51 protein-coding genes and 1 tRNA gene (2 of these 52 only partly in view) are annotated in these 57080 nt (G+C 62.5%); 12 read left to right on the top strand and 40 right to left on the bottom strand.

The genetic code is table 11. The features are described from left to right. On the top strand, window positions 1–401 hold the end of the coding sequence (locus ABTV87_RS01050) for an arylsulfatase (protein WP_433898866.1). It extends 1210 nt beyond the left edge of the window; 401 of the gene's 1611 nt are visible here — the last part of the coding sequence; its start codon lies off the left edge, out of view; the stop codon is at window positions 399–401. 53 nt (window positions 402–454) lie between these two features. Here the strand turns inward: ABTV87_RS01050 and ABTV87_RS01045 are convergent, their stop codons facing one another. Next, window positions 455–1528: a fatty acid desaturase gene (locus ABTV87_RS01045; RefSeq protein ID WP_433898865.1), complete on the bottom strand. Its 1074-nt coding sequence runs from the start codon at window positions 1526–1528 to the stop codon at window positions 455–457. Window positions 1529–1628: 100 nt separating this feature from the next. Between ABTV87_RS01045 and ABTV87_RS01040 the strand changes: the two genes are divergently transcribed. Beyond that, window positions 1629–2633, top strand: coding sequence for an AraC family transcriptional regulator (locus tag ABTV87_RS01040; protein WP_085608575.1), 1005 nt, complete (start codon window positions 1629–1631; stop codon window positions 2631–2633). 133 nt (window positions 2634–2766) lie between these two features. Here ABTV87_RS01040 and ABTV87_RS01035 read toward each other — a convergent pair whose 3' ends face one another. Together ABTV87_RS01035 and ABTV87_RS01030 are read right to left on the bottom strand one after the other, a co-directional pair. Then, window positions 2767–4152 (bottom strand): heavy metal sensor histidine kinase, encoded by a 1386-nt coding sequence (locus ABTV87_RS01035; RefSeq protein WP_433898864.1) that lies wholly within the window; start codon window positions 4150–4152, stop codon window positions 2767–2769. Further along, complete coding sequence (locus ABTV87_RS01030) at window positions 4142–4822, bottom strand: heavy metal response regulator transcription factor (protein ID WP_085697973.1); 681 nt, start codon at window positions 4820–4822, stop codon at window positions 4142–4144. The genes ABTV87_RS01035 and ABTV87_RS01030 overlap by 11 nt, the downstream gene beginning before the upstream one ends. Window positions 4823–4959: 137 nt before the next feature. On the opposite strand from ABTV87_RS01030, the gene ABTV87_RS01025 reads away from it, so the two are divergent. Beyond that, window positions 4960–5442, top strand: coding sequence for a GlcG/HbpS family heme-binding protein (locus ABTV87_RS01025; RefSeq protein WP_433898863.1), 483 nt, complete (start codon window positions 4960–4962; stop codon window positions 5440–5442). Window positions 5443–5458: 16 nt separating this feature from the next. Further along, on the top strand, window positions 5459–5869 hold the full coding sequence (gene uraH / locus ABTV87_RS01020; protein ID WP_433898862.1) for a hydroxyisourate hydrolase: 411 nt from the start codon (window positions 5459–5461) through the stop codon (window positions 5867–5869). An 18-nt stretch (window positions 5870–5887) separates the two neighbouring features. On the opposite strand, the gene ABTV87_RS01015 is transcribed toward uraH, so the two are convergent. After that, window positions 5888–6571 carry a Crp/Fnr family transcriptional regulator gene (locus ABTV87_RS01015; RefSeq protein ID WP_007952814.1) on the bottom strand — a complete coding sequence of 228 codons (684 nt, stop codon included), beginning with the start codon at window positions 6569–6571 and terminating at the stop codon, window positions 5888–5890. Window positions 6572–6656: 85 nt separating this feature from the next. Here ABTV87_RS01015 and ABTV87_RS01010 point away from each other — a divergent pair, with 85 nt between their 5' ends. Further along, on the top strand, window positions 6657–7181 hold the full coding sequence (locus ABTV87_RS01010; RefSeq protein WP_433898861.1) for a DUF962 domain-containing protein: 525 nt from the start codon (window positions 6657–6659) through the stop codon (window positions 7179–7181). 123 nt (window positions 7182–7304) lie between these two features. Here the strand turns inward: ABTV87_RS01010 and ABTV87_RS01005 are convergent, their stop codons facing one another. From ABTV87_RS01005 to dibA, 6 genes are all read right to left on the bottom strand, one after another. Further along, entirely contained in the window at window positions 7305–8294 is a 990-nt protein-coding gene (locus ABTV87_RS01005) for a sulfate/molybdate ABC transporter ATP-binding protein (RefSeq protein WP_064382696.1), read from the bottom strand. 3 nt (window positions 8295–8297) lie between these two features. Beyond that, complete coding sequence (cysW, locus tag ABTV87_RS01000; protein ID WP_007952817.1) at window positions 8298–9170, bottom strand: sulfate ABC transporter permease subunit CysW; 873 nt, start codon at window positions 9168–9170, stop codon at window positions 8298–8300. Between the two features lie 13 nt (window positions 9171–9183). Next, window positions 9184–10002 (bottom strand): sulfate ABC transporter permease subunit CysT, encoded by an 819-nt coding sequence (gene cysT / locus ABTV87_RS00995; protein ID WP_007952818.1) that lies wholly within the window; start codon window positions 10000–10002, stop codon window positions 9184–9186. Window positions 10003–10072: 70 nt separating this feature from the next. Then, window positions 10073–11086 carry a sulfate ABC transporter substrate-binding protein gene (locus ABTV87_RS00990; RefSeq protein WP_007952819.1) on the bottom strand — a complete coding sequence of 338 codons (1014 nt, stop codon included), beginning with the start codon at window positions 11084–11086 and terminating at the stop codon, window positions 10073–10075. A gap of 132 nt (window positions 11087–11218) precedes the next feature. Next, window positions 11219–11401: a sulfur starvation response protein OscA gene (oscA, locus tag ABTV87_RS00985; protein ID WP_007952821.1), complete on the bottom strand. Its 183-nt coding sequence runs from the start codon at window positions 11399–11401 to the stop codon at window positions 11219–11221. Between the two features lie 190 nt (window positions 11402–11591). After that, the gene (dibA, locus tag ABTV87_RS00980) at window positions 11592–13511 is read right to left on the bottom strand and encodes a phosphodiesterase DibA (protein ID WP_433898860.1); all 1920 of its coding nucleotides are present in this window, start codon (window positions 13509–13511) and stop codon (window positions 11592–11594) included. A 146-nt stretch (window positions 13512–13657) separates the two neighbouring features. Here dibA and desA point away from each other — a divergent pair, with 146 nt between their 5' ends. Together desA and ABTV87_RS00970 are read left to right on the top strand one after the other, a co-directional pair. After that, the gene (gene desA, locus ABTV87_RS00975; protein WP_433898859.1) at window positions 13658–14842 is read left to right on the top strand and encodes a delta-9 fatty acid desaturase DesA; all 1185 of its coding nucleotides are present in this window, start codon (window positions 13658–13660) and stop codon (window positions 14840–14842) included. Between the two features lie 145 nt (window positions 14843–14987). Then, entirely contained in the window at window positions 14988–15977 is a 990-nt protein-coding gene (locus tag ABTV87_RS00970) for a GGDEF domain-containing protein (RefSeq protein WP_085608568.1), read from the top strand. Between the two features lie 27 nt (window positions 15978–16004). On the opposite strand, the gene ABTV87_RS00965 is transcribed toward ABTV87_RS00970, so the two are convergent. The 3 genes from ABTV87_RS00965 to gabD all read right to left on the bottom strand — a co-directional run bounded on the left by ABTV87_RS00965 (window position 16005) and on the right by gabD (window position 20264). After that, window positions 16005–17216: an HDOD domain-containing protein gene (locus ABTV87_RS00965; RefSeq protein WP_433898858.1), complete on the bottom strand. Its 1212-nt coding sequence runs from the start codon at window positions 17214–17216 to the stop codon at window positions 16005–16007. A gap of 141 nt (window positions 17217–17357) precedes the next feature. Next, the gene (gene gabT / locus ABTV87_RS00960) at window positions 17358–18635 is read right to left on the bottom strand and encodes a 4-aminobutyrate--2-oxoglutarate transaminase (protein WP_007957613.1); all 1278 of its coding nucleotides are present in this window, start codon (window positions 18633–18635) and stop codon (window positions 17358–17360) included. Window positions 18636–18821: 186 nt separating this feature from the next. Further along, window positions 18822–20264, bottom strand: a complete 1443-nt coding sequence (gene gabD / locus ABTV87_RS00955; protein ID WP_127796572.1) for an NADP-dependent succinate-semialdehyde dehydrogenase — start codon at window positions 20262–20264, stop codon at window positions 18822–18824. Window positions 20265–20707: 443 nt separating this feature from the next. On the opposite strand from gabD, the gene ABTV87_RS00950 reads away from it, so the two are divergent. Next, window positions 20708–20784 (top strand) — tRNA-Arg (locus tag ABTV87_RS00950). 65 nt (window positions 20785–20849) lie between these two features. On the opposite strand, the gene ABTV87_RS00945 is transcribed toward ABTV87_RS00950, so the two are convergent. From ABTV87_RS00945 to ABTV87_RS00925, 5 genes are all read right to left on the bottom strand, one after another. Then, entirely contained in the window at window positions 20850–21119 is a 270-nt protein-coding gene (locus ABTV87_RS00945) for a hypothetical protein (protein WP_433898857.1), read from the bottom strand. Between the two features lie 20 nt (window positions 21120–21139). Beyond that, window positions 21140–21742, bottom strand: a complete 603-nt coding sequence (locus tag ABTV87_RS00940; protein WP_433898856.1) for a hypothetical protein — start codon at window positions 21740–21742, stop codon at window positions 21140–21142. Continuing rightward, window positions 21739–22350, bottom strand: coding sequence for an RNA polymerase sigma factor (locus ABTV87_RS00935; protein ID WP_433898855.1), 612 nt, complete (start codon window positions 22348–22350; stop codon window positions 21739–21741). The genes ABTV87_RS00940 and ABTV87_RS00935 overlap by 4 nt, the downstream gene beginning before the upstream one ends. Before the next feature lie 15 nt (window positions 22351–22365). Continuing rightward, on the bottom strand, window positions 22366–24042 hold the full coding sequence (locus ABTV87_RS00930) for a vWA domain-containing protein (protein WP_433898854.1): 1677 nt from the start codon (window positions 24040–24042) through the stop codon (window positions 22366–22368). An 88-nt stretch (window positions 24043–24130) separates the two neighbouring features. Continuing rightward, window positions 24131–24691: a YbhB/YbcL family Raf kinase inhibitor-like protein gene (locus ABTV87_RS00925; RefSeq protein ID WP_433898853.1), complete on the bottom strand. Its 561-nt coding sequence runs from the start codon at window positions 24689–24691 to the stop codon at window positions 24131–24133. Window positions 24692–24830: 139 nt separating this feature from the next. Here ABTV87_RS00925 and ABTV87_RS00920 point away from each other — a divergent pair, with 139 nt between their 5' ends. After that, complete coding sequence (locus tag ABTV87_RS00920; protein WP_433898852.1) at window positions 24831–26360, top strand: FAD-dependent oxidoreductase; 1530 nt, start codon at window positions 24831–24833, stop codon at window positions 26358–26360. Here ABTV87_RS00920 and pgaD read toward each other — a convergent pair. From pgaD to ABTV87_RS00845, 15 genes are all read right to left on the bottom strand, one after another. Continuing rightward, the gene (gene pgaD / locus ABTV87_RS00915) at window positions 26353–26886 is read right to left on the bottom strand and encodes a poly-beta-1,6-N-acetyl-D-glucosamine biosynthesis protein PgaD (RefSeq protein ID WP_433898851.1); all 534 of its coding nucleotides are present in this window, start codon (window positions 26884–26886) and stop codon (window positions 26353–26355) included. The two genes, ABTV87_RS00920 and pgaD, sit on opposite strands and share 8 nt — an antisense overlap. Then, window positions 26883–28238 carry a poly-beta-1,6-N-acetyl-D-glucosamine synthase gene (gene pgaC / locus ABTV87_RS00910; protein ID WP_007957644.1) on the bottom strand — a complete coding sequence of 452 codons (1356 nt, stop codon included), beginning with the start codon at window positions 28236–28238 and terminating at the stop codon, window positions 26883–26885. The genes pgaD and pgaC overlap by 4 nt, the downstream gene beginning before the upstream one ends. Before the next feature lies 1 nt (window position 28239). Beyond that, window positions 28240–30237 carry a poly-beta-1,6-N-acetyl-D-glucosamine N-deacetylase PgaB gene (gene pgaB / locus ABTV87_RS00905; protein WP_433898850.1) on the bottom strand — a complete coding sequence of 666 codons (1998 nt, stop codon included), beginning with the start codon at window positions 30235–30237 and terminating at the stop codon, window positions 28240–28242. A 12-nt stretch (window positions 30238–30249) separates the two neighbouring features. Continuing rightward, window positions 30250–32730: a poly-beta-1,6 N-acetyl-D-glucosamine export porin PgaA gene (gene pgaA / locus ABTV87_RS00900; protein WP_433898849.1), complete on the bottom strand. Its 2481-nt coding sequence runs from the start codon at window positions 32728–32730 to the stop codon at window positions 30250–30252. Between the two features lie 258 nt (window positions 32731–32988). After that, window positions 32989–34494 (bottom strand): YdgA family protein, encoded by a 1506-nt coding sequence (locus ABTV87_RS00895; protein ID WP_085608558.1) that lies wholly within the window; start codon window positions 34492–34494, stop codon window positions 32989–32991. A gap of 199 nt (window positions 34495–34693) precedes the next feature. Beyond that, window positions 34694–35329: an NADH:ubiquinone oxidoreductase subunit N gene (locus ABTV87_RS00890; RefSeq protein ID WP_433898848.1), complete on the bottom strand. Its 636-nt coding sequence runs from the start codon at window positions 35327–35329 to the stop codon at window positions 34694–34696. A gap of 93 nt (window positions 35330–35422) precedes the next feature. Further along, window positions 35423–36865: an efflux transporter outer membrane subunit gene (locus ABTV87_RS00885; RefSeq protein ID WP_064382679.1), complete on the bottom strand. Its 1443-nt coding sequence runs from the start codon at window positions 36863–36865 to the stop codon at window positions 35423–35425. Continuing rightward, on the bottom strand, window positions 36862–37749 hold the full coding sequence (locus ABTV87_RS00880) for an efflux RND transporter periplasmic adaptor subunit (RefSeq protein ID WP_007957655.1): 888 nt from the start codon (window positions 37747–37749) through the stop codon (window positions 36862–36864). Before ABTV87_RS00880 ends, ABTV87_RS00885 begins: the two co-directional genes overlap by 4 nt. Then, the gene (locus tag ABTV87_RS00875; protein ID WP_007957657.1) at window positions 37746–37955 is read right to left on the bottom strand and encodes a DUF1656 domain-containing protein; all 210 of its coding nucleotides are present in this window, start codon (window positions 37953–37955) and stop codon (window positions 37746–37748) included. The genes ABTV87_RS00880 and ABTV87_RS00875 overlap by 4 nt, the downstream gene beginning before the upstream one ends. Further along, entirely contained in the window at window positions 37952–40015 is a 2064-nt protein-coding gene (locus ABTV87_RS00870; protein ID WP_433898847.1) for an FUSC family protein, read from the bottom strand. The genes ABTV87_RS00875 and ABTV87_RS00870 overlap by 4 nt, the downstream gene beginning before the upstream one ends. Then, window positions 40012–40440, bottom strand: a complete 429-nt coding sequence (locus tag ABTV87_RS00865) for a MarR family winged helix-turn-helix transcriptional regulator (protein ID WP_011331882.1) — start codon at window positions 40438–40440, stop codon at window positions 40012–40014. Before ABTV87_RS00865 ends, ABTV87_RS00870 begins: the two co-directional genes overlap by 4 nt. A gap of 124 nt (window positions 40441–40564) precedes the next feature. After that, window positions 40565–40846, bottom strand: coding sequence for a type II toxin-antitoxin system RelE family toxin (locus ABTV87_RS00860; protein ID WP_039773012.1), 282 nt, complete (start codon window positions 40844–40846; stop codon window positions 40565–40567). Then, a complete protein-coding gene (locus tag ABTV87_RS00855) occupies window positions 40836–41081 on the bottom strand; it encodes a type II toxin-antitoxin system Phd/YefM family antitoxin (protein ID WP_433898846.1) in 246 nt (81 codons plus the stop codon). Before ABTV87_RS00855 ends, ABTV87_RS00860 begins: the two co-directional genes overlap by 11 nt. 95 nt (window positions 41082–41176) lie before the next feature. Then, entirely contained in the window at window positions 41177–41419 is a 243-nt protein-coding gene (locus ABTV87_RS00850; protein WP_085608554.1) for a DUF2789 domain-containing protein, read from the bottom strand. Window positions 41420–41501: 82 nt separating this feature from the next. Next, a complete protein-coding gene (locus ABTV87_RS00845; protein ID WP_007957669.1) occupies window positions 41502–41963 on the bottom strand; it encodes an aminoacyl-tRNA deacylase in 462 nt (153 codons plus the stop codon). Window positions 41964–42159: 196 nt separating this feature from the next. Between ABTV87_RS00845 and ABTV87_RS00840 the strand changes: the two genes are divergently transcribed. Together ABTV87_RS00840 and ABTV87_RS00835 are read left to right on the top strand one after the other, a co-directional pair. Continuing rightward, on the top strand, window positions 42160–42687 hold the full coding sequence (locus ABTV87_RS00840; RefSeq protein ID WP_433898845.1) for an NfeD family protein: 528 nt from the start codon (window positions 42160–42162) through the stop codon (window positions 42685–42687). A 2-nt stretch (window positions 42688–42689) separates the two neighbouring features. Then, complete coding sequence (locus ABTV87_RS00835; RefSeq protein WP_007957673.1) at window positions 42690–43448, top strand: slipin family protein; 759 nt, start codon at window positions 42690–42692, stop codon at window positions 43446–43448. On the opposite strand, the gene ABTV87_RS00830 is transcribed toward ABTV87_RS00835, so the two are convergent. The 7 genes from ABTV87_RS00830 to ABTV87_RS00800 form a co-directional block, all read right to left on the bottom strand. Next, window positions 43414–44388, bottom strand: a complete 975-nt coding sequence (locus tag ABTV87_RS00830) for a sulfotransferase family protein (protein WP_433898844.1) — start codon at window positions 44386–44388, stop codon at window positions 43414–43416. The genes ABTV87_RS00835 and ABTV87_RS00830 overlap by 35 nt on opposite strands. Beyond that, window positions 44376–45161, bottom strand: a complete 786-nt coding sequence (locus ABTV87_RS00825; RefSeq protein ID WP_433898843.1) for an aspartyl/asparaginyl beta-hydroxylase domain-containing protein — start codon at window positions 45159–45161, stop codon at window positions 44376–44378. The genes ABTV87_RS00830 and ABTV87_RS00825 overlap by 13 nt, the downstream gene beginning before the upstream one ends. After that, on the bottom strand, window positions 45158–45763 hold the full coding sequence (gene cysC, locus ABTV87_RS00820; protein ID WP_433898842.1) for an adenylyl-sulfate kinase: 606 nt from the start codon (window positions 45761–45763) through the stop codon (window positions 45158–45160). The genes ABTV87_RS00825 and cysC overlap by 4 nt, the downstream gene beginning before the upstream one ends. Beyond that, window positions 45747–47261 carry a TolC family protein gene (locus ABTV87_RS00815; protein ID WP_007957681.1) on the bottom strand — a complete coding sequence of 505 codons (1515 nt, stop codon included), beginning with the start codon at window positions 47259–47261 and terminating at the stop codon, window positions 45747–45749. Before ABTV87_RS00815 ends, cysC begins: the two co-directional genes overlap by 17 nt. A 47-nt stretch (window positions 47262–47308) precedes the next feature. Beyond that, window positions 47309–53704: an Ig-like domain-containing protein gene (locus ABTV87_RS00810; protein ID WP_433898841.1), complete on the bottom strand. Its 6396-nt coding sequence runs from the start codon at window positions 53702–53704 to the stop codon at window positions 47309–47311. A 55-nt stretch (window positions 53705–53759) separates the two neighbouring features. Beyond that, window positions 53760–54605, bottom strand: a complete 846-nt coding sequence (locus tag ABTV87_RS00805; protein ID WP_085608546.1) for a sulfotransferase family protein — start codon at window positions 54603–54605, stop codon at window positions 53760–53762. Between the two features lie 137 nt (window positions 54606–54742). Beyond that, on the bottom strand, window positions 54743–56338 hold the full coding sequence (locus tag ABTV87_RS00800; RefSeq protein WP_433898840.1) for a glycosyltransferase family 39 protein: 1596 nt from the start codon (window positions 56336–56338) through the stop codon (window positions 54743–54745). 242 nt (window positions 56339–56580) lie between these two features. On the opposite strand from ABTV87_RS00800, the gene ABTV87_RS00795 reads away from it, so the two are divergent. Continuing rightward, a protein-coding gene (locus ABTV87_RS00795) for a phage tail protein (RefSeq protein WP_085608544.1) crosses the window boundary here: on the top strand, window positions 56581–57080 show its 5' portion. 88 nt of this gene lie beyond the right edge of the window; only the first 500 of its 588 coding nucleotides appear in the window; it begins with the start codon at window positions 56581–56583; its stop codon lies beyond the right edge, outside the window.

The following is a 57080-nucleotide window of genomic DNA, read 5'->3' as shown; positions in this document are numbered from 1 at the left end:
TCGGCACGGTGATGGACATCACGCCGACCATCCTCGATCTGGCCGGCGTGCGCCATCCCGGCAAGCAGTGGCACGGCAAACCGGTGGCGCCGTTGCGTGGTAAATCGTGGCTGGGTTTCTTGTCCGGCGAAACGGCGCAGGTGCATGACGAACACACCGTTACCGGCTGGGAGTTGTTCGGGCGCCGGGCGATTCGGCAGGGGCAGTGGAAGGCGGTGTGGATCCCCGGGCCGGTGGGGCCGGCGACATGGCAGCTTTATGACCTGGGCAGTGATCCGGGGGAGATTCATGATTTGGCGTCGAGTCAGCCGCAGAAGCTTGAGGCGCTGATTGAGCATTGGCAGCGGTATGTGGAGGAGACCGGGGTGATTTTGAGTGAGTCGCCGTTTCAGCCGGATTGAGGGGGGCTGATGTAAGGCTATCGCCGGTTCGCCGGCGATAGCTTCGGATACCTTCAAGCCTGAGCCGTCTGCACTTCTTTCTGCTGGACTTCTTCCTTGCGAACAAACCTGTTCGCCCGCCCAAACGTCCCGAAATCATTAAACCGAACCCCCATCTCCCGCATCACCTTATGCGCCACCGGCACCGTCAGCTGGCGAATATAAAACGGCTCCTTCACCACAAAATGATGAATCCCGTGACTGCTGCCGAAGTTGAAGCAGAACGCCTGCAACGGCCACAGCCACCAAGGATTCAACACCTGGCACTGCTGAAGCACATTGCCCGGTTCCACATCCCCGTAGTAATGCATGTTCGAACTGATGAAGTGCAGGCAAAAGGTGCGCAATACATTCGGGCCGATGATCACCACGGCGGCGATGTCGATCACCTGCATCACCGACAACGTGGTCGCCGACCATTTGATCGGCGAGCCCATCAAGTCAGCGATTCCATTGGCCGCATGGAACCCGAGAAACACATACCAAGCCCCCCAATGCACCAGCGCCAGCGGCGCGTAGACCTTCAAAGTGCGTTTGATGATGCTGAATTTATGCGCCCAGGTCTTGGCCCGCAGCATGCGGATGAACGCCGACATCACGTTGTCGCCGACCATCAGCAACCGCGCGAAACCCCAAGGCTCGCCGTTGGTGATTGCCCGTTCTTCCATGTCGGTTTCAGTGCCGGACACCTTGTGATGATTGAGGTGCAAATGGCGGCGAATCCACGGGTTGATCGTGCTCGGCCGCGCCAGCCACACCATGCCCATCATCAGGTTGTGCGGCACGCGCTGTTTGCGGAAATACATGCTGTGGATCAGGTCGTGTTCAAGCTCATGGGTCAGCGAAGCAAAAAACGCGTTGAGCAACAGACACGCCCACCACGCCATGTGCCCGTTGATGTATAGCACCGCCGAACCGATCATCCCGGCCATGGCAAACGCCAGAATCCCCGCGCCGAGGGCGTCCTGATGCTTGAGAATCGGGTAGCGCTCGCGCAGCTCGACGCCCTTGGCCAGCACTACTTCGCGAATATGCGCTGATCGCTGGGCAGCATTGTGTCGCTGGGGACTTGCAGAAGTACGGTCCATGCTTCCATCCTCTGGTTATTGATGTTCGTATCCTGCCCCGCGCAGATTTCGAACGCGGTAGCCGAGAACGCCAACCTGTTGACCGGAAGCGCCAATCAGCATGAAGGAACCGACTTCTCTCGCCAGCTGGACCCGTGCCCTGCGCAAGCAACTCGACGCGCTGGGGCTGGACAGCACTGCCCTGTGTCAGCAGGCCGGACTCGATCCGCAACTGATGGACGACCCGAACGCCCGCTATCCGTTGTCCGCGACCACACGCCTGTGGGAAATCGCGGTGCAGGTCAGCGGTGATCCGGCAATCGGTTTGCGAGTGTCGCGGTTCGTCAGCCCCACGACGTTTCACGCGCTGGGCTATGCGTTGGTGGCCAGCGGCAGCCTGCGTGAAGTGTTCGAGCGGATCGTGCGTTATCACCAGGTGGTCAGCGACGCGCTGGAACTGGAGCTGACCCGCACCGAAGACCGCTATCGGTTTCGCCTGAAAATCCCGACCGACAACCCCGCTCCGGCCTTCGAAGCCATCGACGCCTTCGCCGCGATCTACGTGCGTACCTGTCGCAATCGCCTGGGCCGCGACTACGCACCACTGGCGGTTTATCTGCGTCGCCCGGAACCAGCCGATGCCCATCAATGGCACAAGGTATTCCGCTCGCCGGTGCATTTTTCCGCCGAAGAAGACCGCATCGAATTCGCCCTCACCGACTTCGACAGCCACCTCGACGACGCCAACCCGGAACTGGCCGAGCACAACGAGGCAGTGCTCAAACGCACCCTCGCCCAGCTCCAACCGCTGACCTGGGAGCGCAAGGTGCGCGACGCCATCGAAGAACAACTGCCCGAAGGCGAACCCAGCGCCGAACGCATCGCCCAGGCCCTGCACTTGAGCCTGCGCAGCCTGCAACGGCATCTGGCGGACGAGGGTTGTCGCTTCGACACCCTGCTGAATGAAAGCCGCGAGAACCTCGCGCTGCTGCACCTGCGCGATCCGCAATGCTCGCTGAGCGAGGTCAGTTATCTGTTGGGATTTGCCGACACCAGCAGCTTCAGCCGCGCGTTCAAACGCTGGACGGGGATGACGCCGGGGCAGTTTCGGGATCAGTTGCGCTGACGGGCCTGGAATTTGTACTGAATCGACCAGCCTCTTCGCGGGCAAGCCCGCTCCCACAAGAATTGGGGCGTACAAAAAAATCCGTGTCACACCTCGACCATTGTGGGAGCGGGCTTGCCCGCGAAAGCGCCCGTCAGGTCACCACAAACCCCAGTTCAAACACAGTGCGATTTGCATCACTACTCACCCGCACCCGCCCCCCATGCAACTGCATGATCGACTGCACGATTGCCAGTCCCAATCCGCCGGAATCTCCCGGCTCCGCGCGGGACGGGTCGACGCGGTAGAAGCGGTCGAACAGTTTGCCCAGATGCTCATCCGCGATGACCGGGCCGAGGTTGTGGACTTGCAGCCAGCACACGCCTGGTTCATCGCGCCGGCGCAGGCTGATGACCGAGCCGGCGTCGGCATGGCGTACAGCGTTGGCCAACAGGTTGCCCAAGGCGCGTTGCAGCAGTTGCTGATCCGCCAGCAACTCTCCACTGAACCTGTTTTCGAGGCAGATTTCCCGGTCATCGGCCAGGGCTTCGAAGTAGTCGCACAACTCATCACCGATTTCGTGCAGTTCCAGCGTGCGCAGATCGAGCGCCCGCTCAGCCTGCTCTGCGCGGGCGAGAAACATCAGGTTCTCGGCCATGCGCTTGAGCCGCTCGAACTCTTCCATGTTCGAGGCCAGCACTTCCTGATACTCGGTGCTGCTGCGCGGGTAATTCAGTGCCTGGCCGTTGCTGGCGAGCAAAGTGTGCAGGGGCGTGCGGATTTCGTGGGCAAGGTCGGCGGAAAACTGTGAGAGGCGCTGGAAGCCGTCGTCCAGCCGCACCAGCATGCCGTTCAGCGCGTGCACCGGTTCCAGCAATTCCGCTGGCGTGCCGGCGGTGGGGACGCGTTGGTCGAGGCTGCGCAGGTCGATGCCGCGCAGCGCCTCACTCAGCTTGCGCAGAGGCAGCAAACCTCGGCGCAACAGCACCAGACCAAGCGTGAAGGCGAGTACGGCACCCAGTCCGACGGCCAGATACAAGCGCAGGCGATAGCTGCCGAGCATCTGCTCGCGCTCGCTCAAGACTTTGCCGGCGATCACGGTCAGCGTTTCGCCGTTCGGGCCTTGGGCCTGACCTGACAACAGGGCCAGCTCGACACCGTCCGCCGCCTGCCAGGTCAGCACATCGCGGCGTTGCGGCGGTTGATCCCGGGGGATGGCCTGCACGGCTGGCAGTGCGCGTTGGCGTGGGTTGATCGTGATCACATTCGAGCCGTCCGCGCGTTGCACCAGCAGCAGACTGTCGAGATTGCCAAGCATGTTCTGGTACAGCCGTGGCCGCGCCTGCAAGGCGTCGAGGCTGTCGCTGTCGGCGAGCAATGCGCGTACCTGTTCCAGACGACCGAGCAAGGCCATGTCATCGCGCCAGGCGATCTCCGAGGCCAGCGAGCGATACAGGAACACGCCAATCGCGCTGAGCACCAACGCGCAGACGGCGGCGAACGCCAGGGCCAGGCGCCAGGCGATGGATCTAGCGCGCATCGTCGGGCGCTTCGAGTTGATAGCCGACCCCGCGCACGGTGTGGATCAGTTTGGGCATGTACGGATCATCGACTTTCGAACGCAGCCGGCGCACCGCGACTTCGACCATGTTGGTGTCGCTGTCGAAATTCAGGTTCCACACCTGCGAAGCAATCAGCGTGCGCGACAGCACTTCACCCTGTCGGCTGGCGAGCAAATGCAGGAGGGCGAATTCCTTGTTGGTCAGAGCGATGCGCTGACCGCCACGGCTGACCCGACGGCGCAGCACGTCGATCTCCAGATCGGCGATGCTGTACGACTCGGCCTCGCGCATTGGCCCGCGCCGCAACAACGTGCGCACCCGCGCCAGCAATTCGGCGAAGGCGAACGGCTTGAGCAAATAGTCATCGGCCCCCAGTTCGAGGCCGCGCACGCGGTCTTCGATGGCATCCTTCGCTGTCAGGAACAGCACCGGCGTGGCGCCACGCTGGCGGATCAACTGCAGCAATTGCCAGCCGTTGAGGCCCGGCAACATCACGTCGAGGATGATCAGGTCATATTCCTGCTGCTCGATGAAGTAGCGCCCGTCGAGACCATTGAGCGCCACATCCACGGCAAAACCCGACTCGCCCAGCCCTTTGGCGAGGAAATTCGCGGTTTTGGCTTCATCTTCTACGACCAGCAAACGCATGGCACACCTCGATTGATCAGAGGCACAGGCTAGGCCCCTTCGGCCGTGTTGCCCATTACAAACTTGTAATCCGGCTGACGAGGTTTCGACGGGGACCGGCGGATAAGGTGGCGGCCTTCGCTTTTTGGAGCCTGCCCATGACCGTTAAATACTTGGTTGCCAGCCTGACAATCGGCCTCAGCAGCGCTGCGTTTGCTGCGCCTGAACTGCCCCGTCACACCGATCTCGATCTGAAAACCGCACGGCTGCTGGCCGACACAGCGCTGGAAAACTGCACCGGCACGGTGTCGGTGCTCGACCGTGGCGGCAACCTGTTGGTGACCTTGCGCGGCGACGGTATCGGCCCGCACAACACCGCCGCCAGCCAACGCAAGGCCTACACCGCGCTATCGACGAAGACCCCGACCCGGTTGTTCGCCGAGCGCGCCCGCAGCAACCCGGAAACCGCCAACCTCAACACCCTCGATGAGCTGTTGTTACTCGGCGGCGGCATCCCGCTGTTCGCTGGCAAGGAACTGGTTGGCGCCATGGGCGTAGCCGGTTCCGGTGGCGGCGAGCAGGACGAAAACTGCGCGATCAAGGCTGCCGAAATCGTCGGCCTGTCCCTCAACCGTACTTGAACCCAGGAGCATCACCATGACCCCACTGCGCATGACTTTCGCCGCGCTTGGCTTGAGCGCTTTTTCGAGCCTGGCGCTGGCCGCCGGCAACCCTCTGAGCGTGCACGTACTCAATCTGGAAAACGGCCTGCCGTCGCCGGGCATCAACGTGACGCTGGAACGTCATGTCGGCCAGGACTGGCAGCCGCTGGCGCAGGGCACCACCAATGAACAGGGACGGATCGCCGAACTGTTCCCGTCGAACAAACCGATCGAGGCGGGCGAATATCGGGTGGTGTTCAAGACCGGCGAGTACTTCGAGAAGACGAAGCACGAGACGTTTTTTCCGGAGATTCCAGTGATCTTTAAAGTGAAGCAGACGGATCAGCACTATCACATTCCGTTGCTGCTGAGCCCGTATGGTTTCTCCACTTATCGCGGTTCGTAAGCCACTGGCAGGTGGAGATCAGAGGGTCGCCAGTGCGCGTAATCGCGCGGCGTCGAGGATTTCGATTTCGCCGTAACTCAAGCCGATAATCCCCTGCCCCTGCAACTCCTTGAGGATCTGGTTGGTGGTCTGCCGCGACAGCGACAGCATCGACGCCAACTGTTCCTGGGGCAGTTGCAGCACCCGGCGTGGCGGATCCAGTTCGCCGTAGCCTTCGGCGATCATCAGCAGGCGATGAGCCAGACGCGCCGGGGCCGGCAGCAGGCTCAGCTGTTCGAGGTTGATGAAGGTCAGGCGCAATTTGTGGCTCATCAGCAAGGCCAGATGGCGCCAGTAGACAGGATGTTCGTCGAGCAGTTTCAGCAGCGTGGCCTGGGGAATGTTCAGCAGGGTGCAAGGCCCGACCGCGTAAGCGTCATGCGTGCGGGGCTGACCATCGAACAGGCAGATTTCGCCGAACCAGTGCGGCGCTTCCACCAGGCTCAGCAACGCCTCCTTGCCCTGCTCGCTGACCGCGCCGATGCGCACCGCGCCGTCGAGCACCGCGTACAGCCCGCATGGTGCATCGCCGCGCTGGAACAAGCGCTGTCCCGCCGCCAGCCGCCGCTCCCGGGCCGCCGCCAGCAGACTATCCTGAAAGGACGAAGGCAGATGACTGAACCATTGCCCGGTCAACAGACGCTCGCGCCAGACCTTATCCATGCGTTCTCCTAAAGATTGTCGCCTGCCTGACAGAGCGAGCCGTGAACCCGGGGCATGATTCGATCACCCTACAGGAGGAACAACAATGAAAAGCCTCGTCGATCATTTGAGTCAATACGCCGCTTACCACCGTGACCCGCGCAACATCGCCAGCCACTTTATCGGGATTCCGCTGATTGTGGTGGCGGTGGCCGTGCTGTTGTCGCGGCCGGAATGGTCGGTGGGCGGCTTGTGGATTTCCCCGGCGGTGATCGCGGCCCTCGCTTCGGCGTGGTTTTACCTGCGCCTGGAGCTGAAGCTCGGGGTTCTGATGACCGTGTTGATGGGGCTGTCGGTCTGGGCAGGGCATGCCCTGGCGCAACAGAGCACCATGGTCTGGCTGAGCGCAGGTCTTGCGATGTTTGTGATTGGTTGGGTGATCCAGTTTGTCGGGCACCACTATGAAGGGCGCAAACCAGCGTTTGTGGATGACTTGAGCGGGTTGATTGTCGGGCCGCTGTTTGTGGTGGCCGAGTTGGCGTTCATGCTCGGGATGCGCCATGAGCTGAAAGAGCAGATCGAGGCGCGGGCGGGTGTGGTGCGGGTCAATCCGAATCGTGCGGCTGTCTGAACCACTGCCCGGCTCGCTCGTTCCCACGCTCTGCGTGGGAATGAATCCCGTGACGCTCCGCGTCACAGTGGACGCGGAGCGTCTATAGCGGCGTTCCCACGCGGAGCGTGGGAACGAGCGAGATCAAACGTTGGCGACTTTCTGCCAGACCTTCGGCTTGAAGAACAACGTCTCCCCCTTCGCCAACCCGGTCAGGCTGTCGTGGTCTTTCACCACTTCCGCCTCGATCAGATCCGTCTGGCCTTCAACCTTCAACGTCACCCGCGTGGTCGCGCCCAGCGGACGGATATCGCGGACTTCAGCGGCGTGGTGATCCTCCAGCTCATGCCGCGACAGCGACACTTCGTGCGGGCGGAACAGCACGTGATTGTCATCGCCCAGATGCAGACGGTTCGAATCGCCGAGGAAGTGATAGACGAAATCGCTGGCCGGGTTTTCGTAGACGTCGCCCGGTGAGCCGATCTGCTCGATCACACCCTTGTTCATCACCACGATGCGGTCGGCCACTTCCATCGCCTCTTCCTGGTCGTGGGTCACGAACACCGAGGTCAGGTTGATGTCTTCGTGCAGGCGCGCCAGCCAGCGGCGCAGCTCTTTACGCACCTTGGCGTCGAGGGCACCGAACGGCTCGTCGAGCAGCAGCACTTTCGGCTCTACCGCCAGCGCACGGGCCAGAGCGATACGCTGACGCTGGCCGCCGGACAGTTGCTCCGGATAACGATCCGACAGCCAGTCCAGTTGCACCATGTTCAGCAGCTCGTGAACCTTGGTCGCGATCTGGCTTTCAGTCGGGCGCTGGTTTTTCGGCTTCATGCGCAGGCCGAATGCGACGTTGTCGAACACGGTCATGTGGCGGAACAAAGCGTAGTGCTGGAACACGAAACCGACGTTGCGATCCCGCACGTCATGGCCGGAAACGTCCTCGCCGTGGAACACGATGTTGCCGTTATCCGGGGTTTCCAGACCGGCAATAATGCGCAGCAGGGTGGTCTTGCCGCAGCCGGACGGGCCGAGCAGCGCCACCAGTTCACCGCTGTGGATGTCCAGGCTGATGTTGTCCAGCGCCTTGAACGCATTGAAATTCTTGCTGACGTTACGCACTTCGATCGACATGAATTATTCCTCCGCGGCGCTGGCGCGCAGGCGGTTGATACGGTTTTCGCTCCACTGCTTGAGCAGCAGGATGAAGAGCGCCAGGATCAGCAACAGGCTCGCCACGGCGAACGCGGCCACGTGGTTGTATTCGTTGTAGAGGATCTCAACGTGCAGCGGCAAGGTGTTGGTCACCCCGCGAATGTGCCCGGAAACCACCGACACCGCACCGAACTCACCCATGGCCCGCGCGGTACACAGCACCACGCCATAGATCAGGCCCCATTTGATGTTGGGGACGGTCACGTGCCAGAACATCTGCCAGCCGTTGGCGCCGAGCAGGCGCGCGGCTTCCTCTTCCTGAGTGCCTTGTTCCTGCATCAGCGGGATCAGCTCACGGGCCACGAACGGCACGGTGACGAAGATTGTCGCCAGCACGATGCCCGGCAGGGCGAAGACGATCTGGATATCGTGATCCTGCAGCCACGGCCCGAACAGGCCCTGGGCGCCGAACATCAACACGTAGACCAGACCCGCGATCACCGGCGACACCGAGAACGGCAGGTCGATCAGGGTCACCAGCATACTCTTGCCGCGGAACGAGTATTTGCTCACGCACCACGCGGCGCTGACACCGAACACCAGGTTCAGCGGCACCGAAATCAGCACCGCAATCACGGTGAGTTTCAGGGCCGACAAGGCATCCGGTTCAAAGATCGCCGTGAAGAACGCGCCGAGGCCGTTCTTCAAACCCTGCGACACCACGATGAACAGCGGCAGCACCAGAAACAGGAAGAAAATCAGCCAGCCGAGGCCGATCAGGATCCGCCGCGAAGTGGCGCTGCCACGGCGGGCGGCGTTGGCCGAGGAAGCGGCCGCAATAGACGATTGGGACATGGTTCGCGCCTCCTTATGGGGTTTCGATGCGCCGCTGCAGCAAGTTGATCAGCAGCAACAGGACGAAGGAAACCACCAGCATCAACACGCCGATGGAGGTAGCGCCGGTGTAATCGTACTGGTCGAGCTTGACCATGATCAGCAGCGGCAGGATCTCGGTTTTCATCGGCATGTTGCCGGCGATGAAAATCACCGAACCGTACTCGCCGACGCCCCGGGCAAACGCCAGGGCAAAACCGGTCAGCCAGGCCGGCAACAGCGCCGGCAGCAGGATGTGACGAAATACCTGCAAAGGTTTCGCGCCGAGGCACGCCGCGGCTTCTTCGACTTCACGCGGGATGTCGGCCAGCACCGGCTGCACCGTGCGCACCACGAACGGCAAGGTCACGAAGGTCAGCGCCAGCGTGATCCCGAGCGGGGTGTAGGCGATCTTGAAACCGAGGTCGGCGGCGAACTGCCCGACCAGCCCGGTCGGCGTGTACAGCGCCGTCAGCGCAATACCGGCCACGGCGGTCGGCAGGGCGAACGGCAGATCGATCATCGCGTCGATCACCTTGCGCCCCGGGAACGTGTAGCGCACCAGCACCCAGGCCAGCAACGTGCCGATGATGCCGTTGATGATCGCGGCGCACAGCGCGGTGCCGAAGCTCAGCTTCAATGCGGCGAGAACGCGGGGCGCGGAGATGATCGTCCAGAACTGGTCCCAGGTGAGTTGGGCGGCGTGGACGAACATCGCCGCCAGCGGGATAAGCACAATCAGGCTGAGGTACACCAAGGTGTAGCCCAGCGTCAGCCCGAAGCCGGGTATGACGGGGGAGATACGACGCGACATAAAAGTCCTTGGTTTGAGAACGCGCAAAGCCCCGAACATAAATCCGGGGCTCGTTTTAGGCTATTGAAACTTACTGCGCCTGATAGATCTGGTCGAACACGCCACCGTCGTTGAAGAATTTCGGCTGTGCGGTTTTCCAGCCGCCGAAGTCCTTGTCGATGGTCACCAGTTCCAGTTTCGGGAACTGCTGGGCGTACTTGGCTGCCACGTCCTTGTCACGCGGGCGGTAGAAGTTCTTCGCCGCTATTTCCTGGCCGGCCGGGCTGTACAGGTGCTTGAGGTAGGCTTCGGCGATCTGCTCGTTGCCCTTCTTCTCGGCGTTCTTGTCGACCACGGCCACCGGTGGTTCGGCGAGGATCGACAGCGAAGGCACGACGATGTCGAACTTGTCCTTGCCGCCGTCTTCTTTCAGCGCCAGGAAGGCTTCGTTTTCCCAGGCCAGCAACACGTCACCCTGACCGTTGTTGACGAAGGTGATGGTCGAGCCACGGGCGCCGGTGTCCAGAACCGGAACGTGCTTGAACAGGGTCTGTACGTACTCCTTGGCTTTGGCTTCGTTGCCGCCGTTGGCTTTCAGGCCGTAGGCCCATGCCGCGAGGAAGTTCCAGCGCGCACCGCCGGAGGTTTTCGGGTTCGGGGTGATCACCGAGACGTCGTTCTTGACCAGGTCGCCCCAGTCCTTGATGCCTTTCGGGTTGCCCTTGCGCACCAGGAACACGATGGTCGAGGTGTACGGAGTGCTGGCTTCCGGCAGACGCTTCTGCCAGTCAGCCGGCAGGGTCTTGCCGAGCTTGGCGATTTCGTCGATGTCGCCAGCCAGGGCCAGGGTCACTACGTCGGCGCGCAGACCGTCGATCACCGCACGGCCCTGCTTGCCCGAACCGCCGTGGGATTGCTGGATTTTCACGGTGTCGCCGGCGTGCTCCGACTGCCAGTACTTCACGAACTCGGCGTTGTAATCCTGATACAGCTCGCGCGTCGGGTCATACGACACGTTGAGCAGTTCGTAATCCTTGGCAACCGCGGAACCGGCAAACACAGCACTGGCCAGGGCGGCCAAAGCGTAACGGCGAATCGACGACATGGTGAAAGCTCCTGGAATTCTTGGTGGTGGCTTTTTCTTATGGATTGCTGGAATCGGGTTGCTCGTTCAACGACCGCAGCCTGTGGCAGCTTCTGCCAACAGCTCCCCGCAGGAGCTGCCGCAGACTACGAATCAGGCCGGTTTGTTACCCGGTTGCTGCAGACGGAATTTCTCTTTGCGTTCGATCTGGACCACCTGGGCGTTATGCACAGTGATTTCCACCGCGCCGAAACGCAGGTCGCGCAAGGCGCTCTGGATTTCGCGCAAGATGGTGCTTTCGTCCTGACCGTCAACGCTACGCAGTGATGCGCTCATGGTGCTGCTCCTTTGTATGGGATATGCCTGGCAGTGGGCGGCACTGCGTTCGGCGTGGGAGCAATATAAGAGAGCTTTGGATATTCTTAAAAAGACTATTTAAGAATGTTTATATAACTGGAAAGCATTATGTGGTGCAGCAAGGGTTTGCGGCGGATTTGCCCGTCGGCAAACCCGCCGTAGGCCGCCCTCAACCGATCAAGGGCGCCCGGTTCCAGTCGATTTGCGCTTCCGGGACCGGCCGTCCGAACCAGTAGCCCTGCCCCAGATCACAGGCCTGCCCCAGCAGGAACGCCGCCTGTTCCGCCTGCTCGATACCCTCGGCATGCACCTGCATGCCCATGCTGCGGGCCAGGGCGATGATCACCCGGACGATCGCCGCATCGTCCTCGTCCCACGGCAGGCCGGCAACGAAGCCCTGATCAATCTTGAGCTTCTGCACCGGCAGGCGCTTGAGCCGCAGCAACGACGAATAACCGGTGCCGAAGTCATCGATGGCCAGACGAATGCCCAGCTCGCGCAGACGATGCATCTGTTCCAGCGCGACTTCCGGATCGTCCATCACCGCACTTTCGGTGACCTCCAGTTCCAGATAGGCCGGATCCAGGCCGGTCTCGTGCAGCACCTGCGCAACCTGCTCGTACAACTCGCGACGGGCGAACAAACGTGACGACACGTTCACCGCGACAAACGACAGCACTACTCCCGCCTGCTGCCATTGGCACATCTGCCGGCAGGCCTGCTGCATGACCCAGGCGTCGATTTCCGAGATCAGCCCGGTGCGCTCGGCAATCGGGATGAACTCCGCCGGCGACACCAGGCCACGCTGCGGATGCTCCCAGCGCACCAGCGCTTCGACGCCGATCAGGCGACTGGTTTTCAGGTCGTGCACCGGCTGGTAGTAGACCCGCAGTTCCTGCTGCTCCAGCGCGCGGCGCAACTCGAAGGCGATTTCGACCCGCTGCTGGGCGTGAGCCGTAAGCTCTTCGGTGTACAGCGCGTAGCCATTGCGGCCGCTGCTCTTGGCCTTGAACAGCGCCGCATCGGCGTTGCGCAACAGCTGTTCGGCGCTCAGTGCATCACTGGGAAACAGGCTGATGCCGAGGCTGGCGTTGATGAACAGTTCATGGCCGTCGAGGCAGAATGGCTCCTTGAGCGCATCGAGAATACGCTGAGCCAGCGCTGCCGCCTGTGCCGGCTGTGGACAACTTTCCAGCAGGACCGCAAATTCATCGCCGCCCAGCCGCGCCAGGGTGATGCCCGGCCCGAACAACGCCTGCAAACGCGCCGCGACTGCCTTGAGCAAACGGTCACCAATGGTGTGGCCGAGGCTGTCGTTGATCAGTTTGAAATGGTCCAGATCGATCATCAGCAATGCGCAGCCGCGCTTGTGGGTCTGCGCCGATGCCAGCGCCTGTTCGGCGCGGTCGCTGAACAGCAGGCGGTTGGGCAGGTCGGTCAGCGGATCGTGGTGGGCCAGGTGCTTGAGTTCGTGCTCGGAATCCTTGATCGCGCTGATGTCGGAAAACACCGCGACGTAATGGCTGAGACGGTTGTCATCGTCACGAATGACCCGGATCGTCTGCCATTGCGGGTAGATTTCACCGCTCTTGCGCCGGTTCCAGATCTCGCCGCTCCATTCGTCCCGCGCCTGTAAAGAAGCGAACATCGCCTGATAGAACCCCGGCGGATGGTGCCCCGACTTGAACAGGCTGGGCTGCTGGCCGATGACTTCATCGCGCTGATAACCGGTGATTTCCATGAACGCGCGATTGACGTGCACGATCAACCCCTGCCGGTCCGTGACCAGCACGCCCTCGCGGGTGCAATCGAATACCGCAGCGGCCTGACGCAGGCGTTCGCGATCCGCCTGGCGCTCACGCAATCGGGCGCCGATGCCCAGGCATTCGAACAGCCGCGCCCGGGCCAGGAAGATCAACCCGGCGCTGAGCGCTACGAACACGTAGCCGTTGATCAGTTGCCAGCGCAGCAGTTCGTCAGAGTTATCGAAGAAACTGTTCAATAAATAGCCAGTACCTTGCAGCCAGACAACAGCAAGGACCAGGTAAAGCAGCGCTGCACGCAAAGCATCGCGGTATGTGGCAGACATTCGGCCGTCCATGTCCCTACAAAAATGTCGGGATTATAGGTCAAGAAACATCCAGCCATCTCTTATCTGAAAGGGCGACTGGTTTTATCTGTGTGCTTGGTGATAATGCAACGGCTGTTTTTTCTTTATCGAGGGCCCTATAGCCTATGTGGTACGAAGGTTTTCTTGGCTTGTCGGCCTGGTCACTGGTCGCCGTCACCCTGGTGATGACCCACGTGACGATCGTAGCCGTCACGGTCTACTTGCACCGCTACTCGGCCCATCGCTCCCTGGAGCTGAATGCCGGGCTGAAGCATTTCTTCCGTTTCTGGCTGTGGCTGACCACGGCGCAGAACACCCGCGAGTGGACTGCCATCCACCGCAAACACCACGCCAAATGCGAAACCGAAGACGACCCGCACAGCCCGGTCGTCAAGGGTCTGTCCACCGTCCTGCGCAAAGGTGCCGAGCTGTACCGCGAAGAAGCGCAGAACCCGGAAACCCTGCGCATCTACGGCAAGAACTGCCCCGAAGACTGGATCGAGCGCAACCTCTACAGCCGCTACCGGCTGCTGGGCGTAGCGATCATGGCCGTCGTCGACCTGTTGCTGTTCGGCACCATCGGCATCACCATCTGGGCAATCCAGATGATGTGGATCCCGGTCTGGGCGGCCGGCGTGGTCAACGGTCTCGGCCATGCCGTCGGTTACCGCAACTTCGAATGCCGCGACGCGGCGACCAATCTGGTGCCATGGGGCATCCTGATCGGCGGCGAAGAACTGCACAACAACCATCACACCTATCCCAACTCGGCCAAGCTGTCGGTCAAGAAGTGGGAGTTCGACCTCGGCTGGGCCTGGATCCAGGTCTTCAGCTTCCTGCGTCTGGCCAAGGTTCAGCGTGTTGCCCCGATCGCCCACCGCGTCGAAGGCAAGGGCAGCCTGGACATGGACACCGCCATGGCGATCCTCAACAACCGCTTCCAGATCATGGCCCAGTACCGCAAGCTGGTGATCGGCCCGCTGGTCAAACAGGAACTGGCCAAGGTCGATCATTCGGTACGCCACCAGTTCCATCGCGCCAAGCGTCTACTGTCGCGGGAAACCAGCCTGCTGGAAGATCGCCACCACGCGCGCATCCAGAGCATGCTCGAGCACAGCCAGGCGCTGAAGGTAATCTACGAGAAACGTCTGGCCCTGCAGCAGATCTGGGTCAAGACCAGCGCAAATGGCCACGACATGCTCGCCGCCATCAAGGAATGGGTACACGAGGCCGAGGCCAGTGGCATCCAGTCTCTGCGTGAATTCGCCGACCAGTTGAAAACCTACTCGCTGCGCCCTGTCGCCGCCTGATGCCGTTGATCGGTGCGCCCCGTTCCAGGGCGCACCCTTCGGAACTTCACCCCCGTTCCCCTATCTCAAAGACACTTCGCCACCCCCGGCGGGCTTTCCCGTGGCCGTTGTCGACTTCCCGGCACGCCCTTTGAGATTCGTGTCGATGGTCAACAACAATCAAAAAGACTCATCCCCTCCCCAGTGGCCCGAGGCCGCGCAGACCCTGATGGCGTTGATGCACGCCCAGGGCGAAGTCGCCCGACTGAGCGAACGTGAACAGCTGTTCAGTTCGCTACTGGTCAGCGTCAACGCCGTGCTTTGGGCCTTTAACTGGGAAACCCGTCAGGTGTTGTACGTCAGCCCCGCCTACGAACGGATTTTCGGCCGCTCCGCCGCCCTGCTGCTGGCCGACTACAACCAGTGGCGCGACAGCATCTACCCCGATGACCTCGAATACGCCGAACGCAGCCTCGCCGAAGTGCTGCACAAAGGCGCCGTGGAAGACCGCGAATACCGGATCATCGACGCCGACGGCCAGGTGCGCTGGATCAGCGACAAGTGCTTCATCAACCGTCAGGACGAACCGGGGCAACCGGTGATCATCGTCGGCATCGCCGAAGACATCACCGACAAGAAGCAGATGGAAACCGAGCTGCAACGCCTGGCCACCACCGACGTGCTGACCCAGAGCAGCAATCGCCGGCACTTCTTCGAGTGCGCCCACCGCGAATTCGAAAACGCCCGCCTGCAGGGTGCGCCACTGGCGTTCCTGCTGCTGGACATCGATGACTTCAAAGTGATCAACGACACCTACGGCCACCCGGAAGGCGACAACGTGCTGCAACGAATTGCCGAATGCGGTCGTGCTTCGTTACGCCGGGGAGACCTGTTCGGGCGGATTGGCGGTGAGGAATTTGCTGCGGTTTTTCCAGGCTGTGCACCGGACATGGCGATGCAGGTGGCCGAGCGGCTGCAACGGGAAATTCAGCGGCTGAGCTTCAATCACGCCGATCAGACGTTCGGCATCACCGTCAGCCAAGGCCTGACCAGCCTCACCCCGGAAGACGAAAGCCTCGACACACTGTTCGCCCGCGCGGACGCGGCGATGTACGAGGCCAAACGGCAGGGCAAGAACCGGATCATTTCCGCCTGATTCCAGACCGGATGCGCAATCAAGCCGCTATTTGCGCATCCGCGTCAGCTCCGGCAACCCGATCTTGAGCAAGCGCGCCGTGCGGCTCTTCGCCAGTTCCTCAACGCCTTCATGCTCGGTCAGCCGGGCCATCTGCGCCGCCATGTTCATCACCAGCGCCTCGCGGGAGTACACCCCGCCACCGAGCTGGTAGACCGAGGCAATCAACTCGCGCAGCTCCAGTGGCAAACGCCAGCGGGTGCGCAACGCCGAGCCGTAAGCCGCACCGAATTCCGCCAGCGCATCGCCGACTTCCTCCAGTTCATCCAGCTCGCCGCCGGCCTGCTTCCATTCCTGCAGACAACGCAGCAACGCCAGATCACCGAGGCGATGGAGCATCCCGGCGCAGTAGCAACGCTCCTGATCCAGATCGAGCAGCCGCGCCAAGGTGCGGGCGTACTCGGCGGTGTGCAGCGACAGGCCCCAATAACGCTCGGCGTAATCCGCCAGGCATGGGTCGCTGAGTCGGGCGCTGCGTTTGAGTGCAAGGCCAAGAATCAGGTTCATGCTTTGCCCGGTGCCCAGGCGATGCAGCGCCTGCGCCAGAGTCTGCACTGGCGCGCCATGATGCTGAGCGGCGCTGTTCGACGCTGCGATCAACACGGCGGTGATCTGCGGATCGGTGCGGATTTCCTCTTCCAGCAGCTTCAAGTCCAGCCCGTTGGGGTTGAGGCTGCGTTTGACCGCCACTTGCACGTCGGTCATCAGCGGCGCGCCATCGGCCTGCTCGCGGCGACGTTCGAGGAATACCGAGAGGGTCATGCCCGGCGCCAGCGCCGGTACTTCACAGAACACTTCTTCACCGGCGTTCAGCAGCAGACCCTGCAAACGTTCGGTCAGGCTTTCCATGTTCAGGGGTTTGGCCAGGTAGGCGGTCGGCGCCAGCGGCAGGGCTTCGCGCACGCTGGCGCTGTCGTTGCGACTGCTCATCAGAATGAACGGCAGCGGCGGATTGCGTTTGCGCTGGCGGACACTGCGCAACACGCTCAAGCCATCGACGCCGGGCAACTCCCAGTCGACGATCGCCAGGTCATAGGGGACTTTGCTGAGCAGCGTCATTGCCTCCTGGCCATCGGCGCACAGGTCCAGCCGCGCGTCGCAGCGCACATTCAGCAACACTTGTTTGAGCAGGTCACGCGACCAGAGATCGGCCTCGGCAATCAGCACTCGGGGTACAGCGGGTAAATCGACGGCAGTCATGCTCGCCCTCCCTTGCAATGCTTGAACCTTAGCCAATGCTGGCGTTTCGGTACAACCTGAAAACCGCGCAAGTGTTTCTCCAGGCATGAAAAAACCCGCCGAAGCGGGTTTTTTGTCGATCCGATCACACGGTGCTACGGATTACAGCTCCGAGAAGCACTCTTCGATGATCGCCAGGCCTTTGTCCAGTTGCTCGTCCGGCGAGGTCAGCGGTACCAGGACGCGCAGAACGTTGCCGTAGGTGCCGCAGGACAGCAGGATCAGGCCCTTGTCACGCGCCTTGGCCACGACAGCCGCGACGGCGGTCGGGTTTGGTTTGTGGCTGTCGCCGTTTTCGAACAGCTCGACCGCGATCATCGCGCCCAGGGCACGGACTTCGCCGATCACCGGGTACTTGGCCTGGATGGCTTTCAGGCCGGTGACCAGACGCTCGCCGACAGCCTTGCAGCGGTCCAGCAGTTTTTCTTCTTCGAACACTTCCATCACGGCCAGGGCCGCGGCGCAAGCGATCGGGCTACCGGCGTAGGTGCCGCCCAGGCCGCCTGGAGCGATGGCGTCCATGTATTCGGCCTTGCCGCAAACACCGGCCAGCGGGAAGCCGCCAGCGATGGATTTGGCGAAGGTGGTCAGGTCGGCAGCAACACCCATCTGTTCCATGGCGAAGAAGGTGCCGGTACGGCCAGCGCCGGTCTGCACTTCGTCAGCGATCAGCAGGATGCCGTGCTGGTCGCACAGAGCGCGCAGACGCTTCATGAATTCTTTCGGCGCGACGTAGAAACCACCTTCACCCTGTACAGGCTCGATGATGATCGCGGCGATGTCTTTCGGCTCGGCGTCGTTCTTGAAGATGCGTTCGATGGAAGCGATCGAGTCGTCGATGCTCACGCCGTGCAGTTCGTTCGGGTAAAGCGCGCGGAAGATGCCGCCTGGCATCAGGCCCATGCCGGCCGAGTAAGGCACGACTTTACCGGTCAGGCCCAGGGTCATCATGGTGCGACCGTGGTAAGCACCGGTGAAGGCGATCACGCCAGCGCGGCCGGTGGCGGCACGAGCGATTTTCACGGCGTTTTCAACGGCTTCGGAACCGGTGGTCACCAGCAGGGTTTTCTTGGCGAAGTCGCCCGGTACGCGAGCGTTGATTTTCTCGCACAGCTCGACGTACGGCTCGTAGGCCAGAACCTGGAAGCAGGTGTGGGTCAGCTTGTTCAGCTGCTCGGTCACGGCGGCGATGATTTTCGGGTGCACGTGGCCGGTGTTCAGTACGGCGATACCGCCGGCGAAGTCGATGAATTCACGACCTTCAACGTCGGTCACGGTCGCGTTCTTCGCGGACTCGGCGAAGATCGGGTGAATCTGGCCAACACCACGTGGAACAGCTGCGGTACGACGGGCCATCAGTTCAGCGTTAGTCTTGCTCATTGCAGTCCTCATTCGCCGCTCATCGGGCGGCGTGGTTCAAGGATAAAGCGGGAGGAATCGGCGGTGGCAGCATGCGATGATCGACTGCCACGGCGTTCCCGGCCGCAGAGAAAATTCCGGTTTGAAACGACGCAAAGGGACAGCGCTCTCGTGCCCTTTGCGTTTACAGCGATCTTCTACCGAGGCTTAGATGCCCAGGCAGAGGTATTTGATTTCCAGGTAATCTTCGATGCCGTACTTGGAGCCTTCGCGACCCAGGCCCGAGGCCTTGATGCCGCCGAACGGCGCGACTTCGTTGGAGATCAGCCCGGTGTTGACGCCGACCATGCCGTATTCCAGGGCTTCCGCCACACGGAACACACGGCCCAGGTCGCGAGCGTAGAAGTACGAGGCCAGACCGAACTCGGTGTCGTTCGACATCGCGATCACGTCGGCTTCGTCTTTGAAGCGGAACAGCGGCGCCAGCGGACCGAAGGTTTCTTCCTTGGCCACGGCAGCGTCTTTCGGCACGTTGGTCAGGATGGTCGGCTCGAAGAAGTTGCCTTCCATCGGCTTGCCGCCGGCCAGAACGGTTGCGCCTTTGCTCACCGCGTCAGCGATGTGCTCTTGCACCTTGGCCACGGCTTTCTCGTCGATCAGCGGGCCAGTGGTGGTGCCGTCTTCCAGACCGTTGCCGATTTTCAGCTTGGCGACTGCCACTTTCAGCTTCTCGGCGAACGCGTCGTAGACCGAATCCTGAATGTACAGACGGTTGGCGCAAACGCAGGTCTGGCCGTTGTTGCGGTACTTGGAAATGATCGCGCCTTCGACGGCCTTATCCAGGTCCGCGTCGTCGAACACGATGAACGGCGCGTTGCCGCCCAGTTCGAGGGAGACTTTCTTGATGTCCTTGGCGCATTCCGACATCAGCTGACGACCGATTTCGGTCGAGCCGGTGAAGGACAGTTTGCGCACGATCGGGTTGCTGGTCAGCTCGCTGCCGATGTCGCCGGCGCTGCCGGACACCACGCTGAACACGCCTTTAGGGATGCCGGCGCGCTGGGCCAGTTCGGCCAGAGCGAATGCGGAGAACGGAGTTTGCGAAGCAGGCTTGAGCACCATGGTGCAACCGGCGGCCAGGGCCGGGCCCGCTTTACGGGTGATCATCGCCGCCGGGAAGTTCCACGGGGTGATGGCAGCGGTCACGCCGATCGGCTGCTTGATCACGATCAGGCGCTTGTCCGGCTGGTGACCCGGAATCACGTCACCGTAGATGCGCTTGGCTTCTTCGGCGAACCACTCGATGAACGAAGCGGCGTAAACGATTTCGCCCTTGGCTTCGGCCAGTGGTTTGCCCTGCTCGAGGGTCATCAGGCGAGCGAGGTCGTCCTGGTTCTCGATCATCAGTTCGAACCAGCGACGCAGTTTGCCTGCACGCTCCTTGGCGGTCAGTGCACGCCAGGCCGGGAGCGCCTTGTCGGCGGCTTCGATGGCACGGCGGGTTTCGGCAGCGCCCATCTTCGGCACGGTGCCCAGAATCTCGCCGGTGGCCGGGTTGTTGACCTTGATCGTCTGACCGTTGTCCGCGTCGACCCATGCGCCATCGATGAAGGCTTGCTGGCGGAACAACTGGGTGTCTTTAAGCTGCATGTCGGCTTTCCTTAACAGCACCGCGCAAGGCGCGGAGCAAAATTATGATTGTAGAAAGGCGCCTCGCAAGGCTGCCGTCAGGGAAATCATTTACCGGGCTGGCACATAAATAGCGCACGACTCAAAACGCGTGCGGCTCAGCACCTGGATAAGGAGCGTTTGAAATCTCAAACGAATCCTAGGTTCAAAGGGGTTGAAGGACAATAGGGCGTTCGAAAAAAAGAACAAAAACGCCGCTTTTGGTGAACATTTCAGATCAACGTACCAACAGCCCCGATCGCATGGAAACCATAGAACAGCCTCCCCAAAGCGCCAAGCGAGCCTTTTGCAGGACGTTACAGCTTTATGGAATGCAGGGGTTTCTTACCGACATGCATGCTGACAATCCACGCCCAAACCCGGCATGGACGCCCCGAGCCGACCTAGGTATGATGTCGCCCGCTGCACCAGTAGCTCAGCTGGATAGAGTACTGCCCTCCGAAGGCAGGGGTCGTGGGTTCGAATCCCGCCTGGTGCGCCATGAACAAAACGAAAAAGCCCCGGACTGCAAGGTCCGGGGCTTTTTTGTGTCTGCTGGCTGGCGACTCACTCCGTCGTCCAGTCAAACTCGTCGTATTCATCATCGTCTTCTTCGTCCTTGATCAACTCATCATCGAGAACGTCGTCCTCCAGATCCTCTTCAGCCTGCTTGGCCAGAAGAAACTCCTTGCGACTCTCCGTCACTGCCCGCCGCAGTTCCTCACCCTTCACCGGGCAGTTGAGCATTTGGGCGATGCGGTCGATTTTTTGGGCCACGGCATCCTCCAGCGCATCGGCAATGACCCGATAGTGCGCGTTTTTGCGGGTCAATGCCAAATGGCGGATGGCTGATACGGTCAGTTCTTGCGGATTTTTTCCAGTCGCAGGTCGAGATTCACGTTCGGGTAGCGCTTGTGCAGGTTATTGAACAGGCTGTCGGCCGCTTGCGACTGGCCGGACTCGCGCAGGCGCAGGACTTCGCGCAGTTGCTCGTCGAGACCGTTGACCGGGGCGGCGGCGCGCTTGCTGACCTTGGCTTCGTCTGCCGTGTCGGCGCTGATCGACTCGCTCTGCATCGGTGCAGCCATTTCCGCCATCGGCGCGGGAGCTGGCGCAGAAAGCGCCCCGGCGGGGGTCGACAACGATCGGGCCTCCTGACGGAGCACAGGCGCGGCCGGTTTGGCAGCAGGGGCGAAATCGTATTGAGCCACGGGCTCCGGCGCGCGCTGCACCAGCGACAGCATCAGCGCGATGCCGACCAGACTGGCAAAAGCCACCTGGTAGCGCGGTTGCTGGCAGGCCTTGAGCCAGCGTTGCCACAGGTTTTGCCGTGGCGCCGGGGTTTCACGGCGGGCGGCGTCGAGGATCAGCGCATCGAGATGCGCCGGCGGTTCGGCGGTGTGCTGTTCGCGCATGTGCTTGAGCACTTGCTCTTCGGGTGTCGGGCGGGCGTCCGTCATGTCAGTACCTCCTCGGCCAGCAGCCGACGCAGTTTTTGCTGGGCGTAGCGCAAGCGGCTCTTGACGGTTTCCAGCGGTGTTTCGGTGAGACTGGCGATTTGCGCCAGGTCGAGGTCGCCGTGGGCGCGCAGCAGGAACACTTCGCGCTGGTCGGCGGACAAGGATTGCAGAGCGCTCTCCAGGCGCTGGCTGTCGCGGCTGAGGTTGAGCAGTTGTTCGGGATCGGAGGCGTCGTCGCTGACGGCGTGGGTCTGTTCGTCGTAGCTGTCATGCAACGGTTGCCGGGCGCCGTGTTTGCGCCAGTGGTCGATCAGACGATTGCGGGCAATCTGGAACAGCCACGTACGAAAGGTCGCCCGGCCTTGTGGCTGACTGGCACTGCGGATCAGGCTCAGCCAGGTCTCCTGGAACACCTCGTCGGCCAGTTCCGGTTTGCCGCTCAAACCGAGCAGATACCGGTAAAGACTCTGGCGATGACGGGTGTACAGGATCTCGAACGCCTTGCCGTCACCCTCGCGATAACGGGCCAGCAGCGATTCGTCGCTGCTGGCCTCAAGGCTGTCTGCAGAAGCAAACAGCTGTGTGATGAAGCCTTTGAGGCGGCTCACTATTCAATCCGTCGCTCAGTGGAGATTACGTTTGGAGGCGGTGGAGGTACGCAGGCTTTGCGCGAGTTCAACCAGTTGCACGAACTCGTTGCGCAGGCCGAAGCGGTCATCGCCACGGGCACCTCGGGCCAGGGCTTCGGTGTCCTTGAGGCTGAACTCGCCGGTGTAGCGACCGTCCTTGAGTTGCTGGGAAAACGCGGCGACGGCGGCAGCGAAACGCAGATCCTCACTGGCCGGCGCAACCTGATTGGCAATCGGCCGTTCGATCAACAGACTTTTCCCACCCTCAGGCTTTTGATATCGCACGCGCAGCATTGCCAATTCTCCTGTCTTCTCGGAAACCACTGCATCGGTTTTTCCGTAACGCAGCGGCTCCAACCAGCCCTTCTCGCCTGCCGGAACGATTTCATACAACGCCGTCACCGTATGGCCTGCACCGATCTCACCGGCATCGACCTTGTCATTGCTGAAATCCTCACGCTTCAACGCCCGGTTTTCATAACCAAGCAACCGGTATTCGCTGACCTGCGCCGGGTTGAACTCGACCTGCAATTTGACGTTTTTCGCCACCACGGCGAGGGTCGAACCGAGTTGATCCACCAGCACCTTGCGCGCTTCGCGCAGGTTGTCGATGTAGGCGTAGTTGCCGTCACCGGCATCGGCCAGTTGTTCAATCAGGTGTTCATTGTAGTTATCCACACCGAAACCCAGAGTGGTCAGGGAAATCCCGGTCTTGCGTTTATCCACAGTCATTTGTTTCAGACTGTCGAAGTCGCTGATGCCGACGTTGAAGTCACCATCGGTGGCCAACAGGATGCGGTTGATGCCTTTGGGGATGAACGCCTGCTGCGCCATCTGATAAGCCAGCTCGATGCCTGAAGCGCCAGCGGTCGAGCCACCGGCGGTCAACTGCTCGATGGCTGTGCGAATTTTCGCCTTTTCCCGTCCGGAAGTCGGCTCCAGCACCACTCTGGATTCGCCGGCATACACCACCAGCGACACCCGATCCTGCTCGCGCAATTGATCGACCAGCAATTTCAGGGTGCTTTTGACCATCGGCAAGCCTTCACGGCGGTCCATCGAGCCGGACACATCCACCAGAAACACCAGATTGGCCGGGGCCAGTTCCGCCACCGCGCGGTCGGACGCCTTGATGCCGATACGCAGCAAGCGGGTGTGCGGGTTCCACGGTGAGGCAGCCAGTTCGGTAGTCACGCCAAAGGGCGAGCCATCGCTCGGCAACGCGTAGTTGTAGGGAAAGTAATTGACCATCTCCTCCAGCCGCACCGCGCCTTCCGGCGGCAGTCGACCCTGATTGAGCAGGCGCCGCACATTGGCGTAGGCGCCGGTGTCGACGTCGGCGCTGAAGGTCGAGACCGGAGTTTCGGCGACGCTGTGGATCGGGTTGTCGGCCAGCTTGGCGTACTGCTCGCGCTGTTCGTCGCGATAGCCTTGTGGATAACTTTCACCGGCCGGCATCGGTGCAAAACTGGCGATCGGCGCCGCCCGTGCACTGCGCTTGGCCATCGCGCTATCGGCCATGACCACTTCAGGTTGCACTGAAGATTTCAGTTCGGTCTGTGCCGGAGGTGGCGCGACGGTGGTTTCCGGAGTGGAGGAAACACCGCAACCGGCAACCACCAGCAACACACTGGCAGCAAGGGGGCGCAGAAGCGTGGAAGGAAGGGACATGGGGGCTGACCTCGGGGAAGAATTGATCCATTCATCCCCTGAGACGGGCAGCCCTGTCAGTTCGGGTTAAACCTCGCCGAAATTTTTTTCAGCGGTGATAACGCCGCACCGCACTGCTGTTGCGCAGCACGTGGCCTTTGATCTTTTCCATCAGCTGGGCGCGGGTCAGGCCGGCAGGCAAGGCGTCCGGGGCCAGATCCAGGGCGTAGATCTGAATGATGTAGTGGTGGGCGCTATCGCCAACCGGCGGGCATGGGCCGATGTAGCTGGTGGTGCCTTTGCTGTTGGTGCCACCGACGCCTTCAAGGGCCGATTTGGCGCCAACGCCGGCCGGAACCTGCCGGGTCGTGGCCTTGATCCCGTAGTGAACCCAGTGATCGACGCCCGCGCCTTTCTGGCCGTCCGGATCGTGCATGACGATGGCGTAGCTCAGGGTGCCGCTCGGGCCGGCATTCCAGCTCAGGGCCGGCGACTGGTTCTTGCCGCCGCAGCCGGCCGCATCGCTCGCCGCCGCCGAGGTGAACAGGCGGTTATCCGACACACCGGGAATGCTGAGGGTGAAACGCTCCTGGGCCTGCGCCGGAAACTGCACGCAAAGGGCGACGGCAACGGCTGCCAGCCAAGGGTTGAGAGAGGTCAATCGGGTCATTCCGGGAGCACCTTGTGCAGTTGGGCCTTCGTCGGCCTGCAAACTATAGCCGTACCGTTCGTGCCGTGGCAGTGGGAAATGGCTGAACCTCGCAATGCGGCCCAAACTCGTAAGAGAAATGCCTGTGAGGAGCACGACCATGACCCTGCACCGTGTCGCCCGTTTCGCCGATGTGCCTGAAGACCGTGGGCTGGAGGTGCAAATCGGCGACTGCAAGATCGTCCTGCTGCGCGCCGCCGGCCAGTTGCGCGCCTTTCAGGGGGAATGCCCGCACGCCGGCGCGCCGCTGGCGGAAGGTGCGTTGTGCCACGGCCGGCTGATCTGCCCGTGGCACAAGGCAGCCTTTCGCGCCGAGGATGGCGCGTTGTGCGAGCCTCCGGCGCTGGACAGTCTGAAGCGTTACCCGCTGGAACTGCGCGGCGACGAGGTGTGGGTCGATGATCAGCCGCTGCCGGATCCGCACACCCCGCCGCAGGACGATTCGCGCACCTTTGTCATCGTCGGCGCCGGTGCCGGGGGAACGGCCTGCGCCGCCGCCCTGCGGGAAAAAGGCTTCGGCGGGCGGATCGTGCTGATTGACCGCGAGCCGGACGCCGGCTACGACCGCACGGTGCTGAGCAAATTCGTGCTGTCCGGGGAAATGCCGCCGGCGGAAACCCCGCCCCTGCGCGATGACGACTTTTACCGCGAACAGCACATCAACCGGGTTTCAGGCGAGGTCAGCGGGCTCGATGCCGATACCAAAACCCTTCACCTGAGCGATGGCCGCACACTGCATTACAGCGCGGCGGTGTTGGCTACCGGCGCAACGCCGAACGCGCTGAAACTGCCCGGCGCCGACCTGCCCCAGGTGTCTGTCCTGCGCTGCAAAGCCCAGGCGCAATCCATCATGGACGCCGCCCAACCCGGCCAGCGCGCGGTGGTCATCGGTGACAGTTTCATTGCGCTCGAATGCGCTTCGGCCCTGCGCCAGCACGGTCTCGAGGTGACGGTGCTGGCGCGCCATGCGATTCCCTTCGCGGCGCAATTCGGTGAAGCCGTCGGCAAGGCGATCCGGGCACTGCACGAAGAAAACGGCGTGAAATTCATCACCGATCACGAAGCCAGGGAGATCACCGGCGACGGCAAGGTCGAGGCGGTGTTGCTCGACAACGGCTTGCGCCTGTCGGCGGATCTGGTGTTGGCGGGAATTGGCGTGCATCCGGCCACCCAAGCGTTCGGCGACTTGCCGCGCGAGGACGATCAATCACTGTTGGTCGATGCCAGCCTGCGCGTCGCCGACAGCCTGTGGGCGATTGGCGATATCGCCACCTTCCCGCTGAACGGCCAGCCACAACGCATCGAACACTGGCGCCTGGCCCAGCAGCACGCGCGGATCGCCGCCGCCAACCTGCTCGGTGGCGATGAGCATTACCTCGACGTGCCGTATTTCTGGACCTGGCATTTCGGCCGCAACTACGACTATCTCGGCCACGCCGAGGCGTGGGATGCGGTCGAATTTATCGGCGAACCCGAACAGCCGCCGTTTATCGGGCTGTTCGGGAGCAAGGGCGTGGTGGTGGCAGCAGTCGCCTGCGAAGAGGAACGAGCGATGGCCCTGCTGGCCGAACGCATGAAGCAACCGCTGCCGATGGATGAAGCCTGGCGGCTGATTCGCGCCATCAGGTGATCCGGTTCAGCGGCTCGCGATTGTCGTCGTCCTCGGCGTGCAGAAAAATCACCCGAGGATGTTCCAGTGGCGCCAGCGGTGGCGGCAGTTCTTCCGGCTGGACCGGCCACAGATGCGGCACCACGTGACTGACGTCACCGTCCTGATCGTTGTGGATGGTCATCACGCCCGGCCCGCGCAGTTTCTGAAAGCGCTCGTCGCACAGCTTGAAGCTGCGGCTCAGCCCTTCATCGTCGACCACCGGGGACGGCAGGCGACGCTGGGCGAAGCTTCGGCTCTTGCGTTGCTGATAGCGCGCCCAGCCGATCAGGATCACCGCGTTGACCAGCGCCACCCACAGATAAATCTGCAAGGTGCCGAGGGCTTCGAACGCCGAGTTGTCGATGCGCGGCCCGCCTTCGTGGGTCTCGATCAACGGCCACAGGCCGCGCACCAGCAGATACAACAGGCCGACCCAGGCCAGCACGGTGAAGAGCGCATCGACCACCACCAGAAACGGCCGTTGGCGGGTCCGGATGATTTTCATTTGATAACCTCCTCTTCGTCGTCCCCGATAGGTTTGATACCCCGGTCGGGACTGACCCAGCGCGCACGCTTCTGGTGTTGGCCGAACAATACTTTGGGGAAACTGACCAGCGTGGTCAGCAGGCTGACGAACCAGAACGCGATCGGGTACCACACCACCCAGAACATGGTCTTGCCCAGGCCCGGTTCGTAGCGCCGATCAATGATGATGCTGACCGCGAACTGCACCAGGCAGACAAACGCCAGCAGCAACCCGGTAAACGCCGGGGGCATCAGGTGATCGACCGCAATCGCTTCAGGCATGACCACGAACTTGCCGACGCCCCAGAAGATCACCGACAACAGGAAGGTGAACGCCCAACCGGTCGACAGGCAGTATTCGAACAACAGCGGCCACAGGTAACGGTGGCGGTACTGCCAGATCCCGCGAATGTTCTTGAACAGCACTTCGGCGCCGCCCTGGGCCCAACGCAGGCGCTGCTTCCACAGACCGCGCAGGGTTTCCGGCATCAGGATCCAGCACAGGGCACGGGGCTCGTAAAAGATGCTCCAGTGGTCCAGTTGCAGCTTCCAGCTGATGTCGATGTCTTCGGTGATCATGTCCGGGCTCCAGTAGCCAACCCGGTTCAGCGCTGTGCGGCGGAACGCGACGATCACACCCGACACGGTGAAGATCCGCCCGAACACCCGCTGGGTGCGCTTGATCAGCCCGATGATCGACGAGAACTCACCAACCTGAACTCGCCCGACCAGGGTCGAACGCGTGCGGATCCGTGGGTTGCCGGTCACCGCGCCCAGTCGTGCGTTGTCGAGCATCGGCGCCACAAGGTAAGCGGCGGTGTTCGGCGCCAGCAGCGCGTCACCGTCGATGCACACCAGATATTCGCTGCGCGCAGCGATGGCGCCCATGCGCAGGGCCACGGCCTTGCCCTGGTTTTCCGCCAGGTGCAGCACCCGCAATCGCGGATCTTCCTTGGCCAGCGCATCCAGTACTTCGGCGGTGTTGTCCTTGGAGCCATCGTTGATCGCGATGACTTCGATGTTCGGGTAATGCTGCGCCAGCGCCGCGTGGATGGTGTCGGCGGCGTTGTCGCCCTCGTTGTAGCAAGGAATCAGGATCGAAATCAGCGGTTCGCCTTCCAGCGGTGGCGGCAGGGTGTCGTCCTTCCACGGCCAGTGCCGTTCCCAGTGCAGCCAGAAATACAGGCCACCGGAAATCCACAACCCGGACATGAACAGCGGGTAGAAGAACACGAAGTCCATCAGGAATTGCCCGGTGACCAGGAAGATCAGCCCCAGCGGGACGCCGAGGACGATCGCCAGAACAAGCAGGGCCAGCAGTCTATCCAGCATGTCATGGGTTCCATTTGTTGGAGAGCGCAGGCCGCACGGTTTTCATGTCCGGCAGGTTCTCGAGGAAGTTGTCCGGGTAGTAGCCGAAACTGGTGGCGCCCTGACGCTTGAGGCGGCTCATCCAGTCAGCCAGTTGTGCGCCGTCGATGTCGGCCTGTTCCTTTTTCGTCCAGTCTCGGGCTTGCAGTTCGAACACCGTGCGATCCAGCGCACCGGGGCGCTGTTTGATCTTCGCCACCAGCTCTTCGAGCCACGGACCGGATTGCGCATGGGTCTGTTTTTCCATGAGCGGCATGGCCATCGGCGCCGTCCAGTCGTAGGTCACGAGGAAGTCATCGAGGTTCTGCGCGAACCACGCTTCGCTTTGCGGATTGAGCACCGGCTCGGCGAAGATGTTGCGCGCGGTGAGCACTTGCGGGCCACGAATCGCGCGCACCTTGGCGGTCAGCTCGTTGGTGAAGTCGATCAGGTAGCGGCTCTTGAAGCGCGTCCAGCGCTGCATCGCCGCCGGATCGTCACGCAGAGTGGCGATCGAGCCCGGCAAGCCTTGGGCGGCGTAAGCCTTCAGCGCCTGAGGGCCGGCGTCTTCGAAGTCCGAAAGCACCGCGTCGTCGTGGTAGAGAATGCCGTCGACCGAAGTCAGGCGTGCCACGTCTTCGTAGATCTCGCCGATGATCCGCCGCACCTCGGGGTCGAACGGCGACAGGCGTTTGTATTGGTCCGGGTCGACAGCGGTCGTGCCGGTCTTCGGATCCCAGCGCGTGACCCGTGGCAGCTTCGAATCCAGTTCGAAACTCAGCACCGGCATCCAGGCAAAGACCTTCACGTGAGCCCGGGTGCGCAATTGCCAGGCGACACGGTCGAACAGGTCGGCGCGCATCGGCAGATGACGGTTGGGGAAGTACAGCGAATGCACCAGGCCGTCGCCCTTCGGATCGGCGAAGGCTTGCAGGAACACCGTGTTGGCGCCCATGTCGGCCATGCGCTGGATCAGTTTGCCGAGGTTGATTTCCTGCTGCGCGGGATCCGGGTCGTAGACGTTGTCCAGATCCACATGCACGACGCGCATGGTGAAATCCGATTGCACGCCGACCACACTGTTGGCGAAGTGCTCGCCGTCAGGGTCGGAAGCGACCAGGAAACGCGGCCCACTCATCAGGTTGTCGAGGGCATCGAGGCCGTCATCGAGGGTCAGGGCCATTTCATAGCCCTCTTCGCTGACCACGGTCAGCGACGTGCCGTCCGCCGTCCCGTAAGGCCAGACCCAGATGCGCGGTTTTTTACCGGTGTTCTTGCGGATTTTCTCCGAGATCGCCTGCACGTCAGCGCGGATCCGCGCCTGGAAATCGGCTTCGGATTCGTAGCGTTTGCTCACCGGATCGTAGCGTCGGGTCGCGGCCGCCGGCTGCAGGTTGCCTTGCGGGTTGGCGAGGATGCCTTTGTGGCTGGCGTCGGTGTGGGCGGCGATTTCCACCAAGCCCGATTGGGAGATTTCCCGCACTTGAGCCCAGGTCAGGAAGTCCGAGCGCGGACGCGGCGTGCCAGCGAAGTCCACCGGTTGGTTCAGCGGCGTATCTATCCAGGTGCCGACCGGCGCCAGCAGCGCATGCCAGTTGTAGGCGCGCAACACCGGCAGTACGCGGGTGTAGAAGCTTGAGTAACCGTCGTCGAAGCTGAGCAGGATCGCCTTGGGCGGCAGTTCCGGCCCGCCTTTGTGCGCGGCCATGATCTGGTCGACCGTCACCGGTTTGTAGTTGTTCTCCCGCAACCAGGCGAGCTGTTCGAGCAGGCGCTCGGTGCGCACCGCCACCACCGCCTGATCGGGGTCACGGTCTTCGACGTCGTGGTAGGCAATGCCCAGCACGTGGTTTTTCGGCCAGGGCTTTTCATTGGCTGCCAGCGGTCGCTCGGACGGCGGCACGAAGGCCGGGGCTTGCTGGGCGCAGGCGCTGACCAGCAGCACTCCCAGCAGAAGGATGAAACGCGAAATCAAAGGCATCTTCAAACTCTTCTAGAAGCGGAAAGTGAGGTCGACGAGCAGACGCAGATCGGTTTCCCGGTCACCGTCGTAGGGCCGGTTGATCACGCTGAACAAACCGCCCACCTCGAACACGTCGTTCCAGGCGTAGCGCTGGCCGTAACCGAGCAATGCCATGCCGCCGGTGCCGTGATCACGCTGGCTGTAAGTACCCGCACCGGCCTGGAATTGCTGGCTCCAGACGGTTTCGTAGCGGTGGTACAGCACGTGGTTGACGTTCAGCAGCGGCATGACGCTGAAGTCCGACTTCGGGTTGAAGTACGGCACGTCATCGGACTTGGAGTTGTGGCTGGTGCCCACTTCCAGGCCCGCGTCGACTTGCAGGTTCGGCGCGCTGTAGACGCCCTCTTTTCCGGTCAGCAAGGCTTCGACGCGGTTGTTGCCGTCGCTGAAGTGCGACGGACTTACCGCCAGCCGCCACTCGCGGCTCTCGTTGGCGCGCCAGCGGATGAAACCGCTGCCGCCGTTGGCCTTGATGTCGCTGTTGAGTGCCCGCAGCGGGGTCTCGGCCGACAGGTATTCGAGGCTGCCTCCGTATTGCCAGTGATCGTCGATGTCGCGGGCAATCGCCAGACGCGCGCCCTGCTTGTCGCCGAAACCATAGGAATGGTTCGACACTTCGGCTTCGAGGGTCATGTCGCGGGTGCGACGCTCCAGACCGACACGCTGGAAGCGATGGTGGCCGGTGCCTTCGGCGAAATCGCCAGTGGCGTATCCGGCCCCGGCGAACACTCGCCAGTCTTCATTGATCGGCGGGCTGTAAAGGGTGGTCTGGATGCCGAAATCCCGGCTGCCGGTAACCGCACCGGCATCGCCACCGTTGCCGCCGTTGGCCTTGCCGCCGTAGGCCTCGACGCGCAGCTCGGACATGTCGTGCACTTCGCGCTCACGGGCCAGACGCTGGACCTGACGGTTGTCGGGGAAACGCGCCACCACGTCATCGGTCAGCGCATCCATCTGCCGCCATTCCTGCAAGTCCATGGCGGTGCGGGCCTGTGCGACTTCCAGGCCCATGTCGCGCGGCGCGATGCTCTCGGTTTCCTTGAGCTGATTTTCCGCGCGGCGCGGCCAGTTGCGGGCCAGGTACAAGTCCGCCTGGGCCAGGCGCAGGCCGATGTTGCCCGGCGCCTGATCCACCAGGGTCTGCAAGCGCTCTTCGCCGTGAGGCAGGTCGGAGCCGTAAGTGCCGGCCTGCGCCGCCAGTTGCTGGGCGTCCATCCATTCGTCGTTGGGGTTGCCGATCGGCAGACCCTTGAGTTCGATGCGCGGTTTCTGTGTCTTCGCCTGATCTTCGGCAACCTTGCGCGCCTCTTCGGCGCGGTCGCTTTCCAGCAGCGAGTAATACAGCGCCGTGGTGTCTTCGAGTCGGTCGCCGACATCGGCGTCCGGCGCGGCCAGCACCTGACGGTAAAGATCGGTGGCGATTTCCGGCTGGCGCTGATCCAGATAGGACGCCGCCACCCAGCGTAGGGCGTAGGTCGGGATCTTCACGCCTTCGGCTTGCAGCTTCTGGTATTCGCTGATGACTTCGGCGGTGCGCGCCCGGGCCTTGAGCGCGCCCATGCGGTCGATGCGCCAGCGGGTCACGTCGTCGTGGGCAGTGGCGTCCGGAGTCCAGGTGGCGAGCAACTGGTCGTAGTCGGCCAGGGCGCGATCAGCGATCACGTAGCGTTCTTTTTCGCTGCGGGTGGCCAGTTCGGCGAGTCGCACGCGTTCCGCAGCCAGATCGCCTTCCAGACGTCGCAAGGTGACGGGATCGATCAACCCCGGACGCTGCTTCGCCAGACGCAGCGCCGGCTCCGGCAGACGCGCCTTTTGCAGGGCGACCACGTATTCGCGGGCGACCTCCGGTTTATTGCCGGCGCGGATGAAGGCCTGGTCGTATTCGAACAGCGCGTCGTACGGCTTGCCGGCGCGATTCAAGGCGTAGCCCAGTGCCAGTCGGCGGGAAGGATCATCGGGTTTGGCGGCAACCAGCGAACGGGCGCGGATCACCCCTTCGTCAGGCTTGCCGGAATCGGCCTGGGTCAGCGCGAGACCGAGTTGCAGGTCGGCGTTGTCCGGCCCCAGCGTCAGGGCCTTGTTGTAGACCTCGATCGCCTGATCCCAGCGTTTGAGGTTGCGGTAGGCCCGGGCGGTGGCGGTCAGCGCCTGAACCGGCAGTGCCCGGCCACGACCCTGAGTCTCGTAGACCTGCACCACTTCGGCGTCGAGCCCGGCCCAACCGGCAATTTGCAGGTGATCGCTGACCTGGCCGGTGGTGGCCTGGGCCGGCGGCACCTGACGCAAAACGGTCAGCGCGGGCGTGTAATGCCCGGCCCGGGCGTCGAGCACCATTTGATCGTAGGCCGTATCGGCGAACGCGAACGCCGGCCAGAGCAACTGGCTGCACAGCGCGACTCGAAACAAAGGGCGTAAACCACGATGTAATACAGGAACATCAATACGCGGCATTCGTCAGCATCCTTACATGGCCAGCCGGGTAGCAACGCCCCCCCTTGCCCATTTCGTAACGGAGGCCAAGCAAAAAACGCTCAGCCAAGCTTATCCAAGCAGTCTTGCACGCAAGCGTAGATCAATATTCAGAACACAATAATTGTTCAGATTCGTGACGAAGGATTTCCCGACCGGCCGCAAACCCGGACGCCAGACAGCAAAACGCCCGGCGTCTGCGGGTGCAGAGGCCGGGCATTTCGGTGACGCGCGGGGCGTTTACTGAGGCTGTTCGATGCTGCCGAACTTGCTCATCAGGAAGCCGACGAACTGCTCGACGGTCATCTTCTGGCCGTTGAATTCCACCTGATTGGCGGCGTAATGCAGTTTGGTGACAACGTTGGTGCCATCCAGGGTCGCCAGCTGCGAACCGACGGCCATGCCGGCGAACATGTCGGCGCCAGCGCTGGCCTGGTCAACGATGGCCTTGGCATCGGTCTGACCGTCGATTTGCGCCTGGACGCTGAGCAGATCGACCAGCATCGGCTTGGACACCAGCACATTGACGTCAAGCAGCGCGATCAGCTGTTTGCCCAGTTGATCCGGCGGCAGGTCCATTGACTGTGGCTTGGCCAGATCGAGCACCAGACTCGCCCGGCTTTCGCCGTTGGCGGTTTTCAGCGACAGGTCTTCCAGCGCCAGTTGCGGCCCGGCTGCCAGCAGTTTCTGCAGGTCGGCCTTGACCTGGGTGGACTCGGCCTCGGTCAGGTTCAGCTCCGGTGCCGGCAGGCCGGCGGCGGTGGCTTCGGCAGCAGCTTTTTCGTAAGGCTGGAGCTTGGTCTGGTAGATCTGCATCAGCGACATGGCCGACGGAATGTCGAGGTTTTTCAGACTCATGGCCAGGTTGGCCGAACCGATTTTCTTGTCGTTGAGGGTCACTTCGCCGACCTTGTAGTCGGCACGGCCGGAGGCGTTGCTGCCGTTCTCTTCGGTGCGGTTCTTCATTTCGAAGTTCTTCACGCCCAGCACCGATTGTTTGACGCCGAAGGTGGTCTTGCTGCTGGTCAGTTCCAGGGTGTTCTCGCCGGTGTAATAGCCGTAGGTGCTCTTGGCGAGGTTGCTGGCCAGGGTCAGGCCGTTGAGTTCGATCTGCACCGGCGCCTGATCTTCGGCGACCGTGGTCAGGTGCAGGCTGTCCATGTAGCCGTCGGCCTTGACCTTCTGGGCCTGGGCGCTGGCGGAAATGTCCATGTTCAGGCCGGAAAACTTCAGGCTCGACTTGTCGTCCAGCGCGGCTTCCAGCGGCAGCAGCTCGAGGTTGCCGGTAGTGGATTGGTCGTAACCGATGTTGACCACGCCTTTGAGCGGCGCGGCGCCCTTGGTGGCGGCAAACCATTTTTCGGTGATCGGGGTCTTTTCCAGTTCGTAGTGACTGGTGGCCATGACCGGCAGCCACTTCAGCGACACCAGACGCGAGAACGGCAGCGGGCCGTGTTCGATGTGATCGACGAACAGCAACTCGACCGGCGCCTCGCCGAACATTTCACCCTCGCCCTTGAGGCGATAGTGCGCGGTGCTGCTGAAGGTGTTGCGCTCAAGCGATACCAGTTCCAGCGACGCACTGCCGTTGGAGCCGGCCATGGCGGTCTGCAACTCGCTGTTGGCGTTGGCGACGGCATTGTTCAGCACGCCTTCGATTTTGGTGCCGGTGTACCAGGCCCCGCCTACGCTGATGGCGCCGATGGCCACAACAATTCCGAGAAGCACGCCTGCTGATTTATTCATGAATGACCTGATCGATTTCCGTGGCTGAAAGTGTGGTCGTCTTCCCTGAACCCGTGACCGGGCCGTGGCGCGACTCCGCTGAATTTAGCGGTGGAGATTAGCACTGGCAGTGCGACGCGGCCCAATGTTTAAAGGTTAAAGAGTGTCGACAAGTCATGGACAAACAAAAAGATCGCCGGGTTCGGCGATCTTTTCGGGATCAGGAATATTGCACCTCGATCTCATCGAGCTGATGGTCGAAGCTTTTCAGCCGCGCGGTCCAGGTGTACACCAGCACTTCGAAATCCCGGTCGATCACCGCCCCGCCCGGCCCGTCGCTGCGCGGGTCGCAGAAGTCCAGTTGATAGCGCTCGCGGGCCATGGCTGTGGCGACGTCCGACAGTTCGCGGGCGTTGTTGAGCCAGTGCCAGCCGTCGCCGGCGACTTGCCGGTCGAGGGCCAGACATTGTTTTTTCAGGGCTTCGAGGCTTTTTTCCAGCGGCGTGCCGGTGAGCTCGCCCATGACTTCGGCGAAGGTACGCCCCGGCTGCCAGTAGCCGCCCCAGAAGTAGCGGTCGAATACGGTTTCGACTTTACGCAGCGCGACTTTGGTGTCCCAGATCAGCAGCAGCGTCTTGCTTTGCTCGAGCTGGCGTTTTTTGAGTCGCTGGGTCTGCACCAGCGCCGACGCCACGACCACGATCGCCATGACCGCGATCAGCGCCACGGTGCTGTCGAGGAAGACCATTGCCTTGTCGATCTGGTGGGCCAGCATGATGCCGTAGAAATAGGTGGCCGACAGCAGCAGCAGGGCTACCAGGGCGCACCAGAAGCCGAGAGCGTAAGGGTTTTTCATTATTGGTTTCCCCTAGACCTGCGCTAGCGATGTGCACTGAAAAGGCGCCTGGTTCGGGGCGCCCTTTCAATACTTCAAAGCATAGCAACGGCCTCAGGGTTTGCTGGCGCTCGAGGCTTGCGTTCGTCCGCTTTCCCAACCGCCGCCCAGGGCGAGGAACAAATCGATCTGGCTCATGGCAACCTGGGTGTTGGCAGCGGCCAGTTGCGCGGTGACGTCGGTGTATGTGCGGGTGGCCTGCAGGTCGGCGAGGAACGACTCGCGGCCGGCCTGGAAGAAGCGGTGCGTCTGGTCGGCCGCCAGTTTCGCCGACTGCTCGGCATCGGCCAGCGCATCGCGGCGTTGCAGCAGCGCGGAGTACTGGGACAGGCCGGTCTGGGTTTCGCGGATGGCGTTCAGCACGACACCGTCAAAGTGCGCCAGCGCGCCCTGGGTTGTGGCTTCGGCTTCGCGGATACGGGCCCGGGCGCCGTTGGTCGGCACGCTCCAGCTCAGCGACGGACCGAAGCCCCAGCGGTTGGTGGAGGGTTTGCCAAGGTTGTCCAGAATGCCGACGGTGCCGATTGTCGCGCCGAAACTGATGTCCGGGTACAACTCGCCCGTGGCGATACCGATTCCAGCCGTCGCGGCCGCCAGACGGCGCTCGGCCTGGCGGATGTCCGGCCGACGCTTGAGCAGCGCAGCGCCATCGCCGACCGGCACCAGTTGGGCGATTTTCGGCAGTTCGGCGCAGGTCGCGGTGCCGGCCGGCAATTGATCGACAGGCTTGGCCAGTAGCATCGACAGCCGGAACAACCCGGCCTGACGCGCCGCCTCATAGCGCGGCATGTCGGCGCGCAGGGATTTGAATTGGGTCTGCGAACGGGTGACCTGGGTTTCGTCGCCGCGCCCGGCATCGCGCAGACGCTGGATCAGCGTGGTGCTCTGGGATTGCAGGTCGAGGGAATGCTGGGCGATTTCCCGTTCCTCGTTGGCCGCGCAGACCTGGGTGTAAGCCCGCACCACGTCGGCGACCAAGGTGATGCGCGCGGTGTCGGCAGCGGCCTGGGTCGCGTCGGCGTTGGCCTTTGCCGCTTCGATCCCGCGTTGCAGCGTGCCCCACAGGTCGAACTGGTAGGACGCGCTGATGCCGATATCGCCGATGTTGGCCACCGGCACTTTCTCCGGCAGCAGGAACGCCTCGCCGGATTCCTGCAAGCGTTGCGCGCCCATTTTCACGCCGCCGCTCCAGCCACCGGCCGCCTCGGCTTCATCGACCTGCGCACGGGCCCGCGACAGGTTCGCCGCCGCTACCCGCAGATCGGTGTTGGACGCCATGGCCTGCTGCACCAGTTGATCCAGGCGCGGATCCTGATACAGCCGCCACCAGTCCGCCGGCACCGGGGCCGACACCACCGGTTTGCCGGCCACCGCCAGGTCGCCCTGGAAATCCTTACGTTGGATCGCCGCGTCTTCGGGCACGTGATAATCCGGCCCGACCATCGAGCAGGCCGACAGCATCATGCCCAAACCGGCGATCATCAGAGCCCTGCTCATTTGGCGGGCTCCTGCGGTTGATCGTCGATGATCGATACGGTGGCGGTACGCCCGGCGATCATGCGGAAGTCATCCGGCACGTCGTCGAAGGCAATGCGCACCGGAATCCGTTGCGCCAGTCGCACCCAGCTGAACGCCGGGTTGACGTTGGGCAGCAGGTTGCTGCCGCTCGAACGGTCACGATCTTCGATGCCGGCGACAATGCTTTCGACATGCCCGCGCAGGCGAGCACGGTCGCCGATCACGCGGATATCCACCGACTGCCCGATGTGGATGCCGTCGAGTTTGGTCTCTTCGAAATAGCCGTCGATGTGAAACGAATTGCTGTCGACCACCGACAACACCGGACGCCCGGCGGTGACGAACTCCTGCGAGCGTGGTGCACGGTCGTTGACGTAGCCGTCCACCGGGCTGCGGATCACCGAGCGGTCGAGGTTGAGCTGCGCACTGTCCACCGCCACCAGCGCTTCGGCCAGGGCCGATTGCGCGCGGGCCACTTTCGACTGGCTTTCTTCCAGCTGTTCGGCCGGCACCAGATTGCCCAGACCACGGTTACGCTTGGCTTCACGCTGCGCCTGGGCGAGGGTTTCTTCGCGATCAGCGACCGCCGCCTTGGCCTGGCGCAACGCCAGTTTGAAACGGTCCTGGTCGATGCTGAACAGCACCTGGCCGCGTTTCACCAGCTGGTTGTCCTTTACTTCGACCTGCTGGATCAGCCCGGACACGTCCGGAGCGATCTGCACAATGTCGGCGCGAATGTGGCCGTCGCGGGTCCAGGGCGCGAACATGTAATACATCACCATGCGCCAGACCACGACGACGGCGAAAGTCACGATCAGCAGCGTCAGGACGACGCGACCGAGGGTCAGAAACGGTTTTTTCATGTCATCAGGTATCGACTGAGTGAATCCACGCCGTACAGCATCACGGCGTAGAGAGCCACGTTGAACAATGCCCGGTGCCAGACCAGACGGTAGAAATGCAGGCGTGTGAGCACGCCGTGTACCAAAACAAACAGCACATAAGTGATGCCCATCAACACCAGCAGGGTCGGCAGGAAAATGCCGCTGATGTCCAGATCACCGATCATAGGGGCGCTCCTTCGGGCAACGGTTCTTCGGGCTCTGCGTTGGAGACGAATTCCACGCCGGGCAACAGCGCCAGGCGCAAACCGCTCAAGGCGTGCAACAGGTTTAGTCGGGTTTCTTCATCGCCGTGGCCATTGAGCGCGCGGCGGGTGCGATCCATGGTCATCAGCAAGGCGCTTGGCGCCGGCAAGCGTTCCCCGGCCTTGAGGCAGGCCCGGAAATATTCGCCGACCTCTGCCACCACTTGCTTGAGCAACGCGTTCGGCGCGCCCGTCACTCGCGGTGTATAGGCAAGCAAGTCGAGCAGGTTCAGCCCCACGCGCACCTCGCGCATGGCGATGCCGGTGTCCTGGCCGGTCAGCGCCAGACGCGGCAGGTGCTGCATCAGGCGGTCAAGCAGTTGCACGCCCAGTTGCCGGTGTTCAGCGAGGTTCGCCGGTTCGGTCATGCTGACGATGTCTTTCCAGCTGAAACGGGTCAGGCGCTTGGCCGCCAGCTCGGCGCCGAACGGCCGGGCGATCAGCGTCCAGATGAACGCGAACAACAGTCCCATCGGGCCCGCCAGGTTGGAATTGACGAAGGCGAAGAAGTCCGCGTCGTAAGCACCGGAAATGCTGATGAACGACGAGGTATTGACCAGCGTCAGCAGCATGCCGAGATAGAAACGTGGCTGCACCGTCAGGGTGCCGACACAGATGAACGGCACCGCGAACGCCAGCACCAGCATCGGAAAGTCATGCAGGTTCGGCAGCACCAGAAACAGGTACAGGCTGGCAAACAGCACCGACATCCCGGTCCAGAAAAAGAACCGGTAGATCTGCGGCGCCGGGTCGTCCATCGAGGCGAAGAAGCTGCACGACACCGCCGCCAGAATCACCGCACTGCCACCGTCGGTCCAGCCCAGCAGGATCCACAGTACCGAGGCGACGATGATCGCCAGGATGGTCGAGACCACCGAATACAGCATCAGCCCACGGTCGATGAATGGCGTCAGGCGACCCAGCCGCCAGTGGCGATAAACCGCGCGCCAGCTGTCCTGGCGCTCGCACAGGATCGCGTCCTGCAGGCTGCGGCAGTCCTGCCACAGATCGATGAATTCGCCGAGGCGGTACAGCGCATTGGAAAACAGCAACTGTTTGCGATCTTCGAGGGCTTCGGCGCTCGGTTGCAGCGCTTCGAGCTGATCCCGCAGGGCTTGCCAGCGGTCGAGATCGGCGTCTTTGTGGCCGAGCCATTCGCGGGTCGCGGTGAGCAGCGGCGCGAACTTTTCCACCAGTTCCGGCGTGCGCCGTTCGAGGGCGTACAGCGAATCTTCGAGGGCGTCGATCACCGGCAGCAGATGGATCATCCGCCCGCGGAGTTCCTTGGTGTTGCGCACCGTCTGCGGCCGCGCACCTTCGTGCGGCAACTGGCCGATCATCAATTCCAGGCTGTTGAAACTGCCAACCATGGCCATGCGCAGGGCGGTGACTTCTTCAGGCTGGACGTCGCGGCTGAGGAATTTCAGGCTGTAGGTCGTGGCGTCGGCGAACCATTTGCCCACGGCATCGTTGAACACCGGTGCCAGACGTCGTGGCCAGAACATCGCGCCGACCACCGCCGCCACGGCGATGCCGAGGAAGATCTCCTCAGTCCGCGACTCGGCCACGTCCCACACCGCCAGCGGGTTATCCACCACCGGCAGGGCGATCAGCGGCAAGGTGTAGCCGGCCAGCATCAACGCGTAGTTGTTGGCGGTACGCAGGTGCAGGGACAGGAACAGCAGAATCCCCGTCCACAGGGCGATGACCACCACCAGCACGTACGGGCTCTGGACGAACATCGGCACGAACAGCACTGCTGCCGCCGCACCGAGAAACGTGCCGATCGCGCGGTACAGCGCCTTGGAGCTGGTCGGGCCGAGGAACGGGCTGGAAACGATGTACACCGTGGCCATCGCCCAATAAGGACGCGGCATTTGCATGAGCAAGGCGATGTACAGCGCGATCATCGAGGCCGCGAACGTGCGGATCCCGTAGAACCAGTCCCGCGCGGGTGGCATGCCGGAAAAGAACCCGTTCACGGATTGATCACCGTTGGCGGAGTGGCCGCCTCAAAAGCTCTCAGTACCCGAAGCGTAGCCTCCAGATCGCGCTGGTCGATGCCTTCGAGCACTTCATGACGCAGACGCACCAGTTGCGCTTCGACCGCTTGCACCAGCTCACGGCCGGTGTCGGTCAGGCTCAGGCATTTGGCGCGACGGTCCTGGGCATCTTCGGTGCGGCAGACAAAACCGGCGTGACACAACTGATCGAGCAGACGCACCAGCGACGGCGACTCCATCCCCGCCGCCTGCGCCACCTGCACCTGGCGCACACCCTCGCCCAAACGCCCGATCATCAACAACGGGACGGCGCAGGCTTCGGAAATTCCATAGTTGACCAGCGTGGTCTGGCAGATCTTCCGCCAATGCCTGGCGGCCACCACCATGGCACTGCTGATATTCATCTGGAGAGCGTCGAGGTTATTCGGCACGAGGGAATGCACACACTGTTAGTTTGCTAACTATCAATATCGCATTGGTGGGGAAATTCAGTCAAGTTTTGAAACAAATTGGGTTACGTGCTTCAGCTCAGCGCCTTTTCGCGTTTTCGTAGACGTCGCTCCGCTCGCGCTTACCCACGGCGACTACCGAGACAACCACCCGCTCTTCGATCACTTGGTAAACCAGTCGATAACCGGACGCTTTGAGTTTGATCTTGTAGCAATCAGGCATGCCGTGGAGGGAGTCAGCTGGAATACGGGGACGCTCAAGACGCTCAGCCAGCTTCTTTTTAAATTGATCACGCAGCGTATGACCCAGTTTGTTCCACTCTTTGTGAGCGGAAGGCAGAAATTCGAGCTTATAGGTCATCCAGGCTTACCGGTATGGGAGTCTCGTGCCTGCGAGAACGAACGATTTCTGCCAACTCGAGATCATCGAGCCGCTCCATCATGGCTTCGTAAACGTCAGCCGGCACCATGTAGCCCATGACCCGGTTGTGATTCAGGACAGCAACTGCTCCTCCGTGCGCGCCGTTAAGCACTGCGGAGGGGTTTTTCTTCAATTCAGAAACACTGACAGCCATATCGGCCAGAACACTTTGCATAATAAAAGACCTCAATTGAGGTCGTAATTCTGGTCTAAGGAAGCATTACTGGCAACCGGATGAGTTGATTCAGCTTACGAACGGCAAGCTGATAATTACCCCCGCCCCTTCCTCAACATCACATCCAACTGATCCACCACCTCCGCCCAATCCGCATCATCGAGAATCTCGTCCCGCAGGAAATCCGCCTGGCTCTTGGTCCAGAAGAACGCGTCGCACAGATGCAGTTCGGGTTTGAGCGGGGAATGGGTGGCGATGAACTGGTCGATGCTGACCGGGTCGTTGTCCAGGCCGAGTTGCTTGAACAGGGATGGGAGGCTGTGCGTCGGGTTTTCCATTGTTCTGCTCCTTCTAAGACTCGGTGGATGTAAGAGATTCGCGAGCAGGCTCGCGATTGGCGTCGTCAAAAACGCCACAAATCTACTGACTCAACTCCCGCACCTGCGCATGCGGCACCATTTTCAGGAATTCGGGCATGCTCATGTGCAGCAGGTTGTTGTGGTTGCCGGCTTCCAGGTAGATGTCTTTCTGCCGGGTCAACAGCGGGTCGATGACCATGTCCAGGCCGTAGGAATCGCCCAGCGGCGGTACGGCACCGCGCTCACAGTCGTCGAAGATGTGCGCCAGATTGCTTTCGCGGGTGATTTGCCATTCGCCGCTGCTGCGCACCTTGCTCAAGTCCAGGTGGCGGCTGGCGGGCAGCACCGCCATCAGGTAGTGCCCGTGACGGTCGTCCAGGATCACCGATTTGGCCACCCGTTCTGCGGCAATCCCGGAGACCCGCGCCGTTTCCAGGCTGCTGGACGAGTGCGGGTGGGTGACGATGTCATATTCGCATTGCGCCCGGTTGAGGCTGCTCTGCACTTTCTTGGCCATACGCATGATGCACCTCGGTGCCCGCCGACGCTGCGCGGCGGACGGTAATGAAACGCTGTGGCTGTCCTTGAAAGTCTAGTCCGGCGAGTTGCAAACACCGGGAAATCCGCCCACTGGCGAGACAGGCGAATTGATCAAAAATCATCCAGCCGCAGCCTCAACTAGACTGTAAGAACAAGCCCTGACTCTCGCGGAGGGTCACGTGAACATCCGTTGCTGTGCGCTTGCCCTGTTGCTGCTGAGTGGATCGGTGGTTGCGGCAGACAGTCCGTTTGCCGCCGTCAGCCCGGTCGGCCTGTGGCTGATCACCCTGGGCATCACGTTTCTGATCGCCGAAGCCGCACTGCCCAACTACGGGGTGATCGGCCTCGGCGGTATCGTCATGTTCGTGATCGGCGCGCTGATCCTGAGCAACGCCGAACTGCCGGTGCCGATGATGATCGGCCTCGGGCTGGTCAGCGCCCTGTTGCTGATCGCATTGCTGATCCGTGCCCTGAAAACCCGACCGCGCCAACCGGTCAGCGGCGATGCCGGCCTGCTCGGCAGTGTCACGGCGGTGACGGTGGTGCAACCGGAAGACAGCCGCAACGGCTGGGTGCAATTACAAGGAGAACGCTGGCAGGTGCTGAGCGCCACGCCGCTGCACACCGGGCAACCGGTGCGGGTGGTCGGGCGCAAGGGCCTGTTGCTGCAAGTGTCCGCGACTGACGCGGCACCGCTCGGAGAGTGATCATGGGTCTGCAAATCGGTTTTGTCGCGCTGCTGCTGTTGCTGATCGCCCTGGCCGGCTCGACGTTCCGCATCCTGCGCGAATACGAACGCGGCGTGGTGTTCCAGCTCGGACGCTTCTGGCAGGTCAAGGGGCCGGGGCTGATCCTGCTGATTCCGGTGGTGCAGCAAATGGTCCGGGTCGATCTGCGCACCATCGTCCTCGACGTGCCGCCACAGGACGTGATCACCCGCGACAACGTGTCGGTGAAGGTCAACGCGGTGCTGTATTTCCGCGTGCTCGACCCACAGAAAGCGATCATCCAGGTCGAAGATTTCCTCATGGCCACCAGCCAACTGGCCCAGACCACCCTGCGCGCGGTACTCGGCAAACATGAGCTGGACGAACTGCTGGCCGAGCGCGAACGCCTGAACATCGACATCCAGCAAGTGCTCGACGCCCAGACCGACGCTTGGGGAATCAAGGTCGCCAATGTCGAAATCAAGCACGTCGACCTCAACGAGTCGATGGTGCGCGCCATCGCCAAGCAGGCCGAAGCCGAGCGGGAGCGGCGCGCCAAGGTGATCCACGCCGAAGGCGAATTGCAGGCCTCGGAAAAACTCATGCAGGCCGCCGAAATGCTCGGCCGCCAGCCCGGCGCCATGCAGTTGCGCTACATGCAGACCTTGAGTTCGATTGCCGGCGACAAGAGCTCGACCATCGTCTTTCCATTGCCGATCGAACTGCTCAAGGGGATGGCGGATCTGTCGGCGAAATCGTGAGCGCGCGCAAGCGTTCCAGCGCGGCATAGGGCGCACGAGCGCAATGTTCGACCCGTGCCTGCAACAGCGCCGATGCCTCGCGGCGCTTGTGTTCGCCATCGACGACAAAGGGTTGTGACGGCTGCTTCGCGTGCTGCGCCGTTGCCGTCAGCGCCTGTTCGCACTGCGCCGCACTCAGCTTGAAAAACCGCGCCAGCCGCCCGCTCATCGCGTCGGGCAATTCGCTGTAATTGAGCGCCAGCCCGGCAGAATCACGGCAATGCACCCACCCCGCCTCCAGCAGGCGCCCCAGCCGCCGGGCGATGAAATCCTCGCGGCCCTCGAACGGCAAATCATCGTCCAGCACACAATCGCCGAGCGCATCCGGCACCATGTGCAGGCCAGGGCGACGCAAATGCGAGACGGCGATTTCCAGCGGATCGCGATACACAAACAGCCACGGCGTATCGGGAAAACACTCGTGCAGCAACGGCCATTCGCCGATGTTCCAGGCGTCGAGTTTGATCACCAGTCGCTGCTCCGTACCGCACCGCCGCTGACCGTACGCCGAAAGCAATCCGGCGATGGCCGCGCGGCGTTCTTCGTCCGGCAGATCGCTACGCAGCAAGGCATCAAGGGGCGGCGGCTCCGAGACCACGATGTGATCGTCGAGCCGGGCAAGCATCTGGCTGATCAGCGTCGAACCGCAACGCGAGGCGTGCAGGATGAAGGCGCTCGGCGGCAGCCCCGGACTGAGCGCTTGCCAATCCATGAGCGTCGACAAGGGTGTTTGCCGTCGGAACGCCTGATTGAACGGCAGACGCAACGCGTCTTCGACGGCCTCACGAAAGAACGGCTGATACAGCGGCGTGTCGCCAAACCAGCACCAGTCGACCTGCCATTGCCCGGCAGTTTTCCAGATGCGGATCGGCAACCAGCCGTCGAAATTCACAGACGCCATTGTTCGTTCCATGAGCGACGGCCGTTACGCATCGCCGCCAGCAGTTCTTCACGGGAAAAATGCAGACCGCGCTCAGTGGCCAACGCCAGCGTCTGGTCGATGAAGGTTTCGGGGTCGTGCAATGCCTGCAACGTTGCGGACAGCAACGGATCCGAGACCAGCAACCGTTGAAATCGCTGCAGCGCCGTCTCCGCGCCATCGGGCAGCGGAGTGCTCGGCAAACCGTCAACAATCATCTGCTCCAGCCAGGACGCGGGGCGGCAATCGAGCACCAGATGAACCCGAGCCGTGCTGTCGCGATTGTCGACCCGATGCGGCCGGGCGAGATCGAGAAACCAGCATTCTCCCGCCGTCATCGGCATCCGCTGGCCGTCGAGCCAGAAGTCCACGGCGGGCGGACTGAGCAGTGGAATATGCAGGCGCAAATCGGCGTCCGCACCCTCAAGATCGTAGTCGCGATGCTCATGAATCTGCCCGCCCGGCCCTAGTCGCAGCAGCCGCGCACTGACGATTTCCAGCGGCAGATCCCGCAGCGCCTGCTGCCAGCGACGATCATTCAGCCAAGGGGTGCGTTGCACGGGTTCGGCACTGCCGGGGGACAGTTCGGTCAGCGCGTCGGCGGCGGAGATCAGCGCCACGCCGCTCCAGTCGCCGGCGAAATAAGCGGTGTTGAAATGACCGCGCCAGGCAGCGTCGTCAATCGCCGCCAGCGCCTGCAACAGCAACGGCAGGTCCACCGTCACCGGCAACCGTGAGAACGCCAGCCGGCTCATGCCTTGGGCAACACCGCAGTTTCGCCGAGCCAGGTCAGCAAGCGGTCCAGACAGGCTTCGACCGTCAGCGTGCCGGTGTCGAGCACCAGCGAAGCCTGGGCCGGCGCCTCGTAAGGTGCCGATACGCCGGTGAACCCGGCCAACTCGCCGCGTCGGGCCCGGGCGTAATGCCCTTTCGGATCGCGCTGCTCGCACACCGCCAGCGCGGCGCTGCACCAGACCTCGCGATAGTCCTCGCCCAACCGGCGGGCAAACACCTCACGCAGTTCCGCCAGCGGCGCGATCATCGCCAGAATCACGATCTGCCCGTTCTCCACCAGCAACGCTGCCAGCTCACTGGCGCGGCGGATGTTTTCCAGGCGGTCGGCATCGGTAAAACCCAGGTCGCGGTTGAGCCCGACCCGCAACCCATCGCCATCAAGCACCACGCTTTGCAGACCGCGACTGAACAACTCGGCATGCAACGCCTGGGCAAGGGTCGACTTGCCCGCCGCCGGCAGACCGGTCAGCAGCATCGCCGTGCCGCGATGGCCGTTGCGGGCCTCGCGTTGGGCACGGCTGATACTGGCGGTCGGCGCCAATACGTCACTGCGCGGAGGCATGGGCCACCGGCACCGAAATATTCCCCGAGGCCCACGCCGCTTCGCGGTTGGCCAGGGCGGTGGCAATCGACTGGACTTCGGTCGACTGCACCTGATCCGGCAGCGGGTCGAGACCAGCGCTGGCGAAAATCTGGCCGTAGGCATTGCGCAGATCGGCGTAGGACAGATCGCGCCGCAGATCGGCCTGCAAGGTGTTGAGCTCGCCCTGAATCAGGTCCAGCTCACCAATGCCGTCGGCCTGACGACGGTTACGCAACTGACCGACGATTTGCCCGTCGATGTCCGACAGTTGCTGGTTGGTCTTGAACTGGCGCAGCGCCTCCTGATAGTTGGCGTTCGCCACGTAAAGCTGCGCCAGCACTGCAATCGACATCGCCTGGCGCCGTGCAGCAGCGACTTCTTCACCGGCCTTGGCCACGTCGATGGCCGCCGGGGCAGAGATCACGTTGAACAGGTTCCAGGTGACCTTCACGCCGTAGTCGGCCCAGCCCTGCTCGACCAGAAACGAGTTGCTGTCGTAATGTCCGCCGGCGGAGAACTCCAGGCCCGGCAGCAGACGCAGCATGGCCTTGCGGGTTTCGGCGGCGCTGATCCGGGTCTGGTAATCCTGCTCGCGCAGTTCCGGACGGCTGGTCAGGGCTTCCTGTTCGAGTTTGCTCAGATCGACCTTGAGTTCCGGGATCTGATAACCGTCATCGGTGGCCAACGTCAGGTTGGTGCCCAGCGGCAGGTTGATCAGGGTCGCCAGTTCGGTTTTCGCCAGCGACAGCGCGCGGCGTTGTTCTTCCAGTTGCCGGGTCGCTTCGATCAGCGAACGCTGGTAGCCGAGGGACTGCACCGGATCGCCGATGCGCTGTTCGCTCATGCTTTCGCTATTGCGCCGGGCGGTGTCGACCCGCGCCATCAGGCTGTCGATCTGCTTGAGCAGGCGTTCGGCGGCCATCGCCCGCCAATAGGCCGAGCGCACGTCCTGAACGATGGTGTTGATCACCTTGCGCCGGCGTTCCTGAACGATCAGGCGCTGGTCGCCCTGCTGCTTGGCGCTGATGTAGCTGACGCCGAAATCGAGGACGTTCCAGACCATGGTCAGGTCGGCGACGTCGCGGTCGCGGTCCTGAGAGGTCGACGGTTCCAGGGACTGGGTGCCGGTGCGCACACTCTGGCTGCTGGAGGCGCTGACGTTGTTACGCCCGACGTAGCCGGCGTCCAGCGCCATGCGCGGCAGCATGTCGAAACTGGCGAGGTCGAGCTGCCGCTTGGCCAGCGCTTCCTCCATGATTTTCAAGCGGCCTTCGAGGTTGTATTTCACCGCGCGGGCCATGGCCTGGTGCAGGGTCAGCGGACCGCTCAGCGGTTCCTGGCCCTTGTACATGCTTTGCAGGTCGGCCCGGGCCCTTTGTTCACTGACACTGCGTTCGATCGGTTCACTGGTCACTGCACATCCGCTGATCGCCAGCGCCAGCAGGCTGGCGCCGAACAACTTCTGACTTTTCTTCATCCCTGGATCGCCCCTAGGTCCCGCACATATTGAGTTGTTGTGTGTTGTCAGGCCGGCATTTCGCTGATGCCGACCTGTTGCAGTGCTGCCGCCAGGTTGTCGACCCGGTGTTGCTCGCTGTCCTTGATCTGTTGCAGTTGCTGGCCCAGGGTCGGCGCGCCGAACACACCGCGCAGGCCTTGGGAAATATCGCCGCCCTTGATCGACTGGCTGCCGAAGGCATTCAGCGAATCGCGCTCGGTGCTGCTGTCCTGATTGAACAGGCTCGACAGCGTGCTGCTGCCGAACACCCCGCCATCGCCGCCGCCGAATCCGAGGAAGCCATGACCGGAACCGTCACCCAGGTTGTCGCTGCTGCTGAAGACCTGGGCAATGAAGCTCGGGCTCAGCGCACCGCGATTGATGAAAATATCCCCCAGCGGACGGATGCCGTTGCCGATCACCCGCTGCTCGAACAACGGCGCGAAAGTCAGCGGCGAACCGAGGTCGCCGGTGGGCGGCGTGAAGACGATCGGTTGCAGCGGAACGTTCGGCGGTGGTGGCGGCGCGACCGGATCGCTGCTGCGGAATTCCGGATCCGGCGTCACGACGATCAGCGGAGAAGTCGGTATCACAGGAGGCACAGGCACCACCGGCACCGTGTTGATCACGTAATTGCCGGAGCTGCTGACGCCGCTGCCGCTGTTGCCCGACAGGTCGCTGACCCCGGCGGTGTTGATGCTGATCGCATTGCTGGCGCTGTTGACGTTGGCATTCGGCGTCAGGGTCGCCGTCCAGGTCTTGCCACCGTCGCTGCTGCTCAGGTTGGACAAGGTGCCGTTGGCTACGCTGAGGTCCGACAGGTCGAAACCGCTCACCGCTTCATTGAAGGTGATGGTCACCTGCGAAGTCTGGCCGACGCCCAGGTTCGGATTGGCGATCACCACCGTGGCGGTCGGCCGTTCGCTGTCGAGGGCGTAGTTGTTCGACACCGCCACCGTGCTGCCGGCGTTGCCTGCAAGGTCGGTGACGTTGCTGGTGTCCAGCGCAATGAAGTTGCTCGGGTCGGTGACATTCGCGGTCGGCGTGAAGGTCGCGGTCCAGGTCTTTCCGCCATCGCTGCTGGTCAGGTTGCTCAGGTCGCCGTTGGTCACGCTCAGGTCGGACAGGTCGAAATTGCTCACCGCCTCGCTGAACGTGAAGGTCACCGTGGTGCTCTGGCCGATGCCCAGATTCGGATTGGCGACGACGATGTTTACCGTCGGCCGGGTCGCATCGAGGATGTAGTTGTTGGAGATGGCGATGCTCGCCCCGAGGTTGCCGGCCAGATCCTGGACACCGGCGGTGTCGATCAGGATCAGGTTGGTCGGATCGTTGACGTTGGCCGTCGGGGTGAAGGTCGCGGTCCAGGTCACGCCGCCGTCGCTGCTGGTCAGGTTCGACAGCGAACCGTTAGCGACGCTGATGTCCGACAGATCGAACCCGCTCACTGCTTCGCTGAAGGTGATGGTTACGGTGGTAGTTTCACCGATGCCCAGCCGATTGTCGGCGACCACGATGGTGGCGGTCGGCAGCGCGGTGTCGATCGCGAAGTTGTTGGAATCGGTGGTGCCGACGCCACTGTTGCCCGACAGGTTGGCCACCCCGGCGTTGTTCAGGGTGATCAGGTTAGTGGCATCGGTGATGTTGCTGGTCGGCGTGAAAGTCGCGGTCCAGGTGATGCCGCCGTCGCTGCTGCTGACGTTGCTCAACGTGCCGTTGGCGATGGTCAGGTCGCTGTTGTCAAAACCGCTGACCGCTTCGTTGAAGGTGATGGTCACCAGCGAGGTTTCCCCGGCCTTCAGCGAAGTGTCGGCAACCACGATGGTGGCAGTCGGCACCTGGGTCTGCACTTGGTAATTGGCCGAGTTGGTGGTGCCAGTGCCGGTGTTACCGGCCAAGTCGGTGATGCCGGTGTTGTTCAGGACGATCAGGTTGGTCAGATCGGTAACGCCGATGTTCGGCGTGAAGGTAGCCGTCCAGGTGATGCCGCCGTCGCTCGACGAAACGTTGCTCAGGGTGCCGTTGGCGACGCTCAGGTCGGAATTATCGAAACCGGTGACCGCCTCGCTGAAGGTGATGGTCACCAGCGCGGTTTCGCCGGGCCGCAGGTCGCTGTCGGTCATGACGATGGTCGCCGTCGGACGCTGACTGTCGACCGCGTAGTTGTTGGAATCGGTGGTGCCGCTGCCGGCGTTGCCCGCCAGATCGGAGATGCCGGTGTTGTCCAGCGTAATCAGGTTGGTGGTATCGGTGATGCCCGCTGCCGGCGTGAACGTCGCGGTCCAGGTGATGCCGCCGTCGCTGCTGCTCACCGCGCTCAGCGTACCGTTGGCGATGATCAGGTCGGCATTGGTGAAACCGGTCACCGCTTCGCTGAAGGTAATGGTCACCAGGCTGGTCTGGCCGACGCCGAGCGCCGTGTCGGCGACCACGATGGTGGCGGTCGGACGCACCGTATCGATGGCGTAATTGTTCGAATCGGTGGTGCCGCTGCCGGCATTACCTGACAGGTTCTGTACGCCGGTATTGTCCAGCGTGATCAGGTTGGTGGCGTCGGTGATGTTGGTGGTCGGCGTGAACGTGGCCGTCCAGGTAATGCCGCCATCACTGCTGCTCACCGCGCTGAGCGTGCCGTTGGCAATCGTCAGGTCGGCGTTGGTGAAACCGGTCACCGCCTCGCTGAAGGTGATGGTCACCAGCGAGGTTTCGCCGATTTTCAGCGCGTTGTCGGCAATGATGATGGTCGCGGTCGGCACCACGGTGTCGATGGTGTAGTTGTTGGAGTTGGTCGTGCCGCTGCCGGCGTTGCCCGAAAGGTCGGCGATGCCGGTATTGGCCAGCACGATCAGGTTGGTCGCGTCGTTGACGCCCAGGTTCGGCGTGAACGTTGCCGTCCAGGTTATGCCGCCGTCACTGCTGCTCACGGCGGTCAGCGTACCGTTGGCAATGATCAGGTCGGCGTTGGTGAAGCCGCTGACCGCTTCGCTGAAGGTAATAGTCACCAGCGAGGTTTCGCCGGCAGTGAGGTTGCTGTCGGCGACCACGATGGTCGCGGTTGGCCGCACCGTATCGATCGCATAATTGTTGGAATCGGTAGTACCGCTTCCGGCGTTGCCCGACAGGTCGACGATGCCGGTGTTGTCCAGGGTGATCAGGTTGGTGGTGTCAGTGATGCTGGCGCTCGGGGTGAACGTCGCGGTCCAGGTGATGCCGCCGTCGCTGCTGCTGACCGCGCTCAACGTGCCGTTGGCGACCGTCAGGTCGGCGTTGGTGAAACCGCTGATCGCCTCACTGAAGGTGATAGTCACCAGCGAGGTTTCACCGATCCGCAGGTTGTTGTCGGCCACCACGATGGTCGCGGTCGGGCGCACGGTATCGATGGCGTAATTGTTGGAGTCGGTTGTGCCGCTGCCGGCGTTGCCGGTCAGATCCGCGATGCCGGTGTTGTTCAGCGTGATCAGGTTGGTCGCGTCGGTGATGCTGGCGGTCGGCGTGAACGTCGCCGTCCAGGTGATACCGCCGTCGCTGCTGCTGACCGCCGTCAACGTGCCGTTGGCAATGGTCAGGTCGGCGTTGGTGAAACCGGTGATCGCTTCGCTGAAGGTGATGGTCACCAGTGAGGTTTCGCCAATTTTCAGGGCGTTGTCGGCCACCACGATGGTCGCGGTCGGACGCGCGGTGTCGATCGCGTAATTGTTGGAATTGGTGGTGCCACTGCCGGCGTTGCCGGCCAGATCGACGACCCCGGTGTTATCCAGGGTGACCAGGTTGGTGGTGTCAGTAATGTTGGTGGTCGGCGTCAGCGTGGCGGTCCAGGTGATGCCGCCGTCACTGCTGCTCAGGCCGGTCAGGGTGCCGTTGGCCACTGTCATGTCGGCGGTGGTGAAGCCGCTGACCGCTTCGCTGAAGGTGATGGTCACCAGCGAGGTTTCACCGGCCGCCAGATTGGTGTCGGCCACCACAATGGTTGCCGTCGGCCGCACGGTATCGATCACGTAATTGGCCGAATCAGTCGTGCCGCTGCCGGCGTTGCCCGCCAGGTCAGCGATACCGGACTTGTCCAGAGAGATCAGGTTAGTGGTGTCAGTGATGCTGGCTGTCGGGGTGAACGTTCCGGTCCAGGTGATGCCGCCGTCGCTGCTGCTCACTGCGCTCAACGTGCCGTTGGCGATAGACAGATCGGCGTTGGTGAAACCGGTCACCGCTTCACTGAAGGTGAAAGTCACCAGCGACGTATCGCCGATCTTCAACGCCGTATCGGACATCACGATGGTCACGGTCGGCCGCGCGGTATCGATCGCGTAATTGACCGAGCTGGTCGTGCCGACGCCCGCCACGCCGTCGCTGATGGCGGTCACTCCGGTGTTGTCGAGGGTGATCAGGTTGGTGCTGTCGGTAATGTTGTTGGTCGGCGTGAAAGTCGCGGTCCAGGTCAGGCCGCCGTCGCTGCTGCTGACCGATGTCAGCGTGCCGTTGGCGATGGTCAGGTCGGCGTTGGTGAAGCCGGTGACTGCCCGGCTGAAGGTGATGGTCACCAGCGAGGTTTCGCCGATTTTCAGAGCCGTGTCGGCCATCACGATGGTCGCGGTCGGTGGCTCAACATAAGCAGTGTTGAGCGTACCGCCGTTGTTATAGATTGCCGCGAAGGCCAACGGTACAGAGCCCGTCACGCCACCACCCAGTTCTGCGCCGCCAGACCCGCTGCCGGCCGCGTTGCCGCTGATGGCGCTGAAGTTGGCAGCGGTGATCAGTACCGTGCCGCCCTGGTTCCAGATCGCGCCGACACCCCGTCCACCGTCGCCGCCGTTCAGGTTGTTGCTGCCCTGGCCGCTGCCGCCACCACCACCGCCGCCCGCGCCGATGTTGTTGCTGATGACCGAGGTGCCGACGATTTTCAGCGTGCCGGTGGAAGCGTTGTAAATGCCGCCGGCCGCATTGCCGCCGACACCGCCAACCTTGTCCCAGCCAGCGCCGCCACCGCCGCCACCGATGGAAATCGTGCCGTTGCTGGCCGTGCCGCCATTGCCGCCATTGCTGTAATAGGACACGCCCACACCGCCCGCGCCGCCCGTGGTCGAGCCGCCGCGCCCGCCCATGTGCGTCGCGTCGTAGCCACCGCCGTAACCGCCGACACCGCCGCTGCCGGCCTGGCCGCCCAGCGTACCGGTGCCCGGCCCGGCTGTGCCGCCATGACCGCCGCTCTGACCGCCAAGACCACCGCCACCGCCGCCGCCACCGCCGTAAAACGCACCGGTGACACCACCGCCACCACCACCGCCGGCCGCCGCGTTGCCGGTGACCGAAACGTTGTTCAGGGTCAGGATGCCGGCGTTGAAAATCCCGCCGCCCATGGCGCCGGTTGCGCCGTAACCGCCATTGCCACCGTTGCCCGAGACCAGGCCCCGGGTGATGACCAGACCATCCAGGGTCACCGTGCTGCCGGAGGTGATTTCCACCACTCGGGTCCGGTATTGGCCATCGAGCGTAACGTCGGCGACACCGTCGTTGTTCAGGTCACCATCGACCGTGATGTTCTTGTTGATCAGCAATTCCGAGGTGAGCTGCACCGTCATGCCGCTGCTGAAGGTCACGATGTCGCCGTTCTGCGCCGACGCCAGCGCTGCGCGCAGCGAGCCGACCCCGGTGTTGGCATTGTTAGTGGCGGTCCAGGTGGCCAGGCCCCACTGGTATTCGCTCATCGCCTGGGCCGACAGCACGTTGGCGCTTTCGATGTTGCCGGTGGCGATCTCCAGAGCCCAGTCGCCGCCCACGCCGGTGCGGTTGTTCGAGGCGGCCACATCGCGGCCGGTCAATTGCGCCAACGAGTCGACGAAGCTCAGGCCACGATCGCCTTCGGCGGTGTAGCAGCCGTAGATCAGGATGTCGCCGCCGACGTTCATGTCCTTGCCGATTTCCGCCAGGATCGCGCTGCGCTGGGCGACGTTGTCGGCCGACAGGTAACTGTTGCCGAGCCACAGGTCACCGGCGTTGCCGTGAGCGATGATCTGCACCGAGCTCACGCCCTGATGCTGGTCGAGGTAATCGGCGATCTGCTGCAAACCGTCCTTGCCGGCATCGAGCTTGACCACTTGCGTGCCGGGGGCCACGCCCTTGAGCAGGCTGTCGGCATCCTTGACCCGGGAATCGACGAACACCACGCTCTGCCCCGGCACCGCGACCGGGCTGGCGGCGGGCGTGGCGTCGGCCTGGCCGTGGGTGTCCTTGCTGGCGCTCGGGTGGTCGGCAGCCGGCGCTTTCGCGGCATCGGCGGTGGCATGGCTGTCAGCCTGGGCGGCGGTGTCGGCCACGGTGGCCGCGACGGCGCCGTCGAACAGCATGCGCGGTTCCAGCGACATGATCATGGGCGCCGCCAGCGTCCGTTGGCCTTCGGTAACCCGCGACTTCTGCTTGCTCCACCACATGTTGCTCACCCGGACTCGAACACAGTTGTTGACGCATCAATGAAAAACGCCGCGATCAGCTGATCGCGGCGTCGGACTTCATACGAATGACATTGGCAGCGCTGGCTGAGCCATCGAGCCAGAAGGACAGATCGGCGTATTGCTTGAACAGGTCCGGCGGCAGGATCGTGCGCCGCGACTCAAGGGCGACCTTGGGCTTGACCTTGTGCAGGCCGGCCACGCCCAGGGCCTGGTCGAACTCCGGCGCGTCATAGGCCAGGTGCTCGAAATCGTGCTCGAACCAGGGTTCGCCGATGAAGTCGTAGACCAGCCGCAGCACCCGCTCGGGGGCCTGGGTCAGCAGGTCGTAATCGACGATCAGCAGCGAATCGGCGTGCTCGCCGTAATAGGCTTCCTTGAGCGCCGCCCAGGCGAAACCCACCAGACGATTGCGCTGGGCCAAAGTCTCGCAGCGGCTGTAGACAGTGTTGCGCTCGACCGCATCGCCGAACAGTTTGGTGTTTTCAAAAGGATTGGCGCGGTACAGCCGCTCAAGGCTGTCCATCACCCAGGCGACATTGCGCACACAGGCGATGACCTTGGCTTGAGGGAACAGGTCGTTGATGGCCGGCAGTCGCGCAGACCACTGGCGGTTGGTGTCGAACACCACCGGTTTGTCGGCCTTGTCGGCGTAGTAGGAATCGAACAGGCCGCGCAACAGGCGGCGGCGCATGTCGGTGTCGATCACCGCGCCGAATTCGCTGCCGGCGCTGCACTGTTCAAGGACCCCGGAGAACAGCGCGCCGACCGGACTGGTCATGCCGGCATGAAAACGCGGGTTCTGCAGGAGGATTGCAGAAAGGAGGGTAGAACCTGAGCGCGGCAAGCCGGAGATAAAGTGGAACTGCTGCAATCCCTTCACCGTATTTGTAAGTCCTTTTGTCCCACGAGCGTAGTCCAACAATACCCTTTCGACTAGTAGTGTTTTGATATCAAAACAGAGCAAAACGGACTTAAAAATATCGGCTTTATCGCGAATAAAATGGTGAAGCGTTTAAGTCAGTTTTCTCCCGATCCATTGGGCGCCTGCAACGAAAAAAGTCGCGCTTTCGCCCCGCCCGCCTGCACCTGGTCCCGCAGCTGCCAGGTCGCAGGCAGGGGCAGAAATGGATCGGGTACTTCCACGTCCAGATCACCGATCAACCAGACCCGGGCACTGTCCTTCGGCAGGTCTCCCAACCGATCGAGGTAAACCTCATCGGACACCAGCGTGCCGAAGCCGTAGTGGTTCGGGCGGGTCGAGCGCCCCTCGACGGTGGGCGGCGTAAACAGCCGGACTTGAGCGTCTGTACGGTTGTAATAGACGTAACTGAGGTACCAGAGCATGTCGCTGGTAACGATCCGGTCGCCGCTCGTGAAGTGGCGGTTGACGTAATCGACCATGACGTTGAACTGGTCGTTGCGGTCGACCATGGCGTTGTTGTTCAACCCGATCATCTCGACCCCGACCAGCGACAGCAGCACCGCCATCGCCAGCACGCGGACGCTGCTGTAGAGCCGGTCGATGGCCAGCGCCGCCAGCATCGGCAGCCCCAGCGCGTAGGCAGTCAGGTAACGCTCGATGAACACCGGCGTGACGAAGGACACGGCGAACACCAGCAACAACGGCACGCCGGTGTAGAGCGCCAGCAGGACGCTGCCATGGTTCACGCTGCGATCCCGGGCGACGGCGACAGCCGCCAGTACCAGCAAGGCCAGCGGCACACCGCCGAACAGCAGCAACGGCAACTGCTCGCCCTCATCCTGGATCAGCCAGAGCCAGATCATCGACGGCAGCGAAGACAGGGTTACCGGATCTTCCCAGCCCACATCGCCGCCGGCCTTGAGCGCGTCCATGTGTTGCAACAGGTCAATCAGGTTCGGCAACCACGGAAGGTAGAGCAAGACGATGGCCAGATTGGCCAGCCACCAGTCCTTGCGCTGAAGATGCTTCAGGCGATAACCCGGCAACAGGCGGATCAGCCCCAGATACAGCCAATGGCTCAGCGCCGCCAGCACGGCGAAATAGTGGGTGTACAACGCCGCCGTCATCAGCAGCGCGTAGATCAGCAGATAACGGTGACGCTGCGGGCGCCGGATCCACTTGACCAGTACCAGCGTTGCGCCAATCAGCAACAAGCCAAGCAAGGCGTACATGCGCACTTCCTGGCTATAGCGCACCGCCGTCGGCAGTAGCGCCAGCAACACCCCGGCGATGATTGCGGCGCGGCGGGTGGCCAGCCGGTCGACCAGGCTCACGCCGAGCCCGACCGTGGCGATACCGGCCAGCGCACTGAAACTGCGAATGGCCAGAAGGCCGTCACCGAACACGCCGATCCAGCCGTGCAGCAGCATGAAGTACAGCGGCGGGTGCACGTCGAACGCGGCGTGTGTCCAGATCCCGCCCAGCGAATAGCGCGCCAGCAGCAGGCTCGAACCTTCATCGCCCCAGATCGCGGCAGCGGTCAGGTCATAAAAACGCACCACGGTGGCCAGCAACAGGATCGGTATCAGCCAATGCTCGCGCGCCCAGCGCAACAGGCGCCGGACACCGGCATTCGGTGCGGCGAACGGATCCTGGGTATCCCCCAGCGGCGTCTCGCGAAGGACCTCCATCAACCTCCCCTCAGCGTTTTTTGCGAACTCGATTTGCGTCATTGATTGCGAACACTGTAGGCCAGCGCCGAAGTCGACGCGCGGCCGTGACGACGTCCGGCAAGTCCGTCGATCCGGGTCTACGCTACGGCTTGGCGTGACCTGCCCGCGCAAAAGGAAGGAGTCAGCAAAACGTTTCGACCGGCCCGACAATAAGGGCGACCGCGCGGCGCGCCGACCACACAACAGAAGGATGAGGAACCATGGAAGTCTTTATGGGTACGATTCAACCGTTCGCCTTCAACTTCGCCCCGAGTGGCTGGGCCTTGTGCAACGGGCAAATCCTGGGCATCTCGCAATACCAGGCGCTGTTCGCCTTGCTCGGCACTTACTACGGCGGCAATGGCACGACCAACTTTCAACTGCCCAACCTGCAAGGTCGCGTGCCCGTCGCACAAGGCACCGGACTGGGCCTGACGCCGCGCGTCATCGGTCAGGTGTACGGCACCGAAAGCGTCACCGCCACCATCGCCAACATGCCCAACCACACTCACGCGATGACCGGCCTCACCGCCAACACGGCCTTGTCCCTGGCAGTACCCGCCAGCAATCCGGCGACCGTGCCGACCGCCACCAACTCGTACCTCGGCGCGTCCGGCGGCGGCCCGGGTTCGGCGAACATTTACTCCGACGCCCAAGGCGCCACACCGGTGCCACTCAAGGGTGTGACCACCACCGTCACCGGGGACATTTCCTCCACCGG

It is taken from the genome of Pseudomonas sp. PSE1(2024) (genome assembly GCF_050990555.1).
Lineage (GTDB): Bacteria > Pseudomonadota > Gammaproteobacteria > Pseudomonadales > Pseudomonadaceae > Aquipseudomonas > Aquipseudomonas aphyarum.
The sequence above is the reverse complement of the archived record's forward strand: the minus strand, read 5'-3'. Positions and strand labels throughout refer to the sequence as shown.

Coding starts and splice junctions, on each gene's coding strand:
- pgaC (WP_007957644.1), bottom strand. CDS start 28,238: ATGCTGGATAGACTGCTGGCCCTGCTTGTTCTGGCGATCGTCCTCGGC.
- ABTV87_RS00990 (WP_007952819.1), bottom strand. CDS start 11,086: ATGTCGTCGATTCGCCGTTACGCTTTGGCCGCCCTGGCCAGTGCTGTG.
- ABTV87_RS00825 (WP_433898843.1), bottom strand. CDS start 45,161: ATGAGCCGGCTGGCGTTCTCACGGTTGCCGGTGACGGTGGACCTGCCG.
- ABTV87_RS00815 (WP_007957681.1), bottom strand. CDS start 47,261: ATGAAGAAAAGTCAGAAGTTGTTCGGCGCCAGCCTGCTGGCGCTGGCG.
- dibA (WP_433898860.1), bottom strand. CDS start 13,511: ATGTCTGCCACATACCGCGATGCTTTGCGTGCAGCGCTGCTTTACCTG.
- ABTV87_RS00845 (WP_007957669.1), bottom strand. CDS start 41,963: ATGCGTATGGCCAAGAAAGTGCAGAGCAGCCTCAACCGGGCGCAATGC.
- ABTV87_RS00970 (WP_085608568.1), top strand. CDS start 14,988: ATGGTCAACAACAATCAAAAAGACTCATCCCCTCCCCAGTGGCCCGAG.
- ABTV87_RS01040 (WP_085608575.1), top strand. CDS start 1,629: ATGAAGGAACCGACTTCTCTCGCCAGCTGGACCCGTGCCCTGCGCAAG.
- ABTV87_RS00880 (WP_007957655.1), bottom strand. CDS start 37,749: ATGAAAAAACCGTTTCTGACCCTCGGTCGCGTCGTCCTGACGCTGCTG.
- ABTV87_RS01010 (WP_433898861.1), top strand. CDS start 6,657: ATGAAAAGCCTCGTCGATCATTTGAGTCAATACGCCGCTTACCACCGT.
- oscA (WP_007952821.1), bottom strand. CDS start 11,401: ATGAGCGCATCACTGCGTAGCGTTGACGGTCAGGACGAAAGCACCATC.
- ABTV87_RS00855 (WP_433898846.1), bottom strand. CDS start 41,081: ATGCAAAGTGTTCTGGCCGATATGGCTGTCAGTGTTTCTGAATTGAAG.
- cysC (WP_433898842.1), bottom strand. CDS start 45,763: ATGCCTCCGCGCAGTGACGTATTGGCGCCGACCGCCAGTATCAGCCGT.
- ABTV87_RS00895 (WP_085608558.1), bottom strand. CDS start 34,494: ATGAATAAATCAGCAGGCGTGCTTCTCGGAATTGTTGTGGCCATCGGC.
- ABTV87_RS01045 (WP_433898865.1), bottom strand. CDS start 1,528: ATGGACCGTACTTCTGCAAGTCCCCAGCGACACAATGCTGCCCAGCGA.
- gabT (WP_007957613.1), bottom strand. CDS start 18,635: ATGAGCAAGACTAACGCTGAACTGATGGCCCGTCGTACCGCAGCTGTT.
- ABTV87_RS01030 (WP_085697973.1), bottom strand. CDS start 4,822: ATGCGTTTGCTGGTCGTAGAAGATGAAGCCAAAACCGCGAATTTCCTC.
- ABTV87_RS00930 (WP_433898854.1), bottom strand. CDS start 24,042: ATGTCCCTTCCTTCCACGCTTCTGCGCCCCCTTGCTGCCAGTGTGTTG.
- ABTV87_RS00850 (WP_085608554.1), bottom strand. CDS start 41,419: ATGGAAAACCCGACGCACAGCCTCCCATCCCTGTTCAAGCAACTCGGC.
- ABTV87_RS01005 (WP_064382696.1), bottom strand. CDS start 8,294: ATGTCGATCGAAGTGCGTAACGTCAGCAAGAATTTCAATGCGTTCAAG.
- ABTV87_RS00920 (WP_433898852.1), top strand. CDS start 24,831: ATGACCCTGCACCGTGTCGCCCGTTTCGCCGATGTGCCTGAAGACCGT.
- uraH (WP_433898862.1), top strand. CDS start 5,459: ATGACCCCACTGCGCATGACTTTCGCCGCGCTTGGCTTGAGCGCTTTT.
- gabD (WP_127796572.1), bottom strand. CDS start 20,264: ATGCAGCTTAAAGACACCCAGTTGTTCCGCCAGCAAGCCTTCATCGAT.
- desA (WP_433898859.1), top strand. CDS start 13,658: ATGTGGTACGAAGGTTTTCTTGGCTTGTCGGCCTGGTCACTGGTCGCC.
- ABTV87_RS00875 (WP_007957657.1), bottom strand. CDS start 37,955: ATGATCGGTGATCTGGACATCAGCGGCATTTTCCTGCCGACCCTGCTG.
- cysT (WP_007952818.1), bottom strand. CDS start 10,002: ATGTCGCGTCGTATCTCCCCCGTCATACCCGGCTTCGGGCTGACGCTG.
- ABTV87_RS00835 (WP_007957673.1), top strand. CDS start 42,690: ATGGGTCTGCAAATCGGTTTTGTCGCGCTGCTGCTGTTGCTGATCGCC.
- pgaB (WP_433898850.1), bottom strand. CDS start 30,237: ATGCCTTTGATTTCGCGTTTCATCCTTCTGCTGGGAGTGCTGCTGGTC.
- cysW (WP_007952817.1), bottom strand. CDS start 9,170: ATGTCCCAATCGTCTATTGCGGCCGCTTCCTCGGCCAACGCCGCCCGC.
- pgaA (WP_433898849.1), bottom strand. CDS start 32,730: ATGCCGCGTATTGATGTTCCTGTATTACATCGTGGTTTACGCCCTTTG.
- ABTV87_RS00800 (WP_433898840.1), bottom strand. CDS start 56,338: ATGGAGGTCCTTCGCGAGACGCCGCTGGGGGATACCCAGGATCCGTTC.
- ABTV87_RS00810 (WP_433898841.1), bottom strand. CDS start 53,704: ATGTGGTGGAGCAAGCAGAAGTCGCGGGTTACCGAAGGCCAACGGACG.
- ABTV87_RS00865 (WP_011331882.1), bottom strand. CDS start 40,440: ATGAATATCAGCAGTGCCATGGTGGTGGCCGCCAGGCATTGGCGGAAG.
- ABTV87_RS01025 (WP_433898863.1), top strand. CDS start 4,960: ATGACCGTTAAATACTTGGTTGCCAGCCTGACAATCGGCCTCAGCAGC.
- ABTV87_RS01015 (WP_007952814.1), bottom strand. CDS start 6,571: ATGGATAAGGTCTGGCGCGAGCGTCTGTTGACCGGGCAATGGTTCAGT.
- ABTV87_RS00925 (WP_433898853.1), bottom strand. CDS start 24,691: ATGACCCGATTGACCTCTCTCAACCCTTGGCTGGCAGCCGTTGCCGTC.
- pgaD (WP_433898851.1), bottom strand. CDS start 26,886: ATGAAAATCATCCGGACCCGCCAACGGCCGTTTCTGGTGGTGGTCGAT.
- ABTV87_RS00890 (WP_433898848.1), bottom strand. CDS start 35,329: ATGAAAAACCCTTACGCTCTCGGCTTCTGGTGCGCCCTGGTAGCCCTG.
- ABTV87_RS00860 (WP_039773012.1), bottom strand. CDS start 40,846: ATGACCTATAAGCTCGAATTTCTGCCTTCCGCTCACAAAGAGTGGAAC.
- ABTV87_RS00885 (WP_064382679.1), bottom strand. CDS start 36,865: ATGAGCAGGGCTCTGATGATCGCCGGTTTGGGCATGATGCTGTCGGCC.
- ABTV87_RS00965 (WP_433898858.1), bottom strand. CDS start 17,216: ATGACTGCCGTCGATTTACCCGCTGTACCCCGAGTGCTGATTGCCGAG.
- ABTV87_RS00940 (WP_433898856.1), bottom strand. CDS start 21,742: ATGACGGACGCCCGCCCGACACCCGAAGAGCAAGTGCTCAAGCACATG.
- ABTV87_RS01035 (WP_433898864.1), bottom strand. CDS start 4,152: ATGCGCGCTAGATCCATCGCCTGGCGCCTGGCCCTGGCGTTCGCCGCC.
- ABTV87_RS00830 (WP_433898844.1), bottom strand. CDS start 44,388: ATGGCGTCTGTGAATTTCGACGGCTGGTTGCCGATCCGCATCTGGAAA.